Genomic DNA, 57,671 nt, shown 5'->3' on the forward strand with positions numbered 1-57,671 from the left:
CGGCAGCAACCAGCTGGAGAGCCTCTACGGCGACCTCCTGGACGGTTCCGACAGCCGGCTGCAGAGCCCCGCCGACGCGGTGCTGCACGAGCGGGCCAAGGGCGGCGATGTGGCCACCACCATCGACCCCAAGGTGCAAAAGGCCGGGTATGAGGCGCTGGGCGACAAGAAGGGCGCGGCGGTCGCCCTCGACCCTGCGACCGGGCGGATTCTGGGCATGGTCAGCACCCCGTCGTACGACCCGGGGAAGTTCGCCGGATCCGGCAGCGCCGACCAGAAGGCCTGGAAGGCGATGGCCGGGGACGGCGACCAGCCCAATGTGAACCGTGCGCTGCGCCAGGCCCTGCCGCCCGGCTCCACCTTCAAGCTGGTGGTCGCCGCGGCTGCTCTGGAGAACGGCCTGTACTCCTCGGTGGACGAGCCCACCGACAGCCCCGACCCGTACACCCTCCCGCACACCCGCACCGAGCTGACCAACGAGAGCGCCTCCGCGCCCTGCAAGAACGCGACCCTGCGTACCGCGCTCCAGTACTCCTGCAACACCGTCTTCGCGAAGATCGCCGCCGATCTGGGCCAGGACAAGGTGGCGGCGCAGGCCGAGAAGTTCGGTTTCAACGACGGCAAGGTGGACGTCCCGGTCCGGGCCGCCAAGAGCGTCTATCCCACGGACATGGACTCCGCGCAGACCGCGCTGTCCGGGATCGGCCAGTTCAACGACCAGGCCACCCCGCTGCAGATGGCGATGGTCTCCTCGGCCATCGCCAACGGCGGTGAGCTGAAGACCCCGCAGCTGGTCGACAAGCTCACCGACGGCGGCGGCAACACCGTCCAGCACAACCGCCCGAAGACGTACGGCAAGGTGATGTCCGCACACACCGCCGAGCAGCTGCGGTCGGCGATGCGGACGGTCGTGGACAAGGGCACCGGGTCCAACGCGAAGATCGGCGGGCTGACCGTCGGCGGCAAGACCGGTACCGCTCAGCACGGCGTCGACAACAGCGGCACGCCCTATGCCTGGTTCGTCTCGTACGCGACGAACAGTGCGGGCAAGCAGGTGGCCGTCGCCGTGATGGTCGAGGACGGGCATGCGGCGCGCAACGAGGTGTCCGGCAACGGGCTGGCCGCGCCGGTCGCCCGCGCCATGATGAAGGCGGCGCTCTCGTAGCGGAAGGCGGGGCTGTCCTGCAGGGATGCGGCGGGGGCGGCGGGGGCGCCCGCTGTCAGAGGTGCCTCGTAGACTTGTCGTCGTGAGCGAGCGCCCCCGAAACGACGACCCTGACCCCACCGACGGCCCCGACCCGGCCGACGCCTTCGATGACATGGTCGAGGCCGAGACCACCCTTCCCCAAGCTCTCAGCTCCGATCGAGCAGGGGAGACCCCTACCCCGGACCTGGCGGTGATCGAGGCCGGCAGCCGGACGCTGCGCGCGCAGGCCGGACCGCCGCAAGGGGACGGTGTTCCCACCCGGCCCGCCGACCCCGAGCTCGACCGGGCGCTGCGCGCCGTCGAGGAGGAGCTGGCCGGCCGCTGGGGCGAGACCAAACTCGACCCGTCGGTCCAGCGCATCGTGGCGCTGCTGGACATCCTGGGCTCGCCGCAGCGCGCCTACCCCTCCATCCACATCACGGGCACCAACGGCAAGACCAGCACGGCCCGCATGATCGAGGCCCTGCTGGGCGCCTTCGAGCTGCGCACCGGCCGCTACACCAGCCCACACGTCCAGTCGATCACCGAGCGGATCAGCCTGGACGGCTCCCCGATCTCCGCCGAGCGCTTCATCGAGGCATACCGGGACATCGCCCCGTATCTGGAGATGGTCGACGCGCAGCAGGAGTACCGCCTGTCGTTCTTCGAGGTGCTGACGGCGATGGCGTACGCCGCCTTCGCGGACGCCCCGGTGGACGTCGCCGTCGTCGAGGTCGGCATGGGCGGCACCTGGGACGCGACGAACGTCATCGACGGCGATGTCGCCGTGATCACCCCGATTTCGCTGGACCACACCGACCGGCTGGGCGAGACGCCCGAGCAGATCGCCGGCGAGAAGTCCGGGATCATCAAGAAGGACGCCACCGTCGTGCTGGCCCAGCAGCCGGTCGACGCGGCGTCCGTGATGCTCAAGCGCGCGGTCGAGGTGGACGCGACGGTCGCCCGCGAGGGCATGGAGTTCGGGGTCCTCTCCCGGGAGGTGGCCGTCGGCGGCCAGATGCTGACGCTGCGCGGGCTGGGCGGTGAGTACCCGGAGGTCTTCCTGCCGCTGTACGGCGCCCACCAGGCGCACAACGCCGCGGTGGCGCTCGCCGCGGTCGAGGCGTTCTTCGGCATCGGCTCCGAGCAGGCCCGTACGCTCGACATCGACACCGTCCGCTCCGCGTTCGCCGCGGTCTCCTCGCCGGGCCGGATGGAGGTCGTGCGGCGCAGCCCGACGGTCGTCCTGGACGCGGCGCACAACCCCGCGGGCGCGCGGGCCGCGGCCGAGGCGGTCACCGAGGCGTTCGGCTTCAGCCGGCTGGTGGGCGTCGTCGGCACCAGCGAGGGCAAGGACGTACGCGGCGTGCTGGAGGCGTTCGAGCCGATCTTCGCCGAGGTCGTGGTGACCCGTAATTCCAGCCATCGCGGGATGGACGCCGATGAGCTGGCGGCGGTCGCCGTCGAGGTCTTCGGCGCCGATCGGGTCCAGGTCGAGCCGCGGCTCGATGACGCCCTGGAGGTGGCGATCACCCTCGCCGAGGAAGAGGGCGAATTCTCCGGAGCCGGTGTGCTGGTGACCGGCTCCGTGATCACGGTCGGCGAGGCCCGGCTGCTCCTGGGGAGGAACTGACCATGCGCACTCTGTGTGCCGGCACGCTGATCGGCGAGTTCTTCGTTGTCGGCTTCGCCGGGCTGGTCGCGATGCAGCTCACCGGTCTGCCGACGGCCACGGTCTGGACGGTCAGCGGCATCGCCATGCTGGTCAGCCTTCTGCTGTGCGGGATGCTGGGCCGCCCCGGCGGTGTCCAGCTCGGCTGGGCGCTGCAGATCGCCCTGATCGCCAGCGGCTTCGTCGTCCCGACGATGTTCTTCCTGGGGACGGTGTTCGCCGCCCTGTGGTGGGCGTCGGTCCACTTCGGCCGCAAGATCGACACAGCCAAGGCCGCGGCCGCGGCGCCTGCGGCTGGCTGATCCCCACGTTGTTGGGTGCGGCGCCGTTACGCCTGCGGCGGGCGGTGCCGCTGCGCGGGGCTGTACGGCAGCGGTGCCGGTCCTGCGGACTTCGTCCTCCGGCCCGTCCCCTTCCGTTGTGGGTGGGGAAAAGACCAGGTGGCTGGGGATACCCAGAGCGGGCAGCGAGCGAGGGGTTGTCTTTTCACCACCCCTCCTCGGGAGGTGCCGGGTCGTAGCGGCGGAGCCGTGCAGGCCCGGCGCCGCGGCGAACAGCCCCGCGCAGCGGAGACGGCCCGCCCCAGGCGCAACGGCGCGATACCCGGCGACGTACGGCCCAGGCCAAGCGGCCCGCGCCACGGCGGGAAAGCCAACAACGTTCGGCCAAGGCAAAGCGCAGCGAACGGGCCAGGTAGCCTCAAGGGCACCCGCTGACCGTTGTAGATATACAGGGAGCCCCTTCGTGAGCCAGCGCACGCTCGTCCTTCTCAAGCCCGACGCCGTTCGCCGCGGTCTGATCGGCGAGATCATCGGCCGTATCGAGAAGAAGGCCGGCTGGACGATCGCCGCGCTGGAGCTGCGCACCCTGGACCGCGGGCTTCTTGAGCAGCACTACGCCGAGCACGTCGGCAAGCCCTTTTACGAGCCCCTGGTCGAATTCATGTCCTCCGGACCGGTTGTCTCGTTCGTCGTCGAAGGGGAGCGGGTCATCGAAGGAGTGCGCGTGCTGGCCGGTCCGACTGACCCGATTGCCGCACCGAGTGGGTCCATTCGTGGGGACTTTGGCACGATCACCCGAGAGAATCTGATCCACGCCTCGGATTCCGAAGAGTCCGCCGAGCGCGAGATCAAGATTTTCTTCCCGGGGATTTCCTGACGCATCGTTACGCGCACATCCCTTGTGACCTGGGGCGACCGGTGGAATCATCGGTCGCCCCTTGGCATATGCGACTCGATCGGGGGAACGCATCCCCGCGACACGACGTCACCATTAAGGGGGGCCGGTGCGTGTACGGCTGACAATGGCGCTCAAGGCTCCACCGTGTTCGAGTGGGTGGCACGGCGAGACTACGATGGAGCTTCCGCGCCATACAGCGCATCACCTCCTGCCGACCTCAAGTAAGCATTCGCTCCAGTTGGGAAGGCCAGACGTATCCTCATGGGGAACAACATGTCGTTCATCGGCCGTGACATGGCTGTCGACCTCGGGACCGCCAACACGCTGGTGTACGTCAGGGGCCGCGGCATCGTCCTCAACGAGCCGTCGGTCGTGGCCATCAACACCAACACCGGCGGCATCCTCGCGGTAGGTGCCGAGGCGAAGAAGATGATCGGGCGCACGCCCGGCAACATCGTCGCCGTACGGCCCCTGAAGGACGGCGTTATCGCCGACTTCGAGATCACCGAGCGGATGCTCCGCTACTTCATCCTCAAGATCCACAAGCGGCGCTATCTGGCCCGTCCGCGGGTGGTCGTGTGTGTTCCCTCCGGCATCACCGGAGTTGAGCGCCGCGCCGTCATCGAGGCCTCGACCCAGGCCGGCGCGCGCCAGGTCCACATCATCGAGGAGCCGATGGCCGCGGCGATCGGCTCCGGACTGCCGGTCCATGAGGCCACCGGCAACATGGTCGTGGACATCGGCGGCGGCACGACCGAGGTCGCGGTCATCTCGCTCGGCGGGATCGTCACGGCCCAGTCCATCCGGGTGGCCGGCGATGAGCTCGACAACGCGATCATCCAGCACATCAAGAAGGAGTACAGCCTTCTGCTGGGCGAGCGCACCGCCGAGAGCATCAAGATCACCATCGGCTCGGCGTACGACCTCGAGCAGGACGAGCACACCGAGATCCGCGGCCGCGACCTGGTCTCCGGCCTGCCGAAGACCGTGGTCATCTCGGCCGCCGAGGTCCGCAAGGCCATCGAGGAGCCGGTCAACTCCATCGTCGACGCGGTCAAGACGACCCTCGACAAGTGCCCGCCGGAGCTGTCCGGTGATGTCATGGACCGCGGCATCGTGCTCACCGGAGGCGGCGCCCTGCTGCGTGGCCTCGATGAGCGGCTGCGCCGCGAGACCGGCATGCCCATCCACATCGCCGAGGACCCGCTCGACTCCGTCGCGCTCGGTTCCGGCAAGTGCGTCGAGGAGTTCGAGGCGCTGCAGCAGGTCCTCGACTCCCAGCCCCGCAGGTAGCACGTCCTTGGCCCCGGCCCTGCCCGCGGCGCACCGTACGGCGCGCCGCGAGGGCCGGCGCCACCTCAGCAGTACCCGATTCCTCCGCTGAATCGTTGATATACAGGCACAACACCTCGCCACAGGCACAACACCTCGACAGACACGGTGCACTGAGACTCCACCACCGGGCACCGCTCATACAGGCACAACGCTCAACTCCCGAACGAGACCGGCGCGGGCCCGCAGCCGGCCGGTCCTACGAGGAAGGACACGGCCGCCGCACGTGAGGGACACACGAGAGAGCCGGCTGCTGCTGGTGCTGCTGGTCGCGATCGCGTTCGCGCTGATCACGGTCGATATCCGCGGCGGTGAACAGTCCCCGCTCGATGGCGCCCGGCAAGTCGCAGCCTCCGCCTTCGGCCCGGTCGAGAACGGCGTCGCGCGCGTCGTCAGCCCGGTCGGCAACGCCGTCGGCGCCGTACGGGACTCCGGGGAACGGCACAGCCGCATCGCCCTGCTGGAGCGCGAGAACGCCGCCCTCAAGGCGAAGCTCGGCTCCTCCGACCGCAACCGCAGCCGCGCCACCCAGCTCGACAAGATGCTCAAGACCGCCGGCCAGGGCCAGTACGGGATCAAGGGCGCCGAGGTCATCGCCATCGGTGCCGCCCAGGGCTTCTCCTGGACCGTCACCATCGACGCCGGCAGCCGCGACGGCATCGCCCGCGATATGACCGTCCTCAACGGCGACGGTCTGGTCGGCCGGGTCACCACCGTCGGCGCCGACACCGCCACCGTACTGCTGGCCAACGACCCCGACTTCACCGTCGGCACCCGGATGGAGAAGACCAACGAGATCGGCTTCGCCAACGGTCAGGGCGGCCGCTCGCTGCGTGTCCAGCTCCTGAACGGCAAGGCCGCGGTCAAGAAGGGCGACCGCCTGGTCACCTTCGGCTCCAGCGCCGACAAGCCGTTCGTGCCCGGCGTTCCGGTCGGCCAGATCGTCAAGGTCGAGCCGTCCAACGGTGATCTGACCCGCACCCTCCAGGTCCGCCCTTACGTCGCCTTCTCGCAGCTCGACATCGTCGGCGTCGTCGTCCAGCCGCCCCGCGAGGACCCGCGCGACACCGTCCTGCCGCGCAGACCGGCCAAGCCGAAACCGGCACCGACGGTTACGGTCACGGCCACCCCCACCGAGAGCGCCCCTCCCAGGAGCTGACCGATGCGCATCAACCGGATCCTGCTCGCGACCCCGCTGGTGGTCGTCGCCCTGGTCATTCAGGTCAGCGTCCTCGCCCGGCTCCAACTGCCCGGCGCCGTACCGGACCTGCTGCTGCTGGTCGTGCTGGCCCTCGCGCTGGTCTACGGCCATGTCGGCGGCTGTCTGGTCGGCTTCGGCGCCGGACTGCTCGCCGATCTCGCCCCGCCCTCCGACCACGCCATCGGCCGGTACGCGCTGGTGCTCTGCGTCATCGGCTACGTCGCCGGCCTGACCAAGCCCGACTCCGGCCAGCACCGCTCGGCGACCGTCCCCCTGATGGTCGTCATCGCCGCCGCCATCGGCTCGACGCTGATGTACGCGGGCGTCGGCGCGCTGGTCGGTGACACCGCCGCCCGGCACGTCGGCCTCGTGGGGCTGCTGGTCAGCGCCACTCTCTACGACCTGCTGCTCGCCCCGTTCATCGTCCCGCTGGTGATGGCCGTCGCGCGCAGAACGGAGAACGACCCGCTGGCCGCCGACGGCTCCGGCGGCAAGGGCGGTTCGGCCGGCAGCCGTGACGCGGCGTACGGCTGGCTGAGCACCGGCACCGGCTTCACAGCCAGCCGCGGTATGAAGAAGTCCGGGTGGATCGGGGGCCAGCGCGGCGGGCTGCTCGGCAAGCCCGCCCGTAACAAGACGGACCGCATCAAGGGGGTCAAGCGGCTGTGAGCAACGCCCACCCGTCGCCCGACCACCGCCCCTCAGGGAGGCGCTGCGCGCCATGAGCAATATTCCGGAGACGGGCCGGACCTCCCGGGTCACGGTCCGTCTCATCGCGATTCAGATCCTGGTCTTCTCCCTGCTGCTCACCCTCGGCGGCCGGCTCTGGTACCTGCAGATCCGTAACGGCCAGGAGTACGCCAACGAGGCCAAGTCCAACCACGTCCAGCAGGTCGTCGAGCCCGCCACTCGCGGCTCCATCCTCGATGCGCGCGGCGTGCCGCTGGCCGACAACCAGACCCGTCTGGTGGTCTCCGCCAGCCGGACCGACCTGCTGAAGATGAAGGACGACGGCAAGGCCGTGCTCGGCCGGCTCTCCAAGGTGCTCGGCCTGTCCGAACAGGAGATCCGCAACAAGGTCCGGCTGTGCGACGCCAAGACCCCGCAGCCCTGCTGGAACGGCTCGCCGTACCAGCCGATCCCGATCACCGACGAGGCCACCACCCAGCAGGCCCTCCAGATCCGCGAGCGCAGCGAGGACTTCCCCGGCATCAGCGCCGAGCCCACCGCCGTCCGCCGCTACGCCGCCCCCGGCAACGCCAACACCGCCCAGGTCCTCGGCTATCTCTCGCCGGTCACCGACGTCGAGATCAACAAGGCCAAGAACAGCCGTTCGCCGCTGCTGCGTTCCGACCAGATCGGCCGGTCGGGGCTGGAGCGTACGTACGACAGCGATCTGCGCGGCAAGGCCGGCGTCACCCGCTACGAGGTCGACAATCTCGGCCGGGTCATCGGCAAGGCCAAGAGCGACCCGCAGGTGCCCGGCGCCAACGTCGTCACCAGCATCGACGCCCGCGTCCAGGCCGTCACCGAAAAAGAGCTCGACCAGGCGATGAAGGACGCCCGCAAGGAGGTCGACAAGAACACCGGCACCAACTACAAGGCCGACTCGGGCGCCGCGGTCGTCATGGAGGCCAAGACCGGCCGGGTGGTGGCGATGGCCTCCAGCCCCGCCTACGACCCCAATGCCTGGGTCGGCGGGATCTCCGGCAAGGACTACGCCCACCTGACGGGTAAGAAGTCGAACTACCCGCTGCTCAACCGCGCCATCCAGGGCCAGGCCGCCCCGGGCTCCATCTTCAAGGTCATCTCGACCACCGCCGCGGTCAACGCCGGCTACCCGTTCAACGGCCACTACCCCTGCACCAGCGCCATGAGCATCGGCGGCCAGACCTTCAAGAACTTCGAGTCGGAGAACTTCGGGCCGATCAGCCTGGGCCGCGCGCTGGAGGTCTCCTGCGACACCGTCTTCTACGGCCTGGCCTACCAGCAGTGGCAGAAGGACGGCGGCAACAAGCCCAGGCACGACCCCGCGGACTGGTTCTACCGGACCGCCCACCAGTTCGGCCTCGGGAAGGAGACCGGCATCGACCTGCCCAACGAGGTCACCGGCCGGGTCCCGGACCGCCAGTGGAAGAAGGACTACTGGAAGGCCAACAAGGACGGCTGGTGTGCGCAGGGCAAGAACGCCGACGACTATGTCTCCAAGATCGCCAAGGAGAACTGCGAGTCCGGCATGAAGATGCGCGCCGGTGACTCCGTCAACTACTCGATCGGCCAGGGCGACACCCTCGTCACCCCGATCCAGATGGCCACCATCTACGGCGCCATCTCCAACGGCGGCACCCTCTACAACCCGACCGTCGGCAAGGCCGTCGTCAGCCCCGACGGCAAGCACGTACGCCAGATCCAGCCGAAGTCGCACGGCAGGCTGCCCGACAGCTCCAAGACGCTCCAGCAGATCGACAGCGCGCTGGCCGGTGTCGCCACCCGGGGTACCGCCGCCTGGCGGTTCGGCGGCTGGCCCCAGGACAAGATCCCGATGCACGCCAAGACCGGTACGGCCGAGGTCTACGGCAAGCAGACGACGTCCTGGTTCGCCACGTACACCAAGGACTACACGATCGTCATGACGATTGCCCAGGGTGGTACGGGCTCCGGCGCCTCCGGTCCGGCCGTACGCAAGATCTACAACGCCATCTACGGCGTCAACGACAAGGGCGACATCGACAACAAGGCCGCCCTGCTCCCGAAGCCCGAGGCCAAGCTGCCCAAGATCGAGGACGACGGCACGATCCAGGCCCAGGTCATCAAGCCGTATGTCCCGCCGAAGCCGTCGTCGTCCGCATCGGGGAGCCCAGAGTGACGACCAGCCACACGTCCCGGACGTTCTCCATCCGCCGTTACAGCCCCGAACTCGGCACCTGGGGCAAGCTCACCGCGCGCGACTCACTCTTCCGCAAGCTCGACTGGGTGCTGCTGCTGTCGTGCGTGGCGCTGTCCGCGATGGGTGCGGTGCTGGTCTTCTCCGCCACCCGTAACCGCACCGAACTCAACCACGGCGACGAGTACTTCTTCTTCCTGCACCATCTCCTCAACACCGGCATCGGACTGGCGATGGCCGCGGGCACCATCTGGCTCGGCCACCGCACCCTGCGCGGCGCGATCCCGGTCCTGTACGGCCTGTCGGTCATCCTGGCGCTGCTCGTCCTGACCCCGCTGGGCGCCACCATCAACGGCTCGCGCTCCTGGCTGGCGATCCCCGGCGGCTTCTCCCTCCAGCCCGCCGAATTCGCGAAGATCACCATCACGCTCGGCATGGCGATGATCCTCGCGGCCAGGGTCGACGCCGGCGACCGCCCGCACCCCGACCACCGCACCGTCGTCCAGGCCCTGGGCCTCGCCGCCGTCCCGGTGGGGATCATCCTGCTGATGCCGGACCTCGGCTCGGTCATGGTCCTCGGCGCCATCATCCTCGGCGTACTGCTCTCCTCCGGCGCCTCCAACCGCTGGATCCTGGGCCTGCTGGGCACCGGCGTCGTCGGCTGCCTCGCCATCTGGCAGCTCGGCCTGCTCGACGAGTACCAGATCGCCCGCTTCGCCGCCTTCGCCAACCCGAGCCTGGATCCCGCCGGCGTTGGCTACAACACCAACCAGGCCCGCATCGCCATCGGCGGCGGCGGACTGACCGGCTCCGGCCTCTTCCACGGCAGTCAGACCACCGGCCAGTTCGTCCCCGAACAGCAGACGGACTTCATCTTCACCGTCGCCGGCGAGGAACTGGGCTTCCTGGGCGCGGGCCTGATCATCCTCCTGCTGGGCGTCGTCCTGTGGCGCGCCTGCCGGATCGCCCACGAAACCACCGAGCTCTACGGCACCATCGTCGCCGCCGGCATCATCGCCTGGTTCTCCTTCCAGGCCTTCGAGAACATCGGCATGACCCTCGGCATCATGCCCGTCACCGGTCTCCCGCTGCCCTTTGTCTCCTACGGCGGCACCTCGATGTTCGCCGTATGGATCGCCATAGGGCTGCTGCAGTCGATCCGGGTGCAGCGGCCGGTTTCGGCCGGCTGAGGCACCCGGAGGGAACAGCCGGAGAAAGCAGCCGGAGAAAGCAGGGGGTCCGGGCCTACTGGTCCGGGCCCCCGCTCGCGTGCAGCTCGAACCACAGCGACCCGGACCGGGGCGGCCCCTCGCACGGGGTGGTGCCCCAGTGATCGGCGAGGCGGGTGAGCAGGAGCAGCCGGTGGTCGGACTCCTCCTCCGGCGGCGGTGCGAGGGCCGAGTCATGGACGCTGATGTGCAGGCCGTGCGGGCCGGTCAGCGTGCGGAGCAGGATGTCCTCGGTCGCGGGGGTGCGCAGATGGGAGCGGGTGACCGCTTCCGAGGTGAGCAGCACCGCGGTCTCGAGCAGGGCGCACAGCGGCGTACGGCGGAGCACGGCGCGGACGAGGTCGCGGGCGACCCTGGGGGCGGCGGGGGTGCTCGGTACGGTCAGCAGGCACGGACGGCTGCCGGCCGGGATGCGGCCAGGCGTCCCGATGACGGCTGGGACGGTATGGGGGTGCACGGGTGTCTCCCTCCCCGGAGGGTCGAGTGAGCGCCTGGCGCCACCCAGCGTGGATGGCTGGTGACACACCGTAATTCACCGCCCGGCGTGCGCGCCAGTGCTCCCTGCGCCCCGGACGGTAGTGCCGGACGGGTGGTCGCCGGTGGGCCGGATGGATAAATTCGATTTATGGCGGACACCGTGCGGGAGATCGAGCGGAAGTACGAGGCCACCGACGACACAGAGCTGCCCGACCTGACCACGGTGGACCGGGTGGCGGCCGTGGTGGAGCAGGGCGTCACGGCCCTGGACGCCCTGTATTACGACACCGCCGACCACAGACTCGCCGCGGCCGGCCTCACGCTGCGCCGGCGCACCGGCGGAGCGGACGAAGGCTGGCATCTGAAGCTGCCGGTCGCGCTCGGCGTCCGGGACGAGGTGCGGGCACCGCTCTCCGATACGCCGCCGCAGGAGCTGACGGCGCTTGTGCGGTCGCGGACGCTCGGCCGGGAGCTGGTGCCCGTCATCCGGCTGTGGACGCGGCGTACGGCCCATCTGCTCCAGGACGCCGACGGTGCGACGCTCGCCGAGCTCGCGGTCGACGCGGTGCGGGCGGAGCGCGCCGGCCGGCCAGGGGCTGAGGTCCGCTGGCACGAGATCGAGGTGGAGCTGACGGGGGAGGGCGGTGGCGACGACGCCCTCCTGGACGGGGTCGGCGAGGCGCTGGCCGCATCCGGGGTGCGGCCCGCCAGGGCGGCGTCGAAGCTGGCGCGGGCGCTGGCCGAGACGGCTCCGCAGGGCGGGCCGGAAAAGCCCGGCAAGCGGCCCGCCGGGAGCGAGCGGTCCGGCAGGGGCAAGCGGCCCGGGAAGAAGGCTCGCACCGCGGGTGACGTCGTCCTGCGCTATGTCCGTGAACAGGTGCGGGTGATCATCGAGCTGGATCCGGCCGTGCGCCGCGATCTGCCCGACTCCGTGCACCAGATGCGGGTCGCCACCCGCCGCCTGCGCAGCGCGTTCCGCTCCTACACCAAGGTCCTGGACCGCTCCGTCACCCGGCCCATCAGCCTCGAACTCAGGTGGCTGGCCGCGGCGTTGGGGGTGGACCGGGACCGGGAGGTGCTGACCGCGCGGCTGCGGGACGCGCTGGCGAAGGTGCCCCGGACGCTGCGGCTCGGCCCGGTGTCCGCCCGGCTGCGCATCTGGTCGCAGCGGCGCCGGCTGGGCTCGCGGCAAGAGGTGCTCGCCGTACTGGAGGGCGAGCGCTATCTGGAGCTGCTGCGGACCCTGGAGGCCCTGTCGGCCGAGCCGCCGCTGCGCAAGGCCGCCGCGCGGCCCGCGCCGGAGGCGCTGGCCAGGGCCGTGCTGAAGGACTACGCCCGGCTGGCCCGCCGCGTCGAGGCGGCGCTGGACACCCCGGCCGGAGTCGCCCGGGACGAGGCGCTGCACCGCGCCCGCAAGGCGGCCAAGCGCACGCGGTACGCGGCGGAGGCGGCTCGTCCGGCGCTCGGCAAGTCCGCAAAAAAGTTCGCCAAGCGAACGAAGCGGGTGCAGCAGGTGCTCGGCGACCACCAGGACAGCGTGGTCGCCCGCGGCGCCCTGCGCGAGCTGGCGGCCCAGGCCCAGCGGGCGGGCGAGGCCGCGTTCACCTTCGGTCTGCTCTACGGGCGCGAGGAGGCCCTGGCGGCGCAACGGGAGCGGGAACTGCCCGGGGTCTGGGCGAAGCTCGCCCGGTCCGGGCTGCGGTCCGAACTCGCGGCGGCACCGCACCGGTGATCTTCGCGCCAAGATCGCCGTATCGAGGGCGGCTCCGGGCGGGTTACGCTTGTGAGTCGCCCTTGCCAGCTCACGAAAGTTCGCGAGATGTCTGCCGAATCGGTCTTCCCACAGCTCGAGGCCCTGCTCCCGCATGTGCAGAAGCCCATCCAGTATGTCGGCGGTGAGCTGAATTCCACCGTCAAGGAGTGGGACTCCTGCGACGTCAGATGGTCTCTCATGTACCCGGACGCGTACGAGGTGGGTCTGCCCAACCAGGGCGTCATGATCCTTTACGAGGTCCTCAACGAGCAGGAGGGCGTGCTCGCCGAGCGCACGTACAGCGTGTGGCCGGACCTCGAGGCGCTGATGCGCGAGCACAACGTCCCGCAGTTCACCGTCGACGCGCACCGCCCGGTCGGCGCCTTCGACGTGCTCGGCGTCTCCTTCTCCACCGAGCTGGGCTACACCAACCTGCTCACCGCCCTGGACCTGGCCGGCGTCCCGATCGAGGCCAAGGACCGTACCGAGGACCACCCGCTGATCCTCGCGGGCGGCCACGCCGCCTTCAACCCGGAGCCGATCGCGGACTTCCTGGACTGCGCGGTGGTCGGCGACGGCGAGCAGGCGGTGCTGGAGATCACCGAGATCATCCGCGCCTGGAAGGCCGAGGGCCGGCCCGGCGGCCGCGATGAACTGCTGTTCCGCCTCGCGAAGACCGGCAGCGTCTACGTCCCCAAGTTCTACGACGTCGAGTACCTGGCCGACGGCCGGATCTCCCGCGTCGTCCCGAACCGCTCCGGCGTCCCGTGGCGGGTCTCCAAGCACACCGTCATGGACCTCGACGAGTGGCCCTACCCCAAGCAGCCGCTCGTCCCCCTGGCCGAGACCGTCCACGAGCGGATGTCGGTCGAGATCTTCCGTGGCTGCACCCGCGGCTGCCGTTTCTGCCAGGCCGGCATGATCACGCGTCCCGTACGGGAGCGAAGCATCACCGGCATCGGCGAGATGGTGGACAAGGGTCTGAAGGCCACGGGATTCGAGGAGGTCGGCCTGCTGTCGCTGTCCTCCGCGGACCACACCGAGATCGGTGACGTCGCGAAGGGCCTCGCCGACCGGTACGAGGAAGACAAGATCGGCCTGTCGCTGCCGTCGACCCGCGTCGACGCCTTCAACATCGATCTTGCCAACGAACTGACGCGCAACGGCCGCCGCTCGGGTCTGACCTTCGCGCCGGAGGGCGGCTCGGAGCGCATCCGCAAGGTCATCAACAAGATGGTCTCGGAAGAGGACCTGATCAGGACCGTCTCGACGGCCTACGGCAACGGCTGGCGGCAGGTGAAGCTGTACTTCATGTGCGGTCTGCCGACCGAGACCGACGAGGACGTCCTGCAGATCGGCGACATGGCGGTCAAGGTCATCGCCGAGGGCCGCAAGGTCTCCGGGCAGAACGACATCCGCTGCACGGTATCCATCGGCGGTTTCGTCCCCAAGCCGCACACCCCCTTCCAGTGGGCCCCGCAGCTCTCCGCCGAGGAGACCGACGCCCGGCTGACGAAGCTGCGCGACAAGATCCGCGGCGACAAGAAGTACGGCCGCTCCATCGGCTTCCGCTACCACGACGGCAAGCCCGGCATCGTCGAGGGCCTGCTCTCCCGCGGCGACCGCCGCATCGGCTCGGTCATCCGCGCCGTCTACGAGGGCGGCGGCCGCTTCGACGGCTGGCGCGAGCACTTCTCGTACGACCGCTGGATGAAGGCCGCCGAGGAGACGCTGCCCGCCTTCGGCGTGGACGTCGCCTGGTACACCACCCGTGAGCGCACCTACGAGGAGGTCCTGCCCTGGGACCACCTCGACTCCGGTCTCGACAAGGACTGGCTCTGGGAGGACTGGCAGGACGCCCTCGACGAGACCGAGGTCGAGGACTGCCGCTGGACCCCGTGCTTCGACTGCGGCGTGTGTCCGCAACTCGACCTCGACATCCAAATCGGGCCGACCGGCAAGAAGCTGCTGCCGCTGTCGGTCGTCAAGTAAGCAGTATCCGTACGCCACTTCGGCCCGGTCCCGCCCCCGTGCGGTGGCCGGGCCGCGGTGTACTCGCGCACAATGAGCCGGTGTCTCCGACGCTGATCGCACCCACCGCCGCCGTCCACGCCTCCTTTCTCGCCGCGATGGAGGAATTCCGGGCCGACGGAGTGGGGAGCGATCCCTACTCCAGCCTGGCGCGCGAGCTGCGGACTTGGGGCGCCCGCTGGCCTACCGCCGAGGGGTTTGCCGCGTACCTGGACCTGGTCGGCGGCATCGGCTCCGAGGAACGCGCCGACGGTGTGGTCCCCAAGACCACGCGCTGGTGGGTCGACGGCGACACCTACCTGGGCCGCGTCACCTTCCGCCACCGCCTCACCCCCTCCCTCCTCACCTGGAGCGGCCACATCGGCTACGCGGTGCGCCCCGGCGCCCGCCGTCGCGGCCATGCCACCGCGATGCTGCGCGCCGCGCTGTCCATCGCCCATCACGAGCTGGGCATAGACCCGGTACTGATCACCTGTGATGACACCAACACCGCCTCACGTAAGGTCATCGAGGCCTGTGGCGGGGTGTTCGAGGACCAGCGGGACCAGCGGCTGCGTTACTGGATCCACGCCTGCGCGCACACCGGCTGAGGCGGCTTGAGCACGAGGGGGAGAGGCCGATGGAGCCCACCGACAGGGACCGGCGGATGCCCGCCTCGTACGAGCCGGGCGAGGGCTGTCTGACCACGGCGCTCCGGCTGCCGATCCGGATCGTGGTGCTGGTGCTCGTAGTGCCGGTGCGGTTGGTCTGGGATGCGGTGGCGGCCTGCGCCAAGGCCGTGGACCGTACGGTGCTGCGCCCCCTGGGCCGCGGACTGGCCTGGCTGTGGCGGCACCTCGTGGTGATCCCGGCCGGGTGGATCTGGCGGACGCTCGTCGTCGCCCCGGTGGCGTGGCTGGTGCGCTATCTGATCGTCGTTCCCGGCGGGTGGCTGTATGCGTATGTGCTGACGCCCATCGGGCGGGGGATTGCCTGGCTGGCGTGGGGTGTCGGTGTGGCGTTGGCGTGGGTGGGCAAGGCGTTGTTCGTATGGCCATGGGTGGCGTTGTGGCGTTATGTCGTGGCGCCCATCGGCCGGGGGACCGGTGTCGTGCTGGGTTGGCTGGTGCGCTGTCTGGTCGTTATTCCTGCTCAGTGGCTGTATGCGCAGGCGCTGACGCCCATCGGGCGGGGGGTTGCCTGGCTGGCGCGGGGTGTCGGTGTGGCGTTGGCGTGGGTGGGCAAGGCGTTGTTCGTGTGGCCGTGGGTGGTGTTGTGGCGGTATGTCGTGGCGCCCATCGGCCGGGGCCTCGCCTGGCTGGCGCGCGGTGTAGGGGCGGTCGTCGCCACGCTCGTTCGATGGATCTTCATCGTCCCGGGCCTCGCGCTGTGGCGGCATGTGCTGCAGCCCACCGGGCGGGCGCTGGCCGCCGTGGTGACCGTGCTGGTCCGTGAGATCGGGGATGCGCTCGGGCACTGCTGGCGGGCCGCGGGGTTCCTCTCCCGGGCGGTCGGCCGGTTCCTGGCGTCGGTGGTGCGGTGGCTCGTCGCCGAACCGGCCCGCTGGGTGTACCGGACCCTGCTCACCCCGCTCGGGCACGGCATCCGCGACGGCATCTGGCGACCCGTCCGGCACGCTGCGGGCGCCGCCGGCCGGGCTGCCCGCCGGGCCGTGAGTGCCGCCCGTCAGAGCGTGCGGCAGACCCGGAGGGAGATCCGCCGCGCCCTGTTCGGCGCGCCCGGGGAACCGGCGCGCACCGCGGCCGTACCGCCCCGCCGGGAACCGGGCACCCCCGAGGCACGTACTCTAGGTAGCAGTACGACCGCACTCACGAAGGACTGAGCGACACTGGGCAAGCGACAGCCCGAAGGCCCGCCGCCCGCACCGGCGGTGCAGCGCATCCGACTGCGCTACACCAAGCGCGGCCGCCTCCGGTTCACCAGCCACCGCGACTTCCAGCGCGCTTTCGAGCGCGCACTGCGCCGCGCCGAGGTCCCCATGGCCTATTCGGCGGGCTTCACCCCGCACCCCAAGGTGTCGTACGCCAATGCCGCACCGACGGGTACGGGCAGCGAGGCCGAGTATCTGGAGATCCAGCTCACCGAGCACCGCGATCCGGTCACGCTCCGCGAGCTCCTGGACGAGTCGCTGCCGACGGGGCTCGATGTGATCGACGCCGTCGAGGCGCACACCAGTGGTCTCGCCGACCGGCTCCAGGCCTCGGTGTGGGAGATCCGGCTCGACGAGGTACCGGCCGATGCGGCCGCGGCCGCCGTCGAGACGTTCCTCGCCGCTGAAGAAGTACAGGTCGAGCGCCGCACCAAGAACGGCATGCGCAGCTTCGACGCCCGCGCGGCGGTGCTGAGCCTGGAAGCCGCCGAGCCCGAGGGCGATAGGCCCGACGGCAAAGCCTGTGCGATACTGCGGCTGGTTGTTCGGCATCTGACACCTGCCGTGCGACCCGACGACGTCCTGTCCGGTCTCCGAGCTGCGGCCGACCTGGCGCCGCCGGTCCCCGCTGCGGTGACCAGGCTGGCGCAGGGGCCGCTCGATGAGGAGTCCGGTGCGGTGACCGACCCGCTTGCGCCCGACCGCGACGCTGCCACGGCCGCCCCATCCACGGCCGCCGGGCCAAGTGCCGCGAAGGCGGCGAGTGGGGTATCTCCGGAAGCCGGGGAAGGTACTGCGTAGGACCGCCGTCGTCGCGTCGCCGATCAGCCAGGGAACGTCCCCGGCCCGGCAGACGCACTGACCAGGAGACTTTCGCCGGTCCCCGACCTACGGGCCCGGCGAGCGAGACGACAGCTCCCGTGCGGCGCCCGCGCCCCGGACAGCGGAACCGCGCTCATCACGCGGACCGCAGCCGGAATCAGGCGACGGCGCCCGGGAGCGTGACGGGAGAACCGCCCGCATGCTCGAACCAATTGAGCCCAATGAATCCACGCAGTCCGCGGACCGTGGTTTCGACGACAACCACTCGCCCGGCGACACGCTGCCGCCGCGCCGCAGGCGCCGTGCGGCATCCCGGCCGGCCGGCCCGCCCACGGGCGCCGCTGCCGGCGAGGCCGCCGTGGTGAGCGCCGAGAGTCCGGCGACGGCGCAGCCCGCCGCCGATGAGAGCACCGCCTCCGCGGTCACCACGGGGGACGAGGCCAAGCCGGCCCGTACCCGCCGCCGTGCGACCCGTAAGGCCACCGCACCCGCCGGTGCCCCGCAGACGAGCGAGGCCGAGCCGGTTCCGGCCGCGGCCCCCGCGATCGTCGAGGCCCCGGCGGCCGAGGACGAGGCCAAGCCGGCCCGTGCGCGCCGTCGCGCCACCCGTAAGGCCACCGCTCCGGCCGGATCGCCGCAGGCGAACGAGGCCGCCCCGGCCCCGGCTGCCGTCGAGACACCCGAGCCGGCCCCGGCCGCGGCCCCCGCGGTCGTCGAGGCGCCGGCGGCCGAGGACGAGGCCAAGCCGGCCCGTACGCGCCGTCGCGCCACCCGTAAGGCCACCGCTCCGGCCGGGTCCCCCCAGGTGAGCGAGACCGAGGAGCCCGCCGCCGCGGCCGCTCCCGTCGCCGCGGCGGAGCCGGTCGCGGAGCCCGCCGCCGAGGTCGTCGAGGAAGCCAAGCCCGCCCGTGCGCGCCGTCGCGCCACCCGCAAGGTGACCGCGCCCGAGGGCGCGCCGCAGGCCGCAGCGGAAGCCGCCCCCGCGGCGGAGCCCGAGGCCGCCGAGCCCAAGCGCCGGGCGCGGCGCCGCGGTGAGCAGGCCGTGGAGCCGGTCGCCGAGGCGCCCCGCGCCGAGGAGAAGGCCGCGCCGGAGGCCCCGGTGCGCGGCCGTCGCCGGGCGCAGCGTCCACCGACCGCCGTCTTCCAGGCGCCGGTCTTCGCCGAGCCGATGTTCCAGACCCCGGAGACCGCGGCCGCCGCACACGCCGCGGCCCGCCAGGAGGAAGCCGCCGCCGAGCCCGAGGAGCAGCCCGCCGGTGGCCCGCGCCGGCGCCGTCGTCGTGGTGCCCCGGTCGAGCCGCAGGCCGCGGCTCCGGTGGAGGAGCAGGAGGCCGAGGAGGCCGAGGAGGCCGTCGAGGCCGAGGAAGAGCCCGAGCAGGGCGAGGCCGGGTACGGCGACGAGGAGTCGGGCGATCGTCCCTCGCGCCGCCGTCGTCGCGGTGGCCGTCGCCGTCGTCGCGGTGAGGCCGCCGAGGGCGGCGAGGAGCAGCCCGAGCAGGCCCGCGCAGCCGAGGAGGCGGAGGCCGAGGAGGCCGCCGAGTTCGAGGAGCAGGCCGCCGAGGAGTCGCAGGAGGCCGCGGACGAGCAGGGCGGTGGCGGCTCCAGCAGCAGCCGTCGTCGCCGTCGCCGTCGTCGCCGCAGCGGTGACGCCGCCGAGGTCGAGGCCGGTCCCGGTGACGACCCGGAGCGCACCGTCGTCAAGGTCCGCGAGCCCCGTAAGAAGGACGAGGGGACCAGCGCCGACGAGGTGCAGTCGATCAAGGGGTCGACGCGTCTGGAGGCCAAGAAGCAGCGCCGTCGCGAGGGCCGCGAGCAGGGCCGCCGCCGGGTGCCGATCATCACCGAGGCGGAGTTCCTCGCGCGTCGCGAGGCCGTCGAGCGGGTGATGGTCGTCCGCCAGAGCGGCGAGCGCACCCAGATCGGTGTGCTGGAGGACGACGTCCTCGTCGAGCACTTCGTCAACAAGGAGCAGGCGACCAGCTACGTCGGCAATGTCTACCTGGGCAAGGTGCAGAACGTTCTGCCGTCCATGGAGGCCGCCTTCGTCGACATCGGCAAGGGCCGCAACGCCGTCCTGTACGCCGGCGAGGTCAACTTCGAGGCGCTGGGCATGTCCAACGGCCCGCGCCGTATCGAGACCGCGCTGAAGTCCGGCCAGTCCGTGCTGGTGCAGGTCACCAAGGACCCCATCGGTCACAAGGGCGCCCGACTGACCAGCCAGGTCTCGCTGCCCGGCCGCTACCTGGTCTACGTGCCCGAGGGCTCGATGACCGGTATCAGCCGTAAGCTCCCGGACACCGAGCGGGCGCGGCTGAAGCAGATCCTCAAGAAGATTGTCCCCGAGGATGCGGGCGTCATCGTCCGTACCGCCGCGGAGGGCGCGAGCGAGGACGAGCTGCGCCGCGATGTCGAGCGGCTGCAGGCACAGTGGGAAGAGATCCAGAAGAAGGCGAAGGCGGCCTCCACCAGCGCGCCGACCCTGCTCTACGGCGAGCCGGACATGACCGTCCGGGTCGTCCGCGACATCTTCAACGAGGACTTCTCCAAGGTCATCGTCAGCGGTGACGAGGCCTGGGAGACCATCTACGGCTATGTCTCGCATGTCGCTCCGGACCTCGTGGACCGGCTGCAGAAGTGGACCTCGGACGTCGACGTCTTCGCGACGTACCGCATCGACGAGCAGCTGATGAAGGCGCTGGACCGCAAGGTCTGGCTGCCCAGCGGCGGCTCGCTGGTGATCGACAAGACCGAAGCCATGGTCGTGATCGACGTCAACACCGGGAAGTTCACCGGTCAGGGCGGCAATCTCGAGGAGACCGTCACCAGGAACAACCTGGAGGCGGCCGAGGAGATCGTGCGTCAGCTGCGGCTGCGCGACCTCGGCGGCATCGTCGTCATCGACTTCATCGACATGGTGCTGGAGTCCAACCGGGACCTGGTGCTGCGGCGGATGCTGGAGTGCCTGGGCCGGGACCGGACGAAGCACCAGGTGGCCGAGGTCACCTCGCTGGGCCTGGTCCAGATGACCCGTAAGCGGGTCGGCCAGGGCCTGCTGGAGGCCTTCTCCGAGCCCTGTGTGCACTGCAACGGCCGCGGCGTCATCGTCCACATGGACCAGCCGACGACGGCCGGCGGTGGCGGCAAGCGCAAGAAGAAGGGCAAGGGTGCAGCGGCCGAGCCGCATGTCCACGAGGTCGAGGCCGTCGAGCCGACCCCGGACGGAGGCGCACCGGAGCTGGAGCCCGCCCCGGTGACGGAGGCCGAGCTGCAGCCGGCGGTGGCCGATGCCGACGAGTGGTTCAGCAGCCCGGCGGAGGCCGAGGCGGCCGCCGGACGCGGTCGTGGCCGCCGTCGGGTGAGCCGGAAGGTGTCCGCCCCGGCGGGCGCCCCCAAGGCCGCGGCGGAGGCCGCCGCGATCGTGGTGCCGGTCGAGCCGGTGGCGGAGGCCGCCCCCGAGGCGGCGCCCGCTGCGGCGGAGGCCCCCGAGGCGCCGGCCGCGGAGCCCGCGCCGCCCCGTGCGCGCCGTCGTGCGACCCGTAGGGCGAGCGCTCCGGCGGGATCGCCCGAGGTCTCCGGCGAGTCCGCTGGGACCGTCGTGATCGCGGAGCCGGTGGCGGAGCCCGTCGCCGAGCCGGTTACGGAGCCGGCCGAGGCGCCCGCCGAGGCCGAGCCCGAGCCCGAGGCGGCGCCCGCCAAGAAGACGGCGAAGAAGGCGACGGCCAAGAAGGCCGCGGCCAAGAAGGCGCCCGCGAAGAAGGCCACGGCCAAGAAGGCGGCGGCGAAGAAGACCACCACCGCCAAGAAGGCCACGGTCAAGAAGACCGCCACGAAGAAGGTGGCGGCGAAGAAGACGACGAAGGCGGCGGCCAAGAAGACCACTGCCGCCGAGCAGTCCTCGGTCGCGTAAGCAGAGGCAAGGCCGGCCCCGGACCGTCAGCGGTCCGGGGCCGGTTTGACCCCCTGGTCGAGGGCCCGTAACCTTGACCGTCGGTGTCTATGACACCAAACCCCTGAGCAAACACCTCTCGGCTCCGCCGAGGGAGGCCGCTCGTCCACTCGGATTCCATGGGCCTTTCCAAGCCCATGTGAGCGGCTGGCATCAGAGGACCCGTTTCTAGCGAAAGAGAGTTCCGCGTGTACGCGATCGTGCGCACCGGCGGACGCCAGCAGAAGGTTGCTGTTGGCGACGTCATCGAGGTTGACCGCATTTCCACCAGCAAGGTCGGCGACACCGTCGAGCTCTCGACGCTGCTGGTCGTTGACGGCGACGCGGTCACCAGTGACCCGTGGGTCCTGGCCGGCGTGAAGGTCCAGACCGAGGTCGTCGACCACCACAAGGGCGACAAGATCCGGATCCAGAAGTACAAGAACAAGACCGGTTACAAGAAGCGCATCGGCCACCGTCAGCTCCACACGGCGCTGAAGATCACCGGCATCGACGCTCCGGCGAAGTAAGGGACTGACGAGACATGGCACACAAGAAGGGCGCATCGTCCACTCGGAACGGTCGCGACTCCAATGCTCAGCGGCTCGGCGTGAAGCGCTTCGGCGGTCAGGCCGTCCTCGCCGGTGAGATCCTGGTCCGCCAGCGTGGCACCCACTTCCACCCGGGCACGGGCGTCGGCCGCGGCGGCGACGACACCCTGTTCGCCCTGGCTGCCGGTGCGGTGCAGTTCGGCACCCACCGCGGCCGCAAGGTCGTGAACATCGTCCCGGTCGCCGAGTAATCTCGGCCCGGACGTAGCACAGCACCACCAGGGGCGGACCGCCTTTTCTCGCGCGAGCGGGAAGGCCGGTCCGCCCCTGGCGTGTTACGACAGAGACATTCCGCAGTACGCAGACAATCCCGTTTATCTGGAGGCACCACCACCATGACCACCTTCGTGGACCGCGTCGAGCTGCATGTCGCCGCGGGTAACGGAGGCCACGGCGTGGCCTCCGTCATGCGGGAGAAGTTCAAACCGCTGGGCGGCCCCGACGGCGGCAACGGCGGCCGCGGCGGCGATGTGATCCTGGTCGTCGACCAGGCCGTCACCACGCTCCTCGAATACCACCACCACCCGCATCGCAAGGCCACCAACGGTGCGCCGGGCGCGGGCGACAACCGTTCCGGCAAGAACGGCCAGGACCTGGTGCTGCCGGTCCCCGACGGCACCGTGGTCCTGGACGGCAACGGCGAGGTGCTGGCCGACCTCGTCGGCCAGGGCACCACCTTCATCGCCGGCCAGGGCGGCCGCGGCGGCCTCGGCAACGCCGCACTGGCCTCGGCCCGCCGCAAGGCCCCCGGCTTCGCGCTGCTCGGCGAGCCCGGCGAGGCCCGCGACATCGTCCTCGAGCTGAAAACCGTCGCGGACGTGGCGCTGGTCGGCTACCCCAGCGCCGGAAAGTCCTCCCTCATCTCGGTCCTCTCGGCCGCCAAGCCGAAAATCGCGGACTACCCCTTCACCACCCTGGTGCCCAACCTCGGTGTGGTGACGGCCGGTTCGACCGTCTACACCATCGCGGACGTCCCCGGTCTGATCCCCGGCGCCAGCCAGGGCAAGGGCCTGGGCCTGGAGTTCCTGCGGCACGTCGAGCGCTGCGAGGTGCTCGTCCACGTTCTGGACACCGCGACCCTGGAGTCCGACCGTGACCCGGTCTCCGACCTCGACACCATCGAGGAGGAGCTCACCCAGTACGGCGGTCTCGACAACCGTCCCCGGGTGGTCGTCCTCAACAAGATCGATGTGCCGGACGGCAAGGACCTCGCCGACCTGATCCGCCCCGACCTGGAGGAGCGCGGCTACCGCGTCTTCGAGGTCTCGGCGGTCGCCCATATGGGCCTCAAGGAGCTGTCGTACGCGCTGGCCGACATCGTCGCCAAGGCCCGTGCGGCCAAGCCCGTACAGGAAGCCACCCGTATCGTCATCCGGCCCAAGGCCGTGGACGACGCGGGCTTCACGGTCACGGCCGAGGGCGAGAACTTCTTCCGCGTACGGGGCGAGAAGCCCGAGCGCTGGATCCTCCAGACCGACTTCAACAACGACGAGGCCGTCGGTTACCTCGCCGACCGCCTGAACCGCCTGGGTGTGGAGGACGCGCTGCGCAAGGCGGGCGCCCACGCCGGCGACGGCATCGCCATCGGTGTCGAGGACAACGCCGTCGTGTTCGACTGGGAGCCGATGATGGCGGCCGGGGCGGAGATGCTGGGCCGCCGTGGCGAGGACCACCGTCTGGAGGCGCCCCGGGCGGCCGCGCAGCGCCGCAGGGACCGGGACGCGCAGCGGGACGAGGCCGACGAGGAGTACGACGGCTTCCGGCCGTTCTGACGGCGCCGCCGACGGCACTTGTCGGCCGGCAGGGAACGCACGACAACGGGGAAGGCCCCGGGAGGAGATCCTCCCGGGGCCTTCCCCGTTGTCGCAAAGCCGCTGTGCGGGGCTGTGGGCGCCCCGCTGCGGGCTAGACGGCGGCCGGCGCGTCCGGGGCGTCGCTGGACTCGTGCTGGGCCGTCTCGGCGGCGTCTGCGTCGTCCGCGGCACCCTGCGTTCGCTGGCCGGGGATTCCCGACAGCCGGTTGTCCATCCGTGCGCGCCGCTCGTCGGCCTTGGCGCACAGCGCCATCGCGGCCTGGTTGAAGCGCACCGAGGACGGCGGGTCGGACGGGCCGAGCAGATGCTCCTTGAGCTCGGCCCGCTCGGCGGCGAGGGTGTCCTGCTCCGGGTCGCGTACGGCCTGAAGGAGCGCGGTCACGCCGTGTGCCTCGGGCGTGAGGATCGCCGCCGCCCGGACGGTGGGGAAGTTGGCCCGGAAGTCGTCCTCGTCCATCCCGGAGGTGTTGGCGACCGCGTACGGCTTCTCGCTGGTCAGGTAGTCGGAGACGACGCTGGAGACATCGCTGATCAGCACGTCGGCCTGGTTGAAGCAGCCGAAGATGCCGGGCTTGGCGGTCGTGATGATGAGGTGCTGCCACTTGGGGAAGGAGTTCCAGTACGCCTCCTCCCAGGCGTCGACGGCGGCCGACACGGCGGCCGCGCGGCCCTCCTCCGGGGTGCCCTGCAGCCGCATCCGCTCCAGCTCGTCCGCGCTCTTGCGGAAGCCGGAGGTGGTGAGCTGCTTGAGCTCCTCGGCGCGGCGGGCCAGCTCGGCGGCGTCCTCGGGGGTGGGCTGGGCGCCGCTGCGGCGGCCGTTGGCCTCCGTGATCATCGCCTGGATACGGGCGTTGGCGGCGCCCGCACGCGGGTCGACGGAGCCGGTCATCGGGTGCGGCTTGTACAGCAGCCGGACCTTCTCGTCGGCGAGCAGCTCCCGGACGATGTTCTCGCCCGCCAGGATCACCGAGGTGTTGCCCGGGTTGCCGTCCCAGCCCTCCCAGGTCGGGGCGTACAGCACGGTGGTGAAGCCGTGGGCCGGGGCACTGTCGTGCTGCTGGACCGGCCGGATCGGGGACAGCTGCGGGCGGCCGACCTCGACGACGTCCTTGTCCTCGACGCCGATGTCGGCGAGCTGGTAGCGGTCACGGGCCGCCGGGCCCGCCACCCATACCTCGTCGTAGGCCTTCGCGTACGGGTTGCAGGAGGACAGCTTGTCGCTCTCACCGTGGTTGATGAAGGCGTGCTTGATGGAGGGGATGCGCAGGATCTGCGAGGTCTTGCCGGAGTTCGCCGGGTGCAGCAGGACCTTGAGCGCGGAGTGCTCCAGGCGCATCAGGTTGGCGACCTTGGGGATGCAGACGATCGGGATGTCCGTGGCCTCGATCTTCTGCACCATGAAGCGCTCACGGAGCACGATGATCGGGTTGCCGTCCAGGTCGGCGAGGGTGCTCAGCCACATGTTGGCCTGGTAGGCGGAGGAGGCGCCGCCGGAGAAGTACATGCCGACCGTGGGCCGGTAGTCGGCCAGCCAGCCGTCCAGCCACTCCAGGGCGCGCCGCTCGCTCATCACCCGCTTCTTGGGCAGCAGCCAGGTGCCCAGGTAGAGAGTGCCGCCGGCGGACAGGAGCAGGGAGACGGCCAGGCCGATGCCGCCCCAGTACGCGTCCGTGGTGATCGAGGTCAGCATCATGCCCGTCGTGGTGGGCACCGAGAAGCGCAGCAGCCGCCGGCCGGTCTGGCGGGAGAGGATGCGCGGCGGGGCATCGGACAGCCGCAGCGCGCCGGCGTCGATGTTCCGCGTCACGAACGGCAGGCTGCGGGTCCGCCGGACCAGCACCGCGACCGCCTGGCACACGAAGTGGGTGCCGTAGAAGAGCAGCAGTGTGATGGTGAGCGGCGCCTGCTCCTCGAGTGGGTTGATGCCGTCGATGTGCAGCAGGCCGACCAGTATCAGCATGTCGCGCAGCAGCTGGCGCACCGTGACGTCGAACCGGATCCGGCCGAGCACGGACAGCAGGCCGGGCTGCTTGTGCTGGAGGATCAGATCGAGTCCCAGGTTGACCACGGATGCGGCGATGAACAGCGGAATGACGGGCAGCAGCGCACCGATGAGCTGGGCGGTGAACGCGAGCATCATCGCGAAGAGGGCCGCGAGCTGTACGGCTCGGCGGGGGGCGATTCCGGCGGAAGGCACGGGGGAGGGCTCCTGGCAGCAATAAAGGTCAGGGGGAGGCCGAGGGGGGCGGCCGGGTCCCGCGCTGCGACGCCGCCTGAGCGGCGAAACGGGACCGGTGGACACCCGACCGTATGACCTTGTTGGCCTTGGTGACAATCTGCTGTGGCTCTCATCACCGCGAAAGCGGACCAATCGAACGCAACCTGTTGGCCGTCGCTGTCGTCTTAACAAATTCCTGGGAAGGCCGGACGTCCTCTGTATAGGGGAACGCTGTACAGGGGAGTGGGCGCGGGCGTCGGCGCGGCGAACCCCACTTTCCGCGAGGGCGTCCGTCAGGCGATATCCCGGCGCACCGGTGGCCGGTCCTGCCGTAGATTGCGCCCGTAGGGGCCGTACGGACGGATCGGGCACGGATCGTCCGAACGGCAGCGGATCGGCGAGCACAGGGGTAGCACAGGTGGCAGGCGCAGCAGGCGCGGGTAAGGACGGCGCGGCGGCCCGCGAGGCCTCCGCCGAGGGCGGCGGCGGTCGGCGGGAGGCCGTGGCGGACGCCCGCCGGATCGTGGTCAAGGTCGGCTCGTCCTCGCTGACCACGGCCGCCGGGGGACTGGACGCGGACCGTGTGGACGCGCTGGTGGACGCGCTGGCCAAGCACCAGGACAAGGAGATCGTGCTGGTCTCCTCCGGTGCCATCGCGGCCGGGCTCGCGCCCCTGGGGCTGGAGCGGCGCCCCCGTGACCTGGCCCGGCAGCAGGCCGCCGCCAGCGTCGGCCAGGGCCTGCTGGTCGCCCGCTACACCGCCTCCTTCGCGCGCTACGGCCGCCGGGTCGGCCAGGTCCTGCTGACCTCCGACGACACCAGCCGCCGCGCCCACTACCGCAACGCCTACCGCACCCTCGACCAGCTGCTGGCCATGGGCGCCGTACCGGTCGTCAACGAGAACGACACCGTCGCCACCGACGAGATCCGCTTCGGCGACAACGACCGGCTGGCCGCGCTCGTCGCCCACCTGGTCCGCGCCGACCTGCTGATCCTGCTCTCGGACGTGGACGGCCTCTACGACGGCGACCCTGCCACCCCGGGGACGTCCCGGATAGCGGAGGTCGCCGGCCCCAAGGACCTGGAGGGCATCTCCATCGGGAGCGCCGGCAAGGCCGGGGTCGGCACCGGTGGCATGGTCACCAAGGTCGAGGCGGCCCGGATCGCGGCCGCGGCCGGTATCCCCGTCGTCCTCACCTCCGCCGTGCACGCCTCCGACGCGCTGGCCGGCGGCCCGACCGGCACGCACTTCCTGCGCACCGGCCGGCGCTCCGCCGACCGGCTGCTGTGGCTCGCGCACGCCTCCACGCCGCGCGGTGCGCTCGTCCTGGACGACGGCGCGGTGCGGGCCGTCGTCGAACGGCACTCCTCGCTGCTGCCTGCCGGTATCGCCTCCGTCGAGGGTGAGTTCTCCGCCGGGGACCCGGTCGAGCTGCGGGACGGTCAGGGCCGCGCGGTGGCCCGCGGGCTCGTCAATTTCGATGCCCGGGAAATCCCACGTTTGATGGGTCGTTCGACCCGTGATCTCGCTCGCGAACTGGGCCCCGCCTACGAGCGGGAGGTCGTGCACCGTGACGACCTGGTGCTGCTCCACCACTGACGGCCTGCCGCGCCACTGACGGCCGTCACGAGCGGAAAACACGTCCGCCGGGCGGCGTGAAGTCCAGCCTTTCCACGGAGACCTTCGCGAAAACGGCCCCGCGAGGGCCCGCGGACTGGTCAACTTTGTTGCGGGGGCGCCGTAGGGGAGCGGCGCCCGCAGCGCGCAAGCGCACACGCCGAAGTACGACCGCACCAATCGGCTCCGCACCCCCGCGGGCGGAGCGATACGCATCACAGGAGGCCGCCGGTGAGACGAGGGCGCCCAGGGGCGGCTCTGCCCCGAGGGACGGCGGAGCGCACACTGACCAGCGTCCGGGCCGGTGAGGATGCCGGCCGCGCGGACGACGAGCGCACGGAGCGGAACGGGACGGCACCGCAGGCACTGAAGGGCGAACGCCGGGAGGTGTCGCGGCTGTGGCACATCACCCTGAGCGTCTCGGGGTCCGAGGCGCCCCTGAAGGAGGTCCGGCGCTCGCTCGAACAGCTCGCCCACGACCATCCCTTCCTGCTGACCAGCCGCTATGCCAACGACCATGCCGAGATCCGCTACTGGGAGGAGGCGCGGGACCTGCACGACGCCGCGGCGGTCGCGCTGCGGCTGTGGGGCGAGCACCGCTCGACGGCCAAGCTGCCGCCGTGGGAGATCGTCGGCCTGGAAGTCATCGACCGCGAGACCTATCACCAGCGCATCGCGGAAGGCTACGGCCCGCCACCGGCGTCACCGGTCGGCGTGCATCCGTACTAGGGCCTGGCCGGCCTGCCCTGTGGGCGCCGTCCACAGATCCGGCCCGCCGGTGTGACCGGCGTCCCGCACTGTGAAATCGGGCATGGCCGCGTCCCGCCGCCGAGCTAGGCTGCGGCCATGACCAGCAGCGCATCACACACCTCGCCCGTCCTGGAGACCGCCCGCCGCGCGAAGGAGGCGGCCGCCCTTCTGGCACCGCTGCCGCGCACGGCCCGCGACGGAGCGCTGCTCGCCATCGCCGACGCCCTGGTGGAGCGTGCGGACGCCATCGTCGCCGCCAACGCCGAGGACGTCGCCAAGGCGCGGGCCGCCGGCACCTCGGAGTCGATCGTGGACCGGCTCACCCTCACCCCCGAGCGGATCGCGGCGATCGCCGCGGACGTCCGCGAGGTCGTGGCGCTGCCCGACCCGGTGGGCGAGGTGGTGCGCGGCTCGACCCTGCCCAACGGTCTGGACCTGCGCCAGGTCCGCGTCCCGCTCGGCGTGATCGGGATCATCTACGAGGCCCGGCCCAATGTGACGGTGGACGCCGCGGCCCTGTGCCTGAAGTCCGGCAACGCCGTGCTGCTGCGCGGCTCGTCCTCCGCGTACGCCTCCAACACCGCGCTGGTCCAGGTGCTGCGGGACGCCGTCGAGGGCGCCGGGCTGCCCGCCGACGCGGTGCAGCTGGTGCCCGGCGAGAGCCGCGACTCGGTGCGCGAGCTGATGCGCGCCCGCGGCCTGGTGGACGTGCTGATCCCGCGCGGCGGAGCCGCCCTGATCCGTACAGTCGTCGAGGAGTCCACCGTCCCGGTGATCGAGACCGGCACCGGCAACTGCCATGTCTACGTCGACGAGGCCGCCGACATCGACATGGCCATCGACATCCTGATCAACTCCAAGGCGCAGCGGCCCAGCGTCTGCAACGCCGCCGAGACGGTGCTGGTGCACGCCGGGATCGCCGAGAAGTTCCTGCCGCGCGCCCTGGAGGCGCTGACCAAGGCCGGCGTGATCGTGCACGGCGACGCCGCCTGGCAGCAGGCCGGCCCCGGGCTGGTCGCCCCCGCCACCGACGAGGACTGGGCGGCGGAGTACCTCTCGTACGACATCGCGGCCGCTGTGGTGCCCGACCTGGACGCGGCGGTGGCGCACATCCGGCGCTGGACCTCCGGCCACACCGAGGCCATCGTCACCACCTCGCAGGCCGCGGCCCGCCGGTTCACCCAGTTGGTGGATTCCACCACCGTCGCGGTCAATGCCTCCACCCGCTTCACCGACGGCGGCCAGTTCGGCTTCGGCGCGGAGATCGGCATCTCCACTCAGAAGCTGCACGCCCGCGGCCCCATGGGGCTGCCGGAACTCACGTCCACCAAGTACATCCTCACCGGCGACGGACACACCCGCTAGCACGGTACGTCGTGGTGGACCGGGGCAGGAGCCGTTGTGGGCTGCGGTTGGGGGTTCTCTCTGACCGGATCCCTGCCCAAAACGAGCGGCCGGGGCTAACCTGGACGGGTGCCGGACGACGTGGGGGGCAAGCCGTTCCCGGACGGCGAAGAGCCCGACGAGCACCACCACGGGAGCCACGGAAGAGCGGACGAAGAATTCGCTGCCGTGGTCTTCGACGAGGAATTCGTCCGGGCCGCACGGATCCATGAGCCCTCGGCGGTCGAGCGGATGCTGGCCGCCGCCGAGGCCCGCGCCGAGGCGGAGGCGGCCCGCACGGGCCCCGGCTTCGGCCCCGAGGAGCGTGACGGGGTCGCACGGCACGCCGATGACTACGACCCGTACGGCGACTACGGGGAATTCGGCGAGCACGGCCCGTACGGCCCGTACGGCGGGTCGCTGCGGCCCTATCGCGGCGGGCCCCGCTGGCACCGCCCGATGGCCTGGGTGCTGGCCGTCGTGATGGGCATAGGCCTGGTCGCGCTGGCCTTCAGCGCGGTCTATCGCGGGGCCTCCGGCAAGAACCAGAGCCCGGCGCCGCGGCCCGCCTCCAGCGAGCCGTCCTCCAGCGACCCCAAGGGCGTGCGTACGCTGCGGCCCGGTCTGCTGCCCTCGGCGTCGGCCGAGTCCGCCCCGCCGTCGGCCTCCGCGGCGCCCCGGGCGCACTGACCGCGTGGGCGGCGTGGACGGCGCGCGGAAGGCGGCCGGTGGGCGCCGCGCGCCGGTGGGCGAAACGCAGCGGTGGGCGAAACGCAGCGGTCCGGCGAAGTTGGCGTCCGCCCCGGCGTTTACCTTCGCCTTGGCGGACCTACCCTAGTTGTATGACCGGGCCTGGTGACCCTCCCGAAGGGACGCCCAACGGCGCCCCGGGAGGCGGTGAGGACGAATACCGATCCGTTGTCTTCGACGAATCGTTCGTGCGCGCAGCACGGCTGCAGGAATACTCCGCCGACGAGCGGCTCGGCGACCATCATTCGCCCGCCGTCAAACCCCGCCACCGCTGGCTGCTGCGTGCCGTAGGCAGCTCCCGGCAGGCGATTTTGCTGGTTCTGCTGATCGTGCTCGCCTTCGGCACCGCCGTCTACATGGGCGTCCGCCACCCCTACCGGACCCCCGACGCGGTCCGGGTGCAGTCGCTGCGCTCCGCGGTCGTACCGCTCGCTCCGGTTGGCGCCGTGCCGGGCGCGACGCCCAAGGATCTCTTCGCGCACAGCCAGGCTAAGGATTTCAAGGTCGGCGCCGCGGGCATCAATCTGCCCTCCGTTGCCCGCACCGAGCACTTCTCCGACGGCCAGATCGTCTCCGCCCTGTCCATCGCGAAGGACTACCTCGTCCGCTCCTCGGTGGACCCGGCCACCCTCACCGGCGGATCCGTACGGCCGGTGCGGCTGCTGCTCGACACCGGCCAACTCGACCAGTTCGATCGGAGCATGGCGCATCCCGACGACAACGGCCGCTATGCGGCGACCGGCTGGCTGGTCCGCTTCGACCCCGGGCAGACCCAGCTCGCCGACCGGAACGTACGGGTCAACGGCACGCTCTCGGCAACGGAGCTGAGCTCGGAGGCGCTCGACGTCACCGCCGACTACACCTTCGTCTACGCCGTACGGCCCACCGACCGGGCGCAGCGGAACGGCCCCGCCGACCATGGCGTGGGCAAGGTCACGCCGGGCGCTGCCTCGCTGTTCACCGTCCGGCGCGAGGTGCACTTCCGCATCGACCGGGACGAGCTGGCCGACCACCGCCTGGAAGTGCTGCAGAGCAGCCTTCAGGCGGGGCCGCTGGCCTGCTCCTCGAAGCCGGCCGACACCCTGCGCCCGCTGCTTGCCGGGCAGCATGCGGGGGACGACCGGCCGACGAGCACCGACCCCTACGCCAGGGGCCGGGCCAATCCGTCGCTCTGCGGTGAACTGGCGCCTAGTGCCCAGCCGAATCCGAGCCGTCCGATCCGTTAGCGCCCGAGCCGTTGGAGCCGCCGTCCGGCCGCGAGCCGCCACGGAAGACCGTGTCGCGCAGCTTGCCGCCCAAGTCGCCCGCGCCGCCGGCGATGTCGCGCACCAGGCCCATCAGCGGGTCCTTGCTGTTGCGCACCGAGTCGGCGTAGTGGGCCGCGGAGTCCCGGAAGGAGTCGGACACCGAGGCGTCCTTGTCCTCGTCCCGGCGCGGGTAGTGGCCGTCCATGATCCGCTGGTAGTCGCGGCTGGCCGCCCACTTCTTCAGCTCGGCCGCCCGCACGGTGGTGAACGGGTGGCTGCGCGGCAGCAGGTTGAGGATCTTGAGCACGGAGTCGCGCAGATCGCCGCCCGTCTCGTACTCCTCCGCCTGCTTGAGGAAGGCGTCCACATTCATCTCGTGCAGATGATTGCCGCCGGCCAGCTTCATCAGGCCGCGCATCGAGGCCTGCAGATCCTGCCCGACCAGCAGTCCGGCGCGGTCCGCCGAGAGCTCCGACTTGCGGAACCACTCGCGCAGTGCCGTCACGATCGCCATGACCGCGACGCTGCCCAGCGGGATCCAGGAAACCTTCACCGCCACATTCGTCAGGAACAGCAGAATCGTGCGGTACACGGCATGCCCGGACAGGGCGTGCCCGACCTCGTGGCCGATGACGGCCCGCATCTCCTCCTCGTCCAGGAGCTCGACCAGGCCGGTCGTCAGCACGATGATCGGCTCGTCCAGGCCGATGCACATGGCATTGGGCTGCGGGTCCTGATTGACGTACATCGGCGGGACCTTCTCCAGGTCCAGGATGTAGCAGGCATCGCGCAGCATGTCGTTCAGGTGCGAGAACTGCTGGTCGCCGACCCGGACCGAGTCCGACAGGAACATCAGCCGCAGGCTGCGCTCCGGCAGCAGGCCGCTGAGCGTCTTGAAGATGGTGTCGAATCCGCTCAGCTTGCGCAGCGCCACCAGCGCCGAGCGGTCCGCGGGATGTTCGTACGACCGGGACGAGATTCCGGGGAACCGCCTGCGGTCCCGGCTGGGTACGTTCTCGCTGCCGCCTGGGCTCTCCGTCATTGGGGCCTCCCCCTGTTCGACTGCGTGTGTTTCAGACTAGAGGACGCCGCTGACAGCCGATTGGATGCTCGGGCGTACGCTGGCGATTGCATCAATGCCCGCACACGCTTGTACAAAGGGAGCGCATCGTCATGCTGCATTCGAGCATGCTGCTCGCCGCCGTCCAGGAGACCTCCAGGGCCGACGGCCCCGGCTGGATCCTGCGCGCTGTGATCATCGGCGGCGTCCTGGGCGCGGTGTTCCTCGCGTGGTTCCTGCTGCGCGGGTACGGCAACCAGGACTGACGCCGCCTGCCCCCGCAGGTGTCCTCGGGCGGCCGAGTGTGGAGTCGCCGTGAGGCCGCGGTGAGCTGACGCTTACGATGTGGCGGACGTTACTGCCCGACCCCAGCCCGGATTGGTCCTGACGACGATGAGCCTGCACACCACCGCACAGTCCCTGGTCTCCCTCGCCGCCGAGCCCGGACACGAGGGTGGCCACGCCAGCCTCAGCCCCTTCCTGACCGGCGGCGGCGCCCTTTTTATCCTGCTTCTCCTGCTGTGGATCACCACCCGCTTCAACCGCGACCGCTGAGCCCCGGCACCGGGCCCCCGCCATCGCGCGGCGCCCAGTAGGGTCTGCACGCATGGGAGAGCACACAGGGCCCGTGAAGCGGCGACTCGGAGTGATGGGCGGGACGTTCGACCCGATCCATCACGGACACCTTGTCGCCGCCAGCGAGGTGGCCAGCCAGTTCCACCTCGACGAGGTCGTCTTCGTGCCCACGGGGCAGCCGTGGCAGAAGAGCCACAAGTCGGTCTCCCCGGCCGAGGACCGGTATCTGATGACGGTCATCGCGACCGCGTCGAACCCGCAGTTCTCCGTCAGCCGCATCGACATCGACCGCGGCGGCAAGACGTACACGATAGACACGCTGCGTGATCTGCGCGCCGAGCACCGGGACGCGGATCTGTTCTTCATCACCGGCGCCGACGCGCTCAGCCAGATCCTGACCTGGCACGATGCAGCGGAACTGGTCTCGCTCGCGCACTTCATCGGGGTGACCAGGCCCGGCCATGACCTCGCGGACCCGGGGCTGCCCGAGGGGGCGGTGTCGCTGATCGAGGTGCCCGCGCTGGCCATCTCCTCGACCGATTGCCGGGCGCGCGTCGCCCAGGGGGACCCGGTCTGGTACCTGGTCCCCGACGGAGTGGTGCGCTACATCGACAAAAAGCAGCTGTACCGCAGCGACCGCTGACGCACCTGAGGGAAGGGGCACCGGTGAGCGACCGACATGATCCGTACGGGCCGCAGGACCCGTATGCCCAGGACCCGTACGCCCAGGAGCGGCAGGGTCAGCCGGGCTACACCTACGACGCCTACGGCCGGCCGGTGTACCACGACGCCTCCCAGGGGCCGTACGAGCAGTCGTACGACCAGTACGGGCAGCCGATAGCACCCACCGCCGGCTCGTACGACGGCTATGACGGCTACGACCAGTACGGCGGGCAGCAGGGCCAGCAGGGCCAGCAGGGCCAGCAAGGCCAGCAAGGCCAGCAGGGCTACCAGCAGCATCAGGCGCAGCAGGAGTACGGCTACGACGCCTACGGCCGCCGGCAGGTCCAGCAGCAGGACTATGCGCAGCAGTACGACCCGTACGCGCAGCCCCAGCAGCAACAGCAGGTGCAGCAGCAGGGCCGGCCGGACTGGATTCCGCAGCAGGCGCCGCAGCCGCCGTACGACCAGGCCCCTTACGAACAGGCCCCGCAGGAGCGGTCCCCCTACGGCGAACAGCCCCAGGCCGCACCGCCCGCGGAACCGGCCCCGGCGGCCCCCTCGGGAAAGCCCGGCTCTTCCGGGGCGTCCGCCGCCCCCGAAGGCGGCTACCAAACCGAGCAGTTCTCGTTCATCGAGGAGCCGGACGAGGACTCCGAAGACGTCATCGACTGGCTGAAGTTCACCGAGAGCCGCACCGAGCGGCGCGAGGAGGCCAAGCGGCGCGGCCGCAGCCGCATCGTCGCCCTGTCCGTCGTGCTCGTCCTTCTGGTGGCCGGCGGCGTCGGCTATCTGTGGTGGGCGGGCAAGCTGCCGGGGCTGGCCGGGGCGGGCACCGGCCAGGCCGCCACCGCCGGCGGGCAGAAGCGGGACGTCCTGGTGGTCCACCTGCGGGACACCAAGAGCGGCAACAGCTCGACGGCGCTCCTGGTGGACAACGAGACCACCCACAAGGGCACCACCGTCCTCCTGCCCAACAACCTCGTCATCGCCAAGGACGACGGGACCTCCACCACGCTCGCCAAATCCGTCAAGCAGGACGGCGCCGACGCCACCCAGGACTCCCTCAACACCCTCCTGGGCACCGATGTGAAGGCCAGCTGGCGGCTGGACACGCCGTATCTGGAGAACCTCGTCGAGACGGTCGGCGGCATCACCCTGGACACCGACGCCGCCGTGCCCGGCGCCAAGAAGGGCGACTCCCCGGTGGTCAAGCAGGGCCGCGCCCAGGACCTCAACGGGCAGGCGGCCATCGCGTACGCCACCTACCAGGGGCCCGGCGAGACCCAGACCAAGCAGCTGCAGCGGTTCGGCCAGGTCATGCAGGCCACCTTGAAGAAGGTCTCCAGCGACGCGGACGGCGCCACCGCCACCGTCAAGACGCTGCTGCAGGTCCTCGACCCGCCGCTGACCGAGGCCGAGCTGGGCAGCTCGCTGGCGCAGCGGGCGGAGCTGGCGAAGACCGGCGCCTACCGCACCACCCTGCTGCCGGTGCAGGCGAACGGCACGCTCAGCGAGAGCACCTCGAACGCCGTGGTCAAGGACGTGCTCGGCGGCACGGTCAAGAAGACCGCCCCCGATGTCGTCGCCCGCGTCGCGGTCCGCAACGCCAGCGGTGCCAAGGGTGCCACCGGAAAGGCGCAGGTCGCGTTGCTCAACGGCGGCTACACCTTCGTCGACGACGGCAGCGACACGGTGGCCAGGGCCACGTCCCAGGTGACGTACGCGGACGCCGGAAGCAAGGCGAAGGCCACGGAGGTCGCCAAGACGCTGGGGCTGCCGGCCGGCGCCGTCAAGCAGGGCAAGGGCGCCTCGAACGCCGACATCACCGTGGTGCTGGGCCGGGACTTCAAGGGCTGACCAGCGGGTTCGGGGCGGCCGAACGGGGGGTTCGAAAAGCTTTCCGGGAGTGTCGGTGGTCCGTGAGACCCTTGAGGGGTACTCGACCGCCGATCCGGCCGCCCCGGCCGGCGAGGCAGCCCCCGACCGGAAAGCCGCTTGTGACCGCCACGGACCGCTCCATCGAGCTCATCAACGCCGCTGCTCAGGCAGCTGCCGACAAGCTCGCGCACGACATCATCGCGTACGACGTCAGTGACGTCCTCTCGATCACCGACGCCTTCCTGCTGGCGTCGGCGCCCAGCGACCGCCAGGTCAAGTCGATCGTCGACGAGATCGAGGAGCGGCTGAACAAGGACCTCGGCGCCAAGCCGGTGCGCCGTGAGGGCGACCGCGAGGCCCGCTGGGTGCTCCTCGACTACGTCGACATCGTGGTGCACGTCCAGCACAGCGAAGAGCGTGTCTTCTACGCGCTCGAGCGCCTGTGGAAGGACTGCCCCGAGATCGACCTCCCCGAGGAGGCCAAGGCCACCCGCGGCAAGGCCGCGGCCCACGCCGAGGCCACGGCGGGCGTACAGGACGGAGAGCTGCACTGAACGGCGCGAAAACCGACCGCGGCCGCCGCGTCGTCCTGTGGCGCCACGGCCAGACGGCCTGGAACCTCGAGCGTCGCTTCCAGGGCTCGACGGACATCGAGTTGACCGAGGCCGGCATCGGTCAGGCGCGCCGCGCGGCCCGGCTGCTCGCCGCCCTCAGGCCGGACGCGATCATCGCCTCCGACCTGCAGCGCGCCGCCAAGACGGCGTCGGAGCTGGCCGCCCTGACCCGGCTGGACGTGACGCACGACGCGGCCCTGCGGGAGACCTACGCGGGCTCCTGGCAGGGGCTCACGCACAACGAGATCCTCGCGCGGTACGGCGAGCAGTACACCGCCTGGAAGCGCGGCGAGCCGGTGCGCCGCGGCGGCGGCGAACTGGAGACCGAGGTCGCCGACCGCGCCGCTCCGGTGGTGCTCAACCATGCCGACAAGCTTCCCGAGGGCGGCACCCTGGTCGTCGTCAGCCACGGCGGCACCATCCGCACCACCATCGGCCGGCTCCTCGGCCTGGACGCCCACCACTGGGAGGGTCTGGGCGGCCTGTCGAACTGCTGCTGGTCCGTCCTGGGCGAGGGCGCCCGCGGCTGGCGCCTGCTGGAGCACAACGCCGGCACGCTCCCCGAGCCGGTCCTCGGCGACGACGACTGACCCCCGCCGGGCGGTCCAGGGGACCGGATTTCACATCTGGGCAGGTCGCAGGCTAAAGTTCTTCTTGTTCGCGGCGCCGCCGGGGGAAACCCGGGGGAGCGGAACAAGACCCGGGGCTATAGCTCAGTTGGTAGAGCGCCTGCATGGCATGCAGGAGGTCAGGAGTTCAATTCTCCTTAGCTCCACAGCCCGGATGATCCCGTCTCCTCTTCGAGGAGGCGGGATCTCTGCGTTATCGGGCCACGGTTTGTGCGTTGCCCTCGCGCTCCCACCTCCGTTCCAGTTCCGCGCCGGCCTCGGAGGCGGGCCGCAGGTGCTGCGGGCACCCGATCAGCGGGTCATGGAGGCCGCGCAGCACCGCCGTCCGCTCGCGGCTCTGTTCATCGGCGGGCGTGTAGACGACGATTCGGGTCTCCGGGACACCGCCCACCGCCAGCGAGGTGGAGAGCAGCCGTATCTCGCCGACGGAGGCGTGCTGAACGACCTTCATGCGGTTCCCCGGCGGCGAGACGTCCCCCGCCTCCCACAGGCGCGTGAACTCGGTACTGGCCCCCGACAGCCGGCCGATCAGCGTCTCCCACGCGGGCTCGCCCACATGCCGGCCGTACGCCCCGCGCAACTGCGCCACCAGGGCGGGGAACTCCTCGTCGCGGTTGAGGATCGTGCAGCAGCACGACGGCATCGTGAACAGCTGCCACAGCACATTGCGGGCCGGGCCGCGCGCCAACGCCATGGTGGGAAAGACCCCCTGATAGGCCGTATTGGAGGCCAGCACGTCGTAGCGGGCGTTGTAGACCACGGCGGGCAGCGGCACCAGGGCCTCCATGATGCCGCGCACCTCCGGGCCGACCGTCTCGGCGTCGCCCTCGCGGGCGTGGACGTACGGCACCTCCGCCAGGTGGTAGAGATGCTCGCGCTCGGCGTCCTCCAGCCGCAGGGTGCGCGCCACGGCGTCCAGCACCTGGCCGCTGGCGTTGATCGGGCGGCCCTGCTCGAGCCAGGTGTACCAGGTCACGCCGACGCCGGAGAGCTGCGCGACCTCCTCGCGGCGCAGGCCCGGGGTACGGCGGCGCAGCCCCGGTGGCATGCCGACGTCCTCCGGGGTCACCCGGGCGCGGCGGCCGCGCAGAAAGGCCGCGAGCTCCGGGCGCCGCCGCTGGTCCGGCCGCCGGGCCGAGGTCGTCATGCTGCTCACACCCCCATCGTCAGGGCAGGCACCCGGTCCTGCCAGGTGCTGCCGGTACCAGCATCGGCGGGCTCTCGTTACCGGTACCCGTCCGCCGTCAGGCTCCTCGGTATGGCAGACAACCTTTCCTCCGCGGCGCCGCCGACGCCGGTCATCGCTTCGTCAACTCCACCGCCCATTAAAGGCGGTGGCACTGACAACGGTCCGGGGAGCGGGTCCCGGCGGCTGCTGGCCGTGGTCCTGACCGGGCAGTTCATGGCCCTGCTGGACGCCTTCATCGTCAATGTCGCCGCCCCCTCGATCGGCGCGGATCTGCGGGCCTCGGGCGCCGGTCTCCAGTTGGTCATCGCCGGCTACACCATCGCGTACGCGGCCCTGCTGATCACCGGCGCGCGGCTGGGCGAACTGCTCGGCCCGCGACGGACGTTCCTGGCCGGCCTCGCCGTGTTCACCGCTGCCTCGCTGGCCTGCGGACTGGCCGGGAGCACCGGCCAGTTGATCGCCTTCCGGGTCGTCCAGGGGGCGGGGGCGGCGGTGATGATTCCGCAGGTGCTGGGGCTCATCCAGCGGACGTACACGGGCGGGGCGCGGACGCGGGCCCTCGGTGCGTACACCGCGGTGATGGCCGTTGGCGCGGCCGGCGGCCAGATCGCGGGCGGGGTGCTGGTCACCGCGGACCTCTTCGGCGCGGGCTGGCGGCCGGTGTTCCTGGTCAATGTGCCCATCGGTGCCCTTCTGTTGGCGGCCGGGCCACGGCTGATCCCCAGGGACCGTCCGGCCGCGTCGGCCCGTGGGCTGGACCTGCCGGGGCTGGTGCTGCTGGCGGGCGCGCTGACGCTGGTCACGGTGCCGCTGGTGCTCGGCCAGGAGGCGGGTTGGCCGCTGTGGTCGTGGTGGTCGCTCGGTGCCGGGGCGGCGCTGCTGGTGGCGTTCGCGGTGCACGAGTCGGGGCGGGCGCGGCGCGGCGGCGCGCCGTTGATCGCGCCACGGGTGGTACGTGCCCCGGGGATGCCGCGGGCGGTGGTGCGGATCGCCGTGGTGATGGCCGTCAACGCGGGCTATATGTTCGCGCTGACGCTGTATTTCCAGAACGCGCTCCACTACAGCGCGCTGCGGACCGGCCTGTCCTTCGTGCCGACCGCGCTCGCCTACGGGGCGGTGGGACTGTGGTGGCAGCGGCTGCCCCGGTGGCTGCACCCGGTGCTGGTCCCGGGCGGGTTCGCGGTGCTGTGTGCCGCGCTGGTCGGCGTCGGGCTGGCGCTCAAGGACGGCGGGGACGGCGGGGCCTGGGCATTCGCCGCTTATGTCGCGGTCGGTGCCGGGTTCGGGTTCGCCCACAGCCCCAATCTCTCCGGCGCGCTGGCGACCGTACGCAAGGAGCACGCGGCGGATGCGAGCGGCCTGGTGGTGACCGTCAACCAGGTCGGGCTGCTGATGGGGACATCGCTTTTCGGGACGCTCTTCCTGAATCGGCTGGGTGCGGCGGAGGCGGGCGCGGTGCCGCGGGCACTGTGGGTGACGGTGCTCGCCCTGGTGTGCACGGTGGCGGCCGGGGGGCTCGCCGGGGTGGCGCAAAGGCGGACCTGACCCGGTCGGCGGTCCGTGGCAGAATCGGACGGCGCCCAGGGGAGGAGTGATCGCGATGCCGCCGAGCATCCTTGAGGAGGTCAATGACCTGCTCGAATTGGCTGAGGCGCAGGGATACGACTGGCTGCCGGAATACGCACTTCGCTTCACCTGCCCGGTCGACGGCCTCCGGTCCGCCTGCCGCGGCGGCGATGCTTCCGCATTGATGTGTCCCTCGTGCGGCTCCTCCCATGTCGCCCAGGTGCTGGGTGACAACGGCGGCATTTCCTTCGTCTGTACGGCCTGCGGCCACAGTTGGAGCTGAACTGATGGGCGCTCACAGCAGGAAATGCGATTGGTGCGGCAGTGGTACGCCCATCGTCCGGGACATGGAGCCGGTCAACTCCGACTACCAGTACTGGTGCGAGGAATGCGCCCGCGCCCTGGTCATAAAGGGCGACCCGATCGAGACCTACCGCGAACTCGACGGGGAGCCGATCTACGGCCGGCTGCTGGACGAGCACTGCACGCTGAAACGCTTCTACTCGTTCGCCACGGCCTGATCGCGCCGTCCCGCCGGGATTTCCCGTCGGATTCCGCCGATTCCCCTGGATTCCGTCGGATTCCATCGGGTTCCGGTGGAGCGGAACTCCCGGGGATCTGCGGGACGTTGTAGGACGTTGTGGGACCAAGAGGGGGCCAAGAGCTGGACCGGGCGGGAAGGAAAGCCCGAGCGGAGCACACGACGGAACGCCGCGGTCCGGTTCACGCACCCCCACCATCAGCCACGCGCAGGTCGCGGTCGCGGCGCTCACCGAGCCGCCACAGCCGGGCGGCGGTCAGCGCGAGCAGCGCCAGACCGGCGAGCGGATAGACGTCCGAGAGCAGCATCTGTACGCCGTTCTGGTGCAGTTCCTGGTGGTGGTGCCAGCGGTGCGGCACCCACCACAGCGCGAACGAGCAGAACAGCAGGCCCATCACCGAGGCCGCCGTCCACCAGCGGCGGGCGGCACGGCCGCTGCGGTGCAGCGCCTCGGAGCCGAGCAGGATCAGCAGCGGTACGCCCCACACCCAATGGTGCGACCAGGAGATCGGGCTGACCAGCAGGGCGGTCGCGGCGCAGGCGACGGCCGCCCAGGCGCGCTGTCCGCGCAGCAGCGACCCGGCCGCCAACGCCAGCCCGAGCACGGCGGTGAGCCCGGCCACCACGACCCAGGCGGCGCCCGGGTCGTGGGTGTGCAGCAGCCGGGCGAGGGCGCCGCGCAGGGACTGGTTCGCGGTGATCTCCACCTCGCCGACCCGGTCCGCGGCAAAGATGATCTCGGTCCAGAAGCGGTGGGAGTCGCGCGGCAGCACGAGCGCCCCGAGGAGGGCGGTGACGAGGAAGGTGACGGTGGCGACGGCGGCCTGCCGCAGCCAGGGGTTCCAGGCGCCGCGCACGCCCGCGCCGGAGCGCAGCAGCTGAGCGGCGCGGACGGCTCCGGCGAGCGCGAGGAAGACGGCGAACAGCGCCGGGGTGAGTTTGATGCCGGCCGCGATGCCGATGCCGATGCCCGCCCAGCGGTTGGTGTCCTTGCGGGTGAGGTCCCACAGCACCAGCGCGGCGAGGAGGAGGTTTATCTGCCCGTACCGCAGGGTCGTCCAGACCGGCTCCACCCACACCAGCAGCGCGGAGACCGCCAGCGTCGCCGCGGGCGCGGGGAGCCGTCGCGGCCGGCCGGCCAGCCGTAGGGAGAGATGCACGACACAGACGAACAGCGCGAGGTTGCCGGCGGTCGCCAGGGTGCGCATCGCCGGGACGCCGACGAGCGTGAGCGGGGTGAAGAGCAGCGCGGCGAAGGGCGGATAGGTGTTGGGGAGGTGGGCCGAGGTCGCCACCATGTCGTAGAGGTCCGCGCCGTTGCGGGCGGTCCAGCCCTCGGCGCGGTAGACCATGAGGTCGATCATGGTCACGTGCACGAGCCGCTGCACGATCCAGAAGGCGGTGAAGGAGACGGTGCAGGCCAGAGCCGCCATCAGGGTCGGGTGCCGGTGGAGGAGCCCCCGGACGGGGGCGGAGCCGTGGGGATCGGCCGACTGTTCCAGCTCCAGCGCGGTCACGGCGTACGGCTCCCCAGGACGAATCGGGCACGGATCACTGACAGTATCGCGGCGTCCGGCCCCGGGGCCCTGGCAGAACGATTTGGCGGAAGCCCGGGAGAGCCGTGTAATGTAGGCGATGCCGCAGCGGGGAACCGGGCGGAAACACAGCAAGGGGCTATAGCTCAGTTGGTAGAGCGCCTGCATGGCATGCAGGAGGTCAGGAGTTCAATTCTCCTTAGCTCCACAGAAAACAGAGCGGGTCGTCCGTATCGGGCGGCCCGCTTTGTTGTGCGTTGTCGGACGGCGCCGCTCCGTATCTGCGGAGTTTCTCCCGAGTTGCCCTGATGTTCCGTCAACCGGTTGTCCGATATGGCGAGTTGAGTGTCCTCTCCAGGGTCATCCCTGTTCAATCCTTGCCATTCCTTGGTCTCATCTTGGTGATCGCATGCCCCTGACATGAACAGTTCACCGAGAGAGTGGCGCATCGCGTGAGCGTCCTGACCCACGCAATCACCGCTCGTGCGGCGACGCGCACCGGCGCACCGGCGCAGCGCGTCCCCACGCAGCGCACCGCATCGCCACAGCAGGGGGTTACATGAGATCAAGCCGCACCAGAACGCCGCGCGCCCGTACCGGTCTGGCCTGGGCGGCGGCGCTGCCGCTGGTCGCCGGTACGCTCGCGCTCGGCGCACCCGCGGCCGACGCCGCGGGTCACGACGGCGGCCGGCACGCGCTGCAGGGCACCAAGCCGCTGTGGGCCACCAGCAAGACCGACCGGGGCGCCACCTCCGGCTCCACCGGCATCACCGCCCGCGTCTACCTGGCCGGCCGCGATGCCAAGGGCCTGGCGAGCTACGCCAAAGCGGTGTCCGACCCGCACTCCGCCGCGTACGGGAAATATCTGAGCCCCTCCCAGGTGCGTGCCCGCTACGGCGCCACGCGCGACCAGATAGCCAAGGTGACCGACTGGCTGAAGAAGTCCGGCCTGAAGGTCACCGGAACCACCAACCGCTATGTGACGGTCCAGGGCGACGCGGCCGCCGCCGAGCGCGCCTTCGCCACCGACCTGCACAACTACCTCAAGAGCGGCCACACTTACCACGCGCCGTCGGCCATCGCTTCCGCGCCCGCCTCGCTGGCCGACGCGGTCCTCACGGTCACCGGCCTGGACAACGCGCCGCGGCTCGCCAAGCACCACTCCACCGAACTGCCGCCGCCGTCCCCGGTCTTCCGTAACTCCGGCCCGTTCTCCTCGTACTACGGCTCGAAGACGGACAAGAGCCTGCCGTCGGCATACGGGAGCAAGGCGTCGTACGCGATCAAGGGCTACACCGGCAAGGAGCTGCGCGCCGCCTACGGGGCGAAGAAGTGGACCGGCAAGGGCGTCACCGTCGCGATCACCGACGCCTTCGCCTCGCCGACCATCGCCCGGGACGCGGGCAAGTACGCCGCCCGCAACGGCGACCAGCCCTACCGTCGCGGCCAGCTCTCCCAGGTGCTGCCCAAGGACTACTCGCACATCGAGGACTGCGGCGCGGCCGGCTGGTACGGCGAGGAGACCCTCGACGTCGAGGCCGTCCATGCGGTCGCCCCCGACTCCGACATCGTCTACGTCGGCGGCGCCTCCTGCCAGGACGACGATCTGCTCGACTCGCTCAGCAAGGTCGTCGATGGCCACCTCGCCGACATCGTCTCCAACTCCTGGGGCGACATCGAGGCCAACGAGACCCCGGACGTCGCCGCCGCCTACGACCAGATCTTCCAGCAGGGCGCCGTACAGGGCATCGGCTTCTACTTCTCCTCCGGCGACAACGGTGACGAGGTCGCCAACACCGGCCTCAAGCAGGTGGACACCCCGGCGAACTCCGCGTGGGTGACCGCGGTCGGCGGCACCTCGCTGGCCGTCGGCAAGCGCGGCACATACCAGTGGGAGACCGGCTGGGGCACCCTCAAGGCGCCGCTCGCCAAGGACGGCAGCAGCTGGACCGGCTTCCCCGGCACCTTCAACGGCGGCGCGGGCGGCGGTGTCAGCAAGACCGTTGAGCAGCCCTTCTACCAGCGCGGAGTGGTCCCGGACGGGCTCTCCACCATCGCCCTCAAGGGCAAGATGCGCACCGTTCCGGACATCGCGGCGGTCGCCGACCCCAACACCGGATTCCTGGTCGGCCAGACCCAGACGCTGCCGGGCGGCAAGCTCGGCTACGACGAGTACCGCATCGGCGGCACCTCGCTGGCGGCGCCGGTGATCGCGGGCGTCCAGGCGCTGGCACAGCAGGCCCGGCACGGCGTCGCCATCGGCTTCGCCAACCCCGGCATCTACCAGCGCTACGGCACCGCCGCGTACCACGACGTGACCGACCACCCGCTGGGCGCCGGCCGTGACCTCGCGGTCGTCCGGGTCGACTACGTCAACACCACCGACGACAGCAAGGGCACCATCACCTCGCTGCGCAGCCTGGGCAAGGACAGCTCGCTCAAGGCGACCGTCGGCTACGACGACGTCACCGGCGTCGGCACGCCGGGTGCCGGATATGTGAGCTCCTACCGCCCCTGAGAAGGGGACGCACGGGGGCGGGGCCCGCGCAGAGGGGAATCCTCCGCGCGGGCCCTGTGCGCCCTGCGGTACCCTGACGCCATGCGTGCCGTACGCCTTCTGCTTAGCGGGCCGCGCTGATCAGTACCGACCGGGCCAACCGCTGCGGCCGCCCGGGTCGGCATCGGCGCGGCGTCCCCTCCTGTGCGAGGGGCATTTTTGTTTCCGCAGAAACCGTGTCCGCAGCCGCCGCAGGCAGAGACGAATGATGGAGCTTTGAGGACGATGAGCGAGACGACGACCTCCCCCGCTGCCCATGGCGCGGGCGGTACCCCCACCGAGGTGGCGGCGCCGCACCGCTATACGGCCGCGCTGGCCGCCGGCATCGAGGCACGCTGGCAGGAGTTCTGGGAGGAGAACGGGACCTACGAGGCCCCGAACCCGACCGGTGACCTGGCCGGCGACGCCGAGGTGGTGGCTCGCCCCAAGAAGTTCATCATGGACATGTTCCCGTACCCCTCGGGCGCGGGCCTGCACGTCGGCCACCCGCTGGGCTTCATCGCCACCGACGTCTACGCCCGCCACCAGCGCATGACGGGCCACAACGTTCTGCACACCCTGGGCTTCGACGCCTTCGGCCTGCCCGCCGAGCAGTACGCCGTACAGACCGGCACCCACCCGCGGGTCTCCACCGAGGCCAACATCATCAACATGCGGCGCCAGCTGCGCCGGCTGGGCCTGGGACACGACCAGCGCCGCTCGATCGAGACGATCGACCCGGCGTACTACAAGTGGACCCAGTGGATCTTCCTGCAGATCTTCAACTCCTGGTACGACCCGGAGGCGGACGCGGCGCGCCCCGTCGACACGCTGGTCGCCCAGTTCGAGTCCGGCGCCCGCCCCACGCCCGACGGCCGCGCCTGGAGCGACCTGAGCGCCGGCGAGCGCGCCAACATCCTGGGCGAGTACCGCCTGGCGTACGCCTCGGATGCGCCGGTCAACTGGTGCCCCGGCCTGGGTACGGTGCTGGCCAACGAGGAGGTCACCGCCGACGGCCGCTCCGAGCGCGGGAACTACCCGGTCTTCAAGGCCAAGCTGCGCCAGTGGAACATGCGCATCACCGCCTACGCCGACCGCCTGCTGAACGACCTGGACGCGCTGGACTGGCCGGAGGCCATCAAGCTGCAGCAGCGCAACTGGATCGGCCGCTCCGAGGGCGCCCGGGTCGACTTCCCGGTGGGCGACTCCGACAAGATCACCGTCTTCACCACCCGCCAGGACACCCTGTTCGGAGCCACCTACATGGTGCTGGCCCCCGAGCACCCGCTGATCGCCGGCCCGGAGAACGGCAACGGCACCGGCTCCATCGTCCCGGGCGCCTGGCCCGAAGGCACCCACGACGTGTGGACCGGCGGGTACGCCACCCCGGCCGAGGCCGTCGCCGCGTACCGCAAGCAGGCCGCGTCCAAGTCGGACGTCGAGCGGCAGGCCGAGGCCAAGGACAAGACCGGCGTCTTCACCGGCGTCTACGCCACCAACCCGGTCAGCGGCGAGCAGGTCCCGGTCTTCATCGCCGACTACGTCCTGATGGGCTACGGCACCGGCGCGATCATGGCCGTCCCGGCGCACGACACCCGTGACTTCGCCTTCGCCCGCGCCTTCGAGCTGCCGATGCGCTGCGTCGTCGAGCCCTCCGACGGCCGCGGCACCGACCCCGCTGCCTGGGACGACGCCTTCGCCTCGTACGACGCCAAGATCGTCAACTCGTCCGACGGCACGATCTCGCTGGACGGCCTGGGCGTCGCGGAAGCCAAGGCGAAGATCACCGAATGGCTGGCCGACCAGGGCATCGGCGAGGGCACCGTCAACTTCCGGCTGCGCGACTGGCTGTTCAGCCGGCAGCGCTACTGGGGCGAGCCGTTCCCGATCGTCTACGACGAGGACGGCGTGGCGCACGCACTGCCCGAGTCGATGCTGCCGCTGGAGCTGCCCGAGGTCGAGGACTACTCGCCGCGCACCTTCGACGCGGACGACGCCGACACCCAGCCCGAGACCCCGCTGTCCCGCAACGAGGACTGGGTCAACGTCGAACTGGACCTGGGCGACGGCAAGGGCGTACGGCGCTTCCGCCGCGAGACCAACACCATGCCCAACTGGGCGGGTTCGTGCTGGTACGAGCTGCGCTACCTGGACCCGAACAACGACGAGGCGCTGGTCGACCCGGCCGTCGAGCAGTACTGGATGGGTCCGCGCGAGGGCCAGCCGCACGGCGGTGTCGACCTGTACGTGGGCGGCGCCGAGCACGCCGTACTGCACCTGCTGTACGCCCGTTTCTGGTCCAAGGTGCTGCACGACCTGGGACACGTCTCGTCCGCCGAGCCGTTCCACAAGCTGTACAACCAGGGCATGATCCAGGCCTACGTCTACCGGGACGCCCGCGGCATCGCCGTCCCGGCGACGGAGGTCGAGGAGCACGAGGGCGGCGTCTTCTACTACGAGGGCGGCAAGGTCTCCCGGCTGCTGGGCAAGATGGGCAAGTCCCTGAAGAACGCCGTCACCCCGGATGAGATCTGCGCCGAGTACGGCGCGGACACCCTGCGGCTGTACGAGATGGCGATGGGCCCGCTGGACGTGTCCCGCCCCTGGGACACCCGCGCGGTCGTCGGCCAGTACCGCCTGCTGCAGCGCCTGTGGCGCAACGTCGTGGACGAGGCGACCGGCGAGGTCACCGTTGTCGACACCGAGCCCGACGAGGCCACCCTGCGGGCCCTGCACAAGGCGATCGACGGCGTCACCCAGGACATGGCGAACCTGCGCTTCAACACCGCCATCGCCAAGGTGACCGAGCTGAACAACCACCTGACCAAGACGGGTGGCCCCCTCTCGCGCACGGTCGCGGAGCGGCTGGTGCTGCTGATCGCGCCGCTGGCCCCGCACATCGCCGAGGAGCTGTGGCGCAAGCTGGGCCGCACCGACAGCGTCGTGCACGCCGACTTCCCGGTGGCCGACCCCGCGTACGTCGTGGACGAGACCGTGACCTGCGTCGTTCAGGTCAAGGGCAAGGTCAAGGCCCGGCTGGAGGTCGCCCCGACGATCTCCGACGCCGACCTGGAGACGGCCGCGCTGGCCGACCCGGGCGTCGTCGCGGCGCTGGGCGGCGCGGGCATCCGGAAGGTCATCGTCCGGGCGCCGAAGCTGGTGAACATCGTCCCCGCGTAGTCGGCCGGCGACCGCTGCGATGACCGTTCCGGGCGCGGCATAGGGGGTTTCCCCTACGGGCAGGTTGGGGGTTCCTTTGGAACCCCTGGCCTGCCCGAGCCGTTTACCGTGGAGGTACAGGGCGCGGGGGACGACCGGCGCCGAGACCGCTGGGGAGAGCTCATGGAAGTAGCTGCCGCCGTCTTTGCGCTCCTCTTCGTGCTGTTCGTGGCCGCCGGGGTGATCGTCACGGTCAAGGCGGTCAAGGCGGCCAAGCGCGGGGTGGACCGTACGGTCGCGCAGGCCCGGCGCACGGTGGAGGACACCAGCCTGCGGGCCCGACAGCTCGCCCAGCCGGGCGTGGTCGGTGAGCTGGCCCAGCTGCGGCTGGCGCTGCGCACCTCCATGCGCGCCACTCAGGAGGTGCTGCGCACCGGCTCGCCCGACGACGCCTCCCTCAGCGAGTCGATAGGCCTCTTCGAGCGCCTCAGCGCCCATGGCCATGAGCTGGACGACGAGCTCAAACGCCTGGAACGCGAGCCCGACCGGGCCACCATCGCGGCCCGTCTGCCGGACCTGCGCGAACGCATGCAGCAGATCACCCACTCCGCGGAGTCCCTGCGCTGGGCGGCCCGCGACCGGGCCCGGAAGTTCGCGGATGATGATCTGGCGGCGCTGAGCGACCAGATCGATGTCGAGGCGGGGGCGCTGCGGCACTGGACGCGGGAGCCGATGGGGGAGCCGTCGCACGGGGCGGCCGAGGAGCCCGTCGGGGAGCCGGTGGCGAAGGCGGGCACGGCCGGGCGTCCGCACTCCCGGGGGACGACCGCTGAGGAGGCTCCGGCGATCACGGCCCGGGATCCGCACAGCCGGCCGGTCTATTCGTGGGAGAAGGCCGAGAAGGCCCGGGAAGCCTGAGAAAGCCGGGAAGCCTGAGAAAGCCGGGAAGGCTGAGAAGGCCTGGGAAGGCGTCACGGGCGGAGGGCGTGCCGCGGGCGGAGAGCGGGGCATGGACACGGACGGTGGTGCGGCACGGGCCGATGGGGCACCGCAGCCGGACGGGTCATCGGGGCTGGGCGGGCCCTTGCAGCTGGACGGGGTGCCCCGGCCGGATGGGGTATCGCGGCGGGAGGGCACGTCGACTTGACCGTGTAACACGTACTGGGGAGGGGTGGGGGCGGGGCGGGGGAAGAGGAACCGTTAGCGTTGCTGACGCCGGGCGGAGGGCTCTTGGCAGAGCCTTGGTGAAACTTGGAAGATCTTGGGAAGGGGCCCGCACTGTCGGGCGTCGGGTTCCCCGGCTAACCTCCCTGTCATGTCCCGCCATGTCGCCATCGTCACCGATTCCACGGCCTACTTGCCGCGGGCGGCTGTCGAGCGTCACCGCATCACGGCCGTACCGCTGACCGTCGTCCTGGGGGACCAGGCCCTGGAAGAGGGCACCGAGATCTCTGCGAGATCCGTCGCCCAGGCGCTGCAGAAGCGCCGTGCGGTGACGACCTCACGGCCCAGCCCGGCGACCTTCGCGGACACCTATCGCGCGGTCGCGGAGAGCGGCGCGAGCGGCATCGTCTCGCTGCACCTGTCCTCGGAGTTCTCCGGCACCTATGACGCGGCGGTGCTCGCGGCCAAGGAGGCGCCGGTGCCGGTCCGGGTGGTGGACACCGGAATGGTCGCGATGGCCCTCGGGTTCTGCGCTCTCGCGGCGGCGGAGGTGGCGGAGGCCGGTGGGGACATGGACGAGGCGGTGGCCGCCGCGGAGAAGCGGGCCGCAGGCACATCCGCCTATTTCTACGTCGACACCCTCGACTATCTGCGGCGCGGTGGCCGGATCGGTGCGGCGCAGGCGCTGCTCGGCTCGGCGCTGGCTGTCAAACCGATCCTCCAACTTGCCGATGGGCGGATCGAGCTGCTGGAGAAGGTCCGGACCGCGTCCAAGGCCATCGCACGGCTCGAGGAGATCGCTGCGGAGCGGGCAGGGGCGGGCGAGGTCGATATCGCGGTCCATCATCTCGCGGCGGCGGAGCGCGCGGATGCGTTGGCTCAGCGGCTTCGGGAGCGGGTGAGGGGCCTGCACGAACTGCATGTGAGCGAGGTGGGCGCGGTGATCGGCGCGCACACGGGGCCGGGGCTTCTGGGGGCCGTGGTATCGCCGAGGTAAGGGGGTGTCGCCGGCATCCTGTGGGTGACGTAGTTATCCACAACTGGCCCGCTATCCACGGAAATTGAGGCGGTCCGGCGAGATCGGCGCGGGGTGCTTAGCGTCGGGGCCATGAACTCTCGATCAGCTTCGTCCTCCGTTGCTTCGTCGTCCGTGGCTTCGCCGCCCGTTGCCTCGCCCTCCGTGGCTTCGCACCCCGTTCCTTCGCCCTCCGTTGTTTCGTATTCAGGCCCTTCGGCCTCTGCCCCGCGGACTCTGTCGGTGCGGGAACGGGCCGCCGCGTTGTTCGCCGAGGCGGGGGCCGGGCCCGCTGCCGGCGGCCCGACCGGGCCGCCCGATGCTCCCGATCCACCGCGAGGTCGGCACGACCCGGCGCGAGGTCGGGACGATCCACCGCGAGGTCAGGACGACCCGCCAAGAGGTCGTCAAGACGGCCCGCGGAGGGATCGCCACGACGATCCCTCGCTCCGTCCTCCCGACACGCCGGGCTCCCGTTCGCTGGAGCGGCGGTGGCTCGCGGTACGTGAACGGCTGCCGCTGTGGGTGCAGTTACGGTGCGGCACCGACCCGAAGGCGCTCGCCGCGCTGGCGCTGGTGCTCGTGGTGGCCGTGGGCTTCGCCGTACAGCACTTCTGGGGTGCGCGTCCCGAGCAGGTACGTGCTCCCGCTGCCTCGCGGGCGGGGGCGGCACCGGGCGCCGGCGCTCGGCCGTCATCGTTGTCGCCGTCCCTGCCACAGTCCCGCTCCTCACCCGGCCCTGCGGCGAGCGGGCCGCCGGGCGCTACGGGCCGAGAGCTGGTCATCGACGTCACGGGCAAGGTGCGGCGCCCCGGTATCCACCGGCTGCCACCGGGTTCGCGGGTGACCGATGCGCTGGGGGCCGCGGGCGGTGTGCTGCGCGGGGCGAGCACCCGTGGGCTGAACCGGGCGCGGCTGCTGATGGACGGCGAACAGATCGTGGTGGGCGAGGCGGGTGCGGGCAGCCCGGCGGACGGCGCAGGCACTGCCGCGACAGCGGGCGGCGGGGGCGGACCGCCGGGTGACGAAGGCGGGCCGGGCGGGCCGGTGAGTCTCAGCGCGGCGACCGAGCAGCAGCTTGACGCCCTCCCCGGAGTGGGGCCGGTGCTCGCCCGGCACATCATCGAATTCCGCAGCCGGCACGGCGGATTCACCTCCGTGGACCAGCTCCGTCAGGTGACCGGGATCGGCGACCGCCGGTTCGCCGATCTCCGCCCCCTGGTGCAGCCATGACCACCACCCGCGCCCCGGTGCACGCCTCGGCGGAGTCGCCGTACGGCAGCTCGGCCCCGCATCAGGAGGGCCCGGCCGACCTCCGTCTCGTCGCGCCGGCGCTGGCGGCCTGGGGCGCCGCGGCGGTCGGCCTGGGCGCACCGGGCGGTGTAATGGCGGTGGCCTGCGCCGGGGCCGTGGTCCTCGCGGTGATCGCGTGGCGTGTGGGGGTGGCGCGCCGGAGCGGCCGGAGTCCCCGCCGCGGGTCGGCCGGCGCCTTCGTCGCGCTGGCGGCGGTGCTGCTGTGCGCCGCGGCAGGGGCCGCATCAGCGGCGCTGCATGCGGCGGATCTGCGGCGTGGGCCGCTGCCCGGCTGGGCGCAGCGGTATGCGCGGGTCACGGTCGAGCTGACGGTCACCGGCGACCCGCGGGTGACCCGGCCCAAGGTGCGCGGATCCCAACGGGTGCCCCCGGTCATGGTGTTCACCGCCGATGCGGTCCGGGTGACCGCACCGGATGGCGCGGTGACCGCCGTCCGTACGCCGACGCTGGTGGTCGTCCAGGGGCACGGCGGGGGTGCGCACCCGGGCGGCGAGGCGCGCGGTGAGCCGTCCCCGGCGTGGCGCGGGCTGCTGCCGTCGACCCGTATCCGTGTGGTGGCGCGTGCGGCCCCGCCGCTGTCGCCCGCCGACGAGGTCGCCGCCGTACTGCGGGTCAACGGCGATGCGCCCCCGGTGAGGACCGGCCCGCCGTCCCCCCTTCAGCGGCTGGCCGGAAGTCTGCGCGCCGGTCTGCGCGAGGCCACCGACGGGCTGCGGCCCGATGCCCGAGCGCTGCTGCCGGGCCTGGTCGTGGGCGACACCTCGCGGGTGCCGCCGGACCTGGACGACGCCTTTCGGGCCACCGACCTGACGCATCTGCTCGCCGTCTCCGGCAGCAACCTGACCATCGTGCTCGCCCTGCTGATCGGCCCGCCCCATCTCGCGCTCCGCGCCGAACGCCGCGGTCTGGCCCCGCGCCTGGGCCTGTCGCTGCGCGGCACCGCCTTGACCGGCGGCGCCCTCGCGCTCGCCTTTGTCATGGTGTGCCGCCCGGACCCGAGCGTGCTGCGGGCCGCCGCCTGCGGGCTGATCACCCTGCTCGCGATCGGCAGCGGACGCCGGCGCTCCCTGCTCCCCGCGCTCGCCGCCGCGGTCCTGCTGCTGGTGCTCTACGATCCCTGGCTCGCCCGCAGCTACGGCTTTCTGCTCTCCGTCCTGGCGACCGGCGCACTGCTCCTGCTCGCGCCGCGCTGGAGCGCCGCCCTCCAGCGGCGCCGGGTGCCGCCCCGCCTGGCCGAGGTGCTGGCCGCGGCGGCCGCCGCGCAGGCGGTCTGCGCGCCCGTCGTCGCCGTGCTCGCCGCCCGGGTCGGCCTGATCGCCGTACCCTGCAACCTCCTTGCCGAACTGGCCGTGGCCCCGGCCACCGTCCTCGGCTTCGCGGCCCTCGCTCTCGCTCCGGTCGCCCCACCGGTCGCCCAGGCCCTGGCCTGGTGCGCGGCCTGGCCGGCCGAAGGCATCGCCGGTATCGCCCGTACGGGCGCATCGCTGCCCGGGGCGGAGTTCGGCTGGCCAGGGGGCTGGCCGGGCGGCCTGCTGCTGGCAGCCGCCACCGTCGCGCTGGTCACGGCCGGCCGCCGGCTGTTGCGCCACCGCCGGCTCTGTGTGCTCTGTGCCCTGGCCCTGATCCTGGCGGTCTGCCGGCCGGCCCCGTTCACCCGCATGCTCACCGGCTGGCCGCCGCCGGGATGGCGGGCCGTGGTCTGCGACGTCGGGCAGGGCGACGGCCTGGTCCTGGCCGCCGGGGACGGTACGGCACTGGTGGTCGACACCGGCCCCGAGCCCCGCGCCATCGACCGCTGCCTGACCGACCTGGGCATCCGCCGCATCCCGCTCCTCGTTCTCACGCACTTCCACGCCGACCATGTGGACGGCCTCCCCGGCGTGCTGCACGGCCGCGCGGTGGGCGCCATCGAGACCACGACGCTCCAAGATCCCCCGGGGCAGGCCGAGTTCGTACGCCGCCGGGCCGCGTCCGCCCGGGTGCCGATGATCCGCGCGGTACCGGGCGAGCGCCGCCGCCTGGGCTCGCTCACCTGGGAGGTCCTCTGGCCACCCGATCCCGCGACGCCGGGCGCTCAGCCGTCGCCACCCGTTCCGCCCGGCCCCAACGACGCCAGCGTCACCCTGCTCGTCCGCACGGGCGGGCTGACCCTCCTCCTGCTCGGCGACCTCGAACCACCCGCCCAGCAGGCCCTGTTGACCACTCACCCGGAGTTGTCCTCCGTGGACGTCCTGAAGGTGGCGCACCACGGCTCCGCCTACCAGGACCCACAGCTGCTACGACGCCTGGCGCCCCGCCTGGCGCTGATATCCGTTGGCGCCGGCAACCCGTACGGCCATCCGGCGCCCCGCACCATCTCGGCGCTGCGCGCTCAGGGCGCCCGGGTGCTGCGTACCGACACCGACGGATCCATCGCGGTCCTGGGCGGCCGGGACCGGCTGTCCGCGACGGTCCGCGGCCGCCGGATCCGCGGCCAACGGATCCGCGGCCAACGGATCCGCGGCCAACGGGGGAGAAGCTGCCGGACGCGGAGGCGTCGGGCGAGGAGGCGTCGGCTCAGGGTCGGCAGACGTCGTCCGGCAGGCTCTGCCGGTCGGCGCAGGGCACGTGCTTGTACATCCGCATGATGTTCTTCGCCGTGTCGGAGTCCATGAACGCCAGGAATTTCGCGGTCAGCGAGCCGTCTTCGGGCCGCCCGTATGTGTAGAGGTACTCCACCGTCCAGAAGGGGTAATCACGTTGCTGTCCCCATTCGATGTCCGGCTCGTGTCCCGCCAGCCGCACGCTGATCAGGTGCGACCGCTTCGCCGCCGCATAGACCTCGGCGTAGCCGATCGCGCCCGGCACCCTGTCCACCGCATCCAGCAGGCTCTTGGTGCTGTTCACCTCGCAGCGCGTCAGACGCGCTCGTTCGTCGCGGTCCTTGTCGCCGCAGTCGTACGACGACACCACCCCCGGCTCCGAACGGTGCAGCACGGACGTCTCGAACGCCCGGCGGGTGCCCGAGCCTGCGTCCCGGCTGACGAGGTGGATCGGCAGGTCGTTGCCGTGCAGCTGCTTCCAGTTGGTGTACGTCCCGTCGTAGATCTTCCGGATCTGGTCGAGGGTGAGATCGTCGACCCCGGCCTTCTCGTTCGCCACCAGGCTGAGCAGGATCACGCCCACCCGCTGGCCCTCCAGCCGTCGGTAGAGGGACGGCGCCGGCACATCCGATACGGCGATGAAGCCGGGCCCCTCGGAGGTCGCCGGCCTGGCCTGACGGTTGAGGTTGGCCAGGCCGGACAGGCTGCCGCTCTCCGCGACGGTGATGTCGGCGCCCGCGCACCGGGCCCGGTACTGCCGGGCTATCTCCCTCATCGGCGGGGCGAATGCCGTGGACCCGTCGATGGTCAGCCGCCCGCCGGCGCATTCGCCGGCCACCGGGGTCGTACGGCTGTTGAGCAGCAGCCCGCCGAGCAGGCCCAGCAGGACGATGAAGGTGCCGCCCAGGGCGAGGCTGAGCTTGCGCGGTCCCCAGCGCTGGGCGTTGCGCCGGATCCGGCCGCCGCTGATGAACCCGCCGACGGTCACCTCGCCGAGCCCGCTCCCGTCCCCGCCCCCGCCGCCGTCCCCGCCCCCGCCGCCGTCCCCGGCCCCGCGGCCGGTCCCGCCGCCGGCCCCGCGGCCGGTCCCGCCGCCGGCCCCGCGGCCGGTCCCGCCGCCGTCCCCGGTCCCGGCTCCGTCACCAGGGCCCGAGAGCAGCACCAGCAGCTTGAAGTGATCGCGCTTGTTCAGCGGCACTTTGGGGACGAAAAGCCGCCCACCGTCGTGCCGCAGCCCGCCGCCGTTGCGGGTGAGCATGCCCACCAGATCCGTCGGGTTGGCGTCCGGCACCTCCACGCCGATGACGGTGCGCCCGGCGAAGTCGACGGTCAGCGGCTCCTGGTAGTCCTGCCGGACGATGTCCTTGCCGCCGTCGTTCTCGAACCGCAGCAGCGCCAGCGTCGCGTCACTGATCTCCTGGTCCTGCCGCAGCAGCCGCAGCTGCACCAGGCTGTGCGCGTCCTGGGGGTTCATGCCGATCGCGGTGTCCATCTGGATGCGGTAGCCGATCCGCTTGCGGCCCGGCAGAAAACGCTCGACGGCCCAGACGACGGCCGTTGCCACGAGCCCGGCCGCGGTGAGGATCGTCTCGGTGTCCGGCAGAGCCATGGCAACCTCGCACAGATGATCGGACGGTGGGATGTCTGCACTGTAGGGAGGCGCAAAAGACCCCGAGGTGGCTTCGACGGCCGGTCATCAAAGGTTCATCCATCGTCTTCCGATGCCGGAACGCTGCGCCGGGAAGAGCCGCGCCCGGCGTGCCCCAGTGGCTCGTCCCGCCCCCGGCCACCCAAATCAGGACCCTCACTCTCCAGATTGGATAGACTCCCCGCCATGAGGATGAGTGAAGGCGTCGAATGGGGCCTGCACTGCTGTGTGACGCTGGCCTGGCTGGAGGGCGAGGGGCCCGTGTCGACCGCTCGGCTGGCGGCTTCCTTCGAGCTTCCGCAGGCCTATCTCAACAAGCGGCTGCAGGCGTTGGTACGGGCCGGAATCCTGAGTTCCACGCCCGGCGCCCGCGGCGGCTTCCGGCTTGCGCGGCCGCCGGAGCGGATCAGCCTCATGGATGTGGTCGCGGCGATCGAGGGCACCGAGGACGCGTTCCGGTGCACCGAGATCCGCCGCCAGGGGTCCGGCGCCGAGGCGTCCGACAGGGAGTACGGGCGGCCCTGCGGCATCTCGACGGCGATGCGCAAGGCCGAGCTGGCCTGGCGCCGCGAGCTCGCCGCACAGACCATCGCCGATGTCGCCGCCGGGACGCCCGCCTCGGTGGTCGACCGGACCCGCCGCTGGTTCGCCACGGAACGGACGTCCAGCAGATGAACACCCCACAACCCCTGGACCGCAACGCCACCGACGCCTACCTCCGCCGCATCGGCGCCGCCCGCCCCGCCGTTCCCGATGCCGACGCGCTGCGCGCCCTGCACGTCAGCCACCTGCGGAGCGTCCCCTTCGAAAACCTCTCCCTCCACCTCGGCGAGGAGATCGTCCTCGCCGTACGGCCACTGCTCGACAAGATCGTCGGCGCCCGGCGCGGCGGTTTCTGCTACGAACTCAACGGGGCGTTCGCCGCGCTGCTCGGCGCCCTCGGATACGACGTCGAGCTGCTGGCCGCCCGCGGCTTCGGCCCCGAGGGCCTCGGGATCCCGTACGACCATCTCGCCCTGCGCGTCCGCCTGCCCGGGGGGCCGTGGCTCGCGGACGTCGGATTCGGCAAGCACAGTCACCATCCGCTGCGGCTGGACAGCCGAGCCGACCAGGCCGACCCAGGCGGCGTCTTCCGGGTCGAGGAGACGCCGGAGGGTGACCTCGACATCCTCCGCGACGGCGCCCCGCAGTACCGCCTCGAGCAACGCCCGCGCGCCCTCGCCGACTTCGAGGCCGGCTGCTGGTGGCACCGCACCTCACCCCGGTCCTCGTTCGTCCGGTCCCTGGTCTGTTCGCGGCTGACGGAAACCGGCCGGGTCACCCTGTCCGGCCGTACGCTGGTGATCACCGGGCCCGGCGGCGCCCGCGACGAGCGCGAGCTGACCGAGGCCGAGGTCCTCCCCGCCTACCGCACCCACTTCGGCATCACCCTGGACCGGGCCCCTGTACTTGGGTGGCATCCAGAGGACGTGACCTCTCGGGCTACAGGGGACGCCCGGCCGGATCTGCCCCTGATCTGCCCCTGATCCGCCCCTGATCAGCCCTGAGACCGCCGGCACCCCGCCGGACATGCCGGACAGGGGGAGGAGGATCATGGCGGCATGGCAAATACCCCACGGGCAAAGGCCGTTGTCGTCGGAATCGGGGCACTGGGCGTGGTCGCGGCGCTCGCCGTGCTGTGGATCTTCAGCCTGTTCGCGGGCATCCTGTTTGGCTGGTCGCCCATGTCGCCGTGACCGGCGAACGCAACGACCTGCAGGCGGGCCCGTCACTCGGCCCATCAGCCATGCCCCAGGGCCGCCCCCGCCCCCGTCCACCCTTCTCCCTCCCCTCTCCCCGCCCCTTCGTCGCCTCTACTCCGCTTCCCGCCACCCCTCGAACTCCGCCGCGAGTTCGTCCAGCCGCGACGGGTCGTAGGCCGCGTCCGGGTCCTCGACCACCACCAGCCACTGCGCGTCCTCCGCGTCGTCCTCGCCGGCCAGGGCATCCCGTACGAGTTGGGGCTCCTCGGCGAGACCGAAGGTGGAGGTCAGCTGCTCCGCCAGCTCTT

Annotated in this window: 48 protein-coding genes and 2 tRNA genes (2 of these 50 only partly in view); 43 read left to right on the top strand and 7 right to left on the bottom strand. The window is 71.3% G+C overall.

All coding sequences use genetic code 11. The annotated features are described in order from the left end of the window. The 9 genes from ACZ4S3_RS19140 to rodA all read left to right on the top strand — a co-directional run. Positions 1-1,165, top strand: partial view of a peptidoglycan D,D-transpeptidase FtsI family protein gene (locus ACZ4S3_RS19140; protein ID WP_467935368.1) — the 3' portion only. The gene continues 284 nt to the left of window position 1, outside the view; the window shows 1,165 of its 1,449 coding nt (coding positions 285-1,449); the start codon falls outside the window, past its left edge; it ends in the stop codon at positions 1,163-1,165. 82 nt (positions 1,166-1,247) lie between these two features. Beyond that, a complete protein-coding gene (gene folC, locus ACZ4S3_RS19145; RefSeq protein WP_467935373.1) occupies positions 1,248-2,819 on the top strand; it encodes a bifunctional tetrahydrofolate synthase/dihydrofolate synthase in 1,572 nt (523 codons plus the stop codon). 2 nt (positions 2,820-2,821) lie between these two features. Then, positions 2,822-3,160, top strand: a complete 339-nt coding sequence (locus tag ACZ4S3_RS19150) for a DUF4233 domain-containing protein (protein ID WP_467935377.1) — start codon at positions 2,822-2,824, stop codon at positions 3,158-3,160. A gap of 442 nt (positions 3,161-3,602) precedes the next feature. Further along, positions 3,603-4,016: a nucleoside-diphosphate kinase gene (ndk, locus tag ACZ4S3_RS19155; protein WP_467935381.1), complete on the top strand. Its 414-nt coding sequence runs from the start codon at positions 3,603-3,605 to the stop codon at positions 4,014-4,016. 294 nt (positions 4,017-4,310) lie between these two features. Then, positions 4,311-5,330, top strand: coding sequence for a rod shape-determining protein (locus ACZ4S3_RS19160; RefSeq protein ID WP_003985182.1), 1,020 nt, complete (start codon positions 4,311-4,313; stop codon positions 5,328-5,330). 265 nt (positions 5,331-5,595) lie between these two features. Beyond that, positions 5,596-6,528: a rod shape-determining protein MreC gene (gene mreC, locus ACZ4S3_RS19165; protein WP_467935385.1), complete on the top strand. Its 933-nt coding sequence runs from the start codon at positions 5,596-5,598 to the stop codon at positions 6,526-6,528. A 3-nt stretch (positions 6,529-6,531) separates the two neighbouring features. Next, positions 6,532-7,239, top strand: coding sequence for a rod shape-determining protein MreD (mreD, locus tag ACZ4S3_RS19170; protein ID WP_467935390.1), 708 nt, complete (start codon positions 6,532-6,534; stop codon positions 7,237-7,239). A gap of 52 nt (positions 7,240-7,291) precedes the next feature. After that, complete coding sequence (gene mrdA, locus ACZ4S3_RS19175) at positions 7,292-9,436, top strand: penicillin-binding protein 2 (RefSeq protein ID WP_467935393.1); 2,145 nt, start codon at positions 7,292-7,294, stop codon at positions 9,434-9,436. Continuing rightward, a complete protein-coding gene (gene rodA / locus ACZ4S3_RS19180) occupies positions 9,433-10,644 on the top strand; it encodes a rod shape-determining protein RodA (RefSeq protein WP_467935398.1) in 1,212 nt (403 codons plus the stop codon). Before mrdA ends, rodA begins: the two co-directional genes overlap by 4 nt. A 55-nt stretch (positions 10,645-10,699) precedes the next feature. On the opposite strand, the gene ACZ4S3_RS19185 is transcribed toward rodA, so the two are convergent. Beyond that, positions 10,700-11,140 (bottom strand): ATP-binding protein, encoded by a 441-nt coding sequence (locus tag ACZ4S3_RS19185; RefSeq protein WP_467935400.1) that lies wholly within the window; start codon positions 11,138-11,140, stop codon positions 10,700-10,702. Between the two features lie 168 nt (positions 11,141-11,308). Here ACZ4S3_RS19185 and ACZ4S3_RS19190 point away from each other — a divergent pair, with 168 nt between their 5' ends. The 9 genes from ACZ4S3_RS19190 to obgE all read left to right on the top strand — a co-directional run bounded on the left by ACZ4S3_RS19190 (position 11,309) and on the right by obgE (position 23,944). Continuing rightward, on the top strand, positions 11,309-12,892 hold the full coding sequence (locus tag ACZ4S3_RS19190; RefSeq protein ID WP_467935404.1) for a CYTH and CHAD domain-containing protein: 1,584 nt from the start codon (positions 11,309-11,311) through the stop codon (positions 12,890-12,892). Positions 12,893-12,979: 87 nt separating this feature from the next. Further along, complete coding sequence (locus ACZ4S3_RS19195; protein WP_467935408.1) at positions 12,980-14,905, top strand: TIGR03960 family B12-binding radical SAM protein; 1,926 nt, start codon at positions 12,980-12,982, stop codon at positions 14,903-14,905. Between the two features lie 80 nt (positions 14,906-14,985). Then, complete coding sequence (locus tag ACZ4S3_RS19200) at positions 14,986-15,534, top strand: GNAT family N-acetyltransferase (RefSeq protein ID WP_467935412.1); 549 nt, start codon at positions 14,986-14,988, stop codon at positions 15,532-15,534. 29 nt (positions 15,535-15,563) lie between these two features. After that, positions 15,564-16,766: a hypothetical protein gene (locus ACZ4S3_RS19205; RefSeq protein ID WP_467935416.1), complete on the top strand. Its 1,203-nt coding sequence runs from the start codon at positions 15,564-15,566 to the stop codon at positions 16,764-16,766. 48 nt (positions 16,767-16,814) lie between these two features. After that, positions 16,815-17,615, top strand: a complete 801-nt coding sequence (locus ACZ4S3_RS19210) for a TIGR03936 family radical SAM-associated protein (protein WP_467935420.1) — start codon at positions 16,815-16,817, stop codon at positions 17,613-17,615. Between the two features lie 220 nt (positions 17,616-17,835). Next, positions 17,836-21,543, top strand: a complete 3,708-nt coding sequence (locus ACZ4S3_RS19215; RefSeq protein ID WP_467935424.1) for an Rne/Rng family ribonuclease — start codon at positions 17,836-17,838, stop codon at positions 21,541-21,543. A 227-nt stretch (positions 21,544-21,770) separates the two neighbouring features. Next, entirely contained in the window at positions 21,771-22,091 is a 321-nt protein-coding gene (gene rplU / locus ACZ4S3_RS19220; RefSeq protein ID WP_393542324.1) for a 50S ribosomal protein L21, read from the top strand. Between the two features lie 14 nt (positions 22,092-22,105). Continuing rightward, positions 22,106-22,363 (top strand): 50S ribosomal protein L27, encoded by a 258-nt coding sequence (gene rpmA, locus ACZ4S3_RS19225; protein ID WP_018088248.1) that lies wholly within the window; start codon positions 22,106-22,108, stop codon positions 22,361-22,363. A gap of 144 nt (positions 22,364-22,507) precedes the next feature. Continuing rightward, the gene (gene obgE, locus ACZ4S3_RS19230) at positions 22,508-23,944 is read left to right on the top strand and encodes a GTPase ObgE (RefSeq protein ID WP_467935430.1); all 1,437 of its coding nucleotides are present in this window, start codon (positions 22,508-22,510) and stop codon (positions 23,942-23,944) included. 133 nt (positions 23,945-24,077) lie between these two features. Here obgE and ACZ4S3_RS19235 read toward each other — a convergent pair whose 3' ends face one another. Then, on the bottom strand, positions 24,078-26,183 hold the full coding sequence (locus ACZ4S3_RS19235) for a hypothetical protein (protein WP_467935433.1): 2,106 nt from the start codon (positions 26,181-26,183) through the stop codon (positions 24,078-24,080). 523 nt (positions 26,184-26,706) lie between these two features. On the opposite strand from ACZ4S3_RS19235, the gene proB reads away from it, so the two are divergent. From proB to ACZ4S3_RS19260, 5 genes are all read left to right on the top strand, one after another. Then, on the top strand, positions 26,707-27,804 hold the full coding sequence (gene proB / locus ACZ4S3_RS19240; protein ID WP_467935620.1) for a glutamate 5-kinase: 1,098 nt from the start codon (positions 26,707-26,709) through the stop codon (positions 27,802-27,804). A 249-nt stretch (positions 27,805-28,053) separates the two neighbouring features. Then, the gene (locus tag ACZ4S3_RS19245) at positions 28,054-28,551 is read left to right on the top strand and encodes a hypothetical protein (protein WP_467935436.1); all 498 of its coding nucleotides are present in this window, start codon (positions 28,054-28,056) and stop codon (positions 28,549-28,551) included. Positions 28,552-28,668: 117 nt separating this feature from the next. Continuing rightward, complete coding sequence (locus tag ACZ4S3_RS19250; protein ID WP_467935440.1) at positions 28,669-29,937, top strand: glutamate-5-semialdehyde dehydrogenase; 1,269 nt, start codon at positions 28,669-28,671, stop codon at positions 29,935-29,937. 108 nt (positions 29,938-30,045) lie between these two features. Next, entirely contained in the window at positions 30,046-30,645 is a 600-nt protein-coding gene (locus ACZ4S3_RS19255) for an SCO2584 family spore wall biosynthesis protein (protein ID WP_467935444.1), read from the top strand. Positions 30,646-30,797: 152 nt separating this feature from the next. Continuing rightward, on the top strand, positions 30,798-31,931 hold the full coding sequence (locus tag ACZ4S3_RS19260) for an SCO2583 family membrane protein (RefSeq protein WP_467935448.1): 1,134 nt from the start codon (positions 30,798-30,800) through the stop codon (positions 31,929-31,931). Here ACZ4S3_RS19260 and ACZ4S3_RS19265 read toward each other — a convergent pair. Continuing rightward, a complete protein-coding gene (locus ACZ4S3_RS19265; protein ID WP_467935453.1) occupies positions 31,894-32,994 on the bottom strand; it encodes a M48 family metallopeptidase in 1,101 nt (366 codons plus the stop codon). The two genes, ACZ4S3_RS19260 and ACZ4S3_RS19265, sit on opposite strands and share 38 nt — an antisense overlap. Positions 32,995-33,125: 131 nt before the next feature. Here ACZ4S3_RS19265 and ACZ4S3_RS19270 point away from each other — a divergent pair, with 131 nt between their 5' ends. The 7 genes from ACZ4S3_RS19270 (at position 33,126) to ACZ4S3_RS19300 (ending at position 37,518) form a co-directional block, all read left to right on the top strand. Next, positions 33,126-33,278, top strand: a complete 153-nt coding sequence (locus ACZ4S3_RS19270) for a hypothetical protein (RefSeq protein ID WP_467935457.1) — start codon at positions 33,126-33,128, stop codon at positions 33,276-33,278. Between the two features lie 127 nt (positions 33,279-33,405). Next, positions 33,406-33,567, top strand: a complete 162-nt coding sequence (locus tag ACZ4S3_RS19275) for a hypothetical protein (RefSeq protein WP_362708628.1) — start codon at positions 33,406-33,408, stop codon at positions 33,565-33,567. 52 nt (positions 33,568-33,619) lie between these two features. Beyond that, positions 33,620-34,231, top strand: coding sequence for a nicotinate-nucleotide adenylyltransferase (gene nadD, locus ACZ4S3_RS19280; RefSeq protein WP_467935463.1), 612 nt, complete (start codon positions 33,620-33,622; stop codon positions 34,229-34,231). Positions 34,232-34,254: 23 nt separating this feature from the next. Next, entirely contained in the window at positions 34,255-36,108 is a 1,854-nt protein-coding gene (locus ACZ4S3_RS19285; RefSeq protein ID WP_467935467.1) for an LCP family protein, read from the top strand. A 140-nt stretch (positions 36,109-36,248) separates the two neighbouring features. Next, positions 36,249-36,683, top strand: a complete 435-nt coding sequence (gene rsfS, locus ACZ4S3_RS19290; protein WP_403506585.1) for a ribosome silencing factor — start codon at positions 36,249-36,251, stop codon at positions 36,681-36,683. Further along, positions 36,680-37,333, top strand: coding sequence for a histidine phosphatase family protein (locus ACZ4S3_RS19295; protein WP_467935624.1), 654 nt, complete (start codon positions 36,680-36,682; stop codon positions 37,331-37,333). The genes rsfS and ACZ4S3_RS19295 overlap by 4 nt, the downstream gene beginning before the upstream one ends. Before the next feature lie 112 nt (positions 37,334-37,445). Continuing rightward, positions 37,446-37,518 (top strand) — tRNA-Ala (locus ACZ4S3_RS19300). Between the two features lie 47 nt (positions 37,519-37,565). Here the strand turns inward: ACZ4S3_RS19300 and ACZ4S3_RS19305 are convergent. Further along, positions 37,566-38,519 (bottom strand): helix-turn-helix transcriptional regulator, encoded by a 954-nt coding sequence (locus tag ACZ4S3_RS19305; protein WP_467935628.1) that lies wholly within the window; start codon positions 38,517-38,519, stop codon positions 37,566-37,568. Between the two features lie 111 nt (positions 38,520-38,630). Between ACZ4S3_RS19305 and ACZ4S3_RS19310 the strand changes: the two genes are divergently transcribed. From ACZ4S3_RS19310 to ACZ4S3_RS19320, 3 genes are read left to right on the top strand one after another with little or no spacing between them, the layout of a single operon-like run. Next, positions 38,631-40,106, top strand: a complete 1,476-nt coding sequence (locus tag ACZ4S3_RS19310; RefSeq protein WP_467935474.1) for an MFS transporter — start codon at positions 38,631-38,633, stop codon at positions 40,104-40,106. 55 nt (positions 40,107-40,161) lie between these two features. Continuing rightward, positions 40,162-40,410, top strand: coding sequence for a hypothetical protein (locus ACZ4S3_RS19315; protein ID WP_467935478.1), 249 nt, complete (start codon positions 40,162-40,164; stop codon positions 40,408-40,410). A gap of 4 nt (positions 40,411-40,414) precedes the next feature. After that, positions 40,415-40,648, top strand: a complete 234-nt coding sequence (locus ACZ4S3_RS19320; RefSeq protein ID WP_360122434.1) for a hypothetical protein — start codon at positions 40,415-40,417, stop codon at positions 40,646-40,648. Positions 40,649-40,850: 202 nt separating this feature from the next. Here the strand turns inward: ACZ4S3_RS19320 and ACZ4S3_RS19325 are convergent, their stop codons facing one another. Further along, entirely contained in the window at positions 40,851-42,185 is a 1,335-nt protein-coding gene (locus ACZ4S3_RS19325; RefSeq protein WP_467935484.1) for a glycosyltransferase 87 family protein, read from the bottom strand. A 153-nt stretch (positions 42,186-42,338) separates the two neighbouring features. Here ACZ4S3_RS19325 and ACZ4S3_RS19330 point away from each other — a divergent pair. The 7 genes from ACZ4S3_RS19330 (at position 42,339) to ACZ4S3_RS19360 (ending at position 54,018) form a co-directional block, all read left to right on the top strand. Then, a tRNA-Ala gene (locus ACZ4S3_RS19330) sits at positions 42,339-42,411 on the top strand. 351 nt (positions 42,412-42,762) lie between these two features. After that, positions 42,763-44,721, top strand: coding sequence for a S53 family peptidase (locus ACZ4S3_RS19335; RefSeq protein WP_467935488.1), 1,959 nt, complete (start codon positions 42,763-42,765; stop codon positions 44,719-44,721). A 264-nt stretch (positions 44,722-44,985) separates the two neighbouring features. After that, positions 44,986-47,919, top strand: coding sequence for a leucine--tRNA ligase (locus tag ACZ4S3_RS19340; RefSeq protein ID WP_467935492.1), 2,934 nt, complete (start codon positions 44,986-44,988; stop codon positions 47,917-47,919). Positions 47,920-48,081: 162 nt separating this feature from the next. Next, the gene (locus tag ACZ4S3_RS19345) at positions 48,082-48,816 is read left to right on the top strand and encodes a hypothetical protein (RefSeq protein WP_467935496.1); all 735 of its coding nucleotides are present in this window, start codon (positions 48,082-48,084) and stop codon (positions 48,814-48,816) included. Between the two features lie 397 nt (positions 48,817-49,213). Beyond that, entirely contained in the window at positions 49,214-50,059 is an 846-nt protein-coding gene (locus ACZ4S3_RS19350) for a DegV family protein (RefSeq protein ID WP_467935501.1), read from the top strand. A gap of 543 nt (positions 50,060-50,602) precedes the next feature. Further along, positions 50,603-51,310 (top strand): ComEA family DNA-binding protein, encoded by a 708-nt coding sequence (locus ACZ4S3_RS19355; protein WP_467935505.1) that lies wholly within the window; start codon positions 50,603-50,605, stop codon positions 51,308-51,310. Further along, positions 51,307-54,018 (top strand): ComEC/Rec2 family competence protein, encoded by a 2,712-nt coding sequence (locus ACZ4S3_RS19360; protein ID WP_467935509.1) that lies wholly within the window; start codon positions 51,307-51,309, stop codon positions 54,016-54,018. Before ACZ4S3_RS19355 ends, ACZ4S3_RS19360 begins: the two co-directional genes overlap by 4 nt. Here the strand turns inward: ACZ4S3_RS19360 and ACZ4S3_RS19365 are convergent. After that, complete coding sequence (locus ACZ4S3_RS19365) at positions 53,948-55,582, bottom strand: PstS family phosphate ABC transporter substrate-binding protein (protein ID WP_467935512.1); 1,635 nt, start codon at positions 55,580-55,582, stop codon at positions 53,948-53,950. The two genes, ACZ4S3_RS19360 and ACZ4S3_RS19365, sit on opposite strands and share 71 nt — an antisense overlap. A 225-nt stretch (positions 55,583-55,807) precedes the next feature. On the opposite strand from ACZ4S3_RS19365, the gene ACZ4S3_RS19370 reads away from it, so the two are divergent. From ACZ4S3_RS19370 to ACZ4S3_RS19380, 3 genes are all read left to right on the top strand, one after another. After that, entirely contained in the window at positions 55,808-56,296 is a 489-nt protein-coding gene (locus ACZ4S3_RS19370; RefSeq protein ID WP_467935517.1) for an RrF2 family transcriptional regulator, read from the top strand. Continuing rightward, entirely contained in the window at positions 56,293-57,147 is an 855-nt protein-coding gene (locus tag ACZ4S3_RS19375) for an arylamine N-acetyltransferase family protein (RefSeq protein ID WP_467935522.1), read from the top strand. Before ACZ4S3_RS19370 ends, ACZ4S3_RS19375 begins: the two co-directional genes overlap by 4 nt. Positions 57,148-57,222: 75 nt before the next feature. Next, complete coding sequence (locus tag ACZ4S3_RS19380) at positions 57,223-57,357, top strand: hypothetical protein (protein WP_467935527.1); 135 nt, start codon at positions 57,223-57,225, stop codon at positions 57,355-57,357. A 117-nt stretch (positions 57,358-57,474) separates the two neighbouring features. Here ACZ4S3_RS19380 and ACZ4S3_RS19385 read toward each other — a convergent pair whose 3' ends face one another. Continuing rightward, a protein-coding gene (locus ACZ4S3_RS19385; protein WP_467935531.1) for a hypothetical protein crosses the window boundary here: on the bottom strand, positions 57,475-57,671 show its 3' portion. Its footprint extends 58 nt past the window's final position; 197 of the gene's 255 nt are visible here — the last part of the coding sequence; its start codon lies off the right edge, out of view — the gene reads right to left on this strand; its stop codon occupies positions 57,475-57,477.

The sequence above is a fragment of the Streptomyces sp. NPDC028368 genome (genome assembly GCF_055565615.1).

What these genes read in the sequence shown, in the direction of transcription:
- ACZ4S3_RS19275 (WP_362708628.1), top strand. Translation starts at nt 33,406, where the DNA reads ATGAGCCTGCACACCACCGCACAGTCCCTGGTCTCCCTCGCCGCCGAG.
- obgE (WP_467935430.1), top strand. Translation starts at nt 22,508, where the DNA reads ATGACCACCTTCGTGGACCGCGTCGAGCTGCATGTCGCCGCGGGTAAC.
- mreD (WP_467935390.1), top strand. Translation starts at nt 6,532, where the DNA reads ATGCGCATCAACCGGATCCTGCTCGCGACCCCGCTGGTGGTCGTCGCC.
- ACZ4S3_RS19150 (WP_467935377.1), top strand. Translation starts at nt 2,822, where the DNA reads ATGCGCACTCTGTGTGCCGGCACGCTGATCGGCGAGTTCTTCGTTGTC.
- ACZ4S3_RS19335 (WP_467935488.1), top strand. Translation starts at nt 42,763, where the DNA reads ATGAGATCAAGCCGCACCAGAACGCCGCGCGCCCGTACCGGTCTGGCC.
- ACZ4S3_RS19315 (WP_467935478.1), top strand. Translation starts at nt 40,162, where the DNA reads ATGCCGCCGAGCATCCTTGAGGAGGTCAATGACCTGCTCGAATTGGCT.
- nadD (WP_467935463.1), top strand. Translation starts at nt 33,620, where the DNA reads ATGGGAGAGCACACAGGGCCCGTGAAGCGGCGACTCGGAGTGATGGGC.
- ACZ4S3_RS19340 (WP_467935492.1), top strand. Translation starts at nt 44,986, where the DNA reads ATGAGCGAGACGACGACCTCCCCCGCTGCCCATGGCGCGGGCGGTACC.
- ACZ4S3_RS19160 (WP_003985182.1), top strand. Translation starts at nt 4,311, where the DNA reads ATGTCGTTCATCGGCCGTGACATGGCTGTCGACCTCGGGACCGCCAAC.
- ACZ4S3_RS19190 (WP_467935404.1), top strand. Translation starts at nt 11,309, where the DNA reads ATGGCGGACACCGTGCGGGAGATCGAGCGGAAGTACGAGGCCACCGAC.
- ACZ4S3_RS19320 (WP_360122434.1), top strand. Translation starts at nt 40,415, where the DNA reads ATGGGCGCTCACAGCAGGAAATGCGATTGGTGCGGCAGTGGTACGCCC.
- ACZ4S3_RS19370 (WP_467935517.1), top strand. Translation starts at nt 55,808, where the DNA reads ATGAGGATGAGTGAAGGCGTCGAATGGGGCCTGCACTGCTGTGTGACG.
- ACZ4S3_RS19215 (WP_467935424.1), top strand. Translation starts at nt 17,836, where the DNA reads ATGCTCGAACCAATTGAGCCCAATGAATCCACGCAGTCCGCGGACCGT.
- ACZ4S3_RS19265 (WP_467935453.1), bottom strand. Translation starts at nt 32,994, where the DNA reads ATGACGGAGAGCCCAGGCGGCAGCGAGAACGTACCCAGCCGGGACCGC.
- ACZ4S3_RS19310 (WP_467935474.1), top strand. Translation starts at nt 38,631, where the DNA reads ATGGCAGACAACCTTTCCTCCGCGGCGCCGCCGACGCCGGTCATCGCT.
- ACZ4S3_RS19250 (WP_467935440.1), top strand. Translation starts at nt 28,669, where the DNA reads ATGACCAGCAGCGCATCACACACCTCGCCCGTCCTGGAGACCGCCCGC.
- ACZ4S3_RS19195 (WP_467935408.1), top strand. Translation starts at nt 12,980, where the DNA reads ATGTCTGCCGAATCGGTCTTCCCACAGCTCGAGGCCCTGCTCCCGCAT.
- ACZ4S3_RS19365 (WP_467935512.1), bottom strand. Translation starts at nt 55,582, where the DNA reads ATGGCTCTGCCGGACACCGAGACGATCCTCACCGCGGCCGGGCTCGTG.
- ACZ4S3_RS19345 (WP_467935496.1), top strand. Translation starts at nt 48,082, where the DNA reads ATGGAAGTAGCTGCCGCCGTCTTTGCGCTCCTCTTCGTGCTGTTCGTG.
- ACZ4S3_RS19360 (WP_467935509.1), top strand. Translation starts at nt 51,307, where the DNA reads ATGACCACCACCCGCGCCCCGGTGCACGCCTCGGCGGAGTCGCCGTAC.
- ACZ4S3_RS19260 (WP_467935448.1), top strand. Translation starts at nt 30,798, where the DNA reads ATGACCGGGCCTGGTGACCCTCCCGAAGGGACGCCCAACGGCGCCCCG.
- ACZ4S3_RS19305 (WP_467935628.1), bottom strand. Translation starts at nt 38,519, where the DNA reads ATGACGACCTCGGCCCGGCGGCCGGACCAGCGGCGGCGCCCGGAGCTC.
- ACZ4S3_RS19380 (WP_467935527.1), top strand. Translation starts at nt 57,223, where the DNA reads ATGGCAAATACCCCACGGGCAAAGGCCGTTGTCGTCGGAATCGGGGCA.
- ACZ4S3_RS19350 (WP_467935501.1), top strand. Translation starts at nt 49,214, where the DNA reads ATGTCCCGCCATGTCGCCATCGTCACCGATTCCACGGCCTACTTGCCG.
- ACZ4S3_RS19270 (WP_467935457.1), top strand. Translation starts at nt 33,126, where the DNA reads ATGCTGCATTCGAGCATGCTGCTCGCCGCCGTCCAGGAGACCTCCAGG.
- ACZ4S3_RS19375 (WP_467935522.1), top strand. Translation starts at nt 56,293, where the DNA reads ATGAACACCCCACAACCCCTGGACCGCAACGCCACCGACGCCTACCTC.
- ACZ4S3_RS19205 (WP_467935416.1), top strand. Translation starts at nt 15,564, where the DNA reads ATGGAGCCCACCGACAGGGACCGGCGGATGCCCGCCTCGTACGAGCCG.
- rpmA (WP_018088248.1), top strand. Translation starts at nt 22,106, where the DNA reads ATGGCACACAAGAAGGGCGCATCGTCCACTCGGAACGGTCGCGACTCC.
- mrdA (WP_467935393.1), top strand. Translation starts at nt 7,292, where the DNA reads ATGAGCAATATTCCGGAGACGGGCCGGACCTCCCGGGTCACGGTCCGT.